The following is a 57275-nucleotide window of genomic DNA, read 5'->3' as shown; positions in this document are numbered from 1 at the left end:
AGTCAACTTTTGTAGAAAGCGGAGCAATGAAAGCGCCTCCTCGACTTGTAGTTGAGTGCTTCCATAGTATATCTCACCATGGTCCAGTCCATCAGCCGGATCACCGTGCAGAAAAATTTACATATTGGAATGGTTCTCGTTTCGTTCCTCAACCGTATGAGGATCGGGCTCAAGTGGGTACACTCTGGTTACCGAAACCAATTCCACACCCTCTTCCTCCATAACCACCTTCCCTCGAATACAAAAGTGCATACCGGTACAGCTTGGTGGAATCGCCTTACTCTTTAGTGGGAACATCCTTCCCTCTAGGGAGACAAACGCACCTGTAGTGGTGATTTCTATAGGAAAGAGGGATTCAGCACTTTCCTCAGTAGAAACAATAGCCCCACTTCCCTCCTCCGTCACCATCCAATTCTTTACCTCAAAAGCGGCTGGAAGAGATCGAATCAAGGAAGAATAGCATTGCCGAAAAAAAGAGTACACTGGAGCCACTTTCGCTTGATCCAACCAGCGAAACAAATGTTTTAAGGTGTTAAGGAATATCTTAGATCTTGCTACACTTTTATGACCTTTATCTGGATACCAAACACCTAAAAAATGAATGAGGACAGGTTGGGTCAATTGTGTCCAATGGAACGAAACACCGAAATAGGTAGAGATATATTCTGTGAGGTCCTTTAATGTTTCTTGATACAGCGCTTGTGTTCTCTCCTGAAAGTGAGAAACATAATCAACGTAAAAATGTTCTAGCTGTTGCGTAATCCCTTCCGACAAACCAGGTTCCGTGGCCAATGGAAGAGTAGGTAACAAAAAGCGACTATCCCCTGATTTTTTTGTTAAGGCGGTGGACTTCACGGTCTTTTCAACCTTCTCTCTTTCTTCCGCACGACGGATCGACCAACTTAGCACATGCAAGCTGTTCTTCTCCCAATATTCGGATTCAGATTCCCTAAGTTTCTGAGCGTTTTTTCGTAGATACAAGAGAATCTCCTCCTTCATCTCAGATGTAAACGATGTATATGGGCCGATCATTTCATACCGGTTACCCAAGCGGGAAAATCGAGCAAAGACCAACATCTTCTCACGAAGAGGTTTATAAGCGTAAACAGAGTAGCGTGTCTTTTCACGTGGCGAATAAAAATGAATACGGTTCCCTTCCACTTGCAGTACCTCATAATAATCCAGGCGAACGGAACAGAACTGCTGTAAGAGTTGTTTGTCCCATTGCCGCGCCGATGATCCCGATAGCGTTTTCGCCCAATATTCAACTGGGCGCATTTCTTGAAAACAAGGAGCATCAAATATCATCCAATAGTGGTAAGTAAAAAAAAGACTTTGAGGTATTGGCTCATCCTGAGAAAGACCAAAGGCTCGTTTAAAAAGAAGGGTATACTCATCCGAACTCAAGCTTTCTTTTTGTTGTTCATACCATCCATACAAATGGTCTAATAATTTCGATTTATGATTCCCCTCCCGGGATTCACGTGCCCGTTCTGCCGTTTCCAAGGTGACGACTCGTTCACAACACTTCTTGTATTTTTTACCACTTCCACAAGGACAAGGTTCATTTCGACCCGGCATTGTCACACACCTCATCTATCAACATCATTAGTTACCAGTATACAAGAAAAGAGGCCATTTCGACAAAGATTCTATGAAAAAGTGCTTGTTCAGACATTCTACAATGGTAAACGAGAGGATTCAAGAAATGTTCGATCTTTTTTGTGTACACAGTAGGAGTAAAAAAAGCTACAGCATGAGTGCTGTAGCTCTTTTTCTCTATTCCAAGATATAGACCTTGAGATTTTTACGTCCCCATTGGCGACATTCTTGCTCGCTATCTAAGAAAACGTCAATAATATTGCCTTGTATTCTACCACCTGTGTCTTCGGCAACTCCATGTCCATATCCTGGAATATAAAGTTTGGTGCCCAGCGGAATAACATCTGGATCAACCGCAATGGTCCCAACCTTCGGCATCGTTCCTGTCGCCGTAGGATTCCCAGTATGCGTATAAGCTGTGGCTTCCGCATTAATCACTTTACTATATTCCAGACCTTCAATCGAACCTGAACCGGCAGCGACCTCCACCGTTTCTTTGGTACCAATATGCACTTCTTTATTTACAGGCTCAATTTCATCGACAAGTCGCTTTTCAGTCTTCGATTCGACCAATTCACTGTTTTTATAAACCATGGAAACTTCATATATTTTCTTTCCTTGTTTTCCTTCTTGAACGACCTTTTCTTTTCCTTTAGCAAGCTCGTCATCTTTTTCTTCTTTTGTCTTGAAATCAGTCGTTTCGACTTCTTTCTTCACTTTCTTCTCCACACGATCGACTGTTACTTCTAAACCATTGGTAATGGTTTTATCCAGCGGATGATTCACTTCATCCCATGGGCCGAGTTCGATCTCTTTTTCCTCTAATAAGCCCCCAACTGTCTGTTCGGCAGTGGTTACAGAATCTTGTTCTTCCCCTCCGACACGAAGCTTCACTTCACACTGACACGTCAACGAAATCTTCATGCCTTTTTTAAGGGGTTCATCCCAAGAAATATTCGGCTTATACTGGGCTTTCATCTTCTCTACATCGTACCCATTGTTCTCCAACGCTTCTTCTAGCGTCCCTCCAAGAACAGTCAATTTCAGATCTTTATCTTTATCACTCATGGCAATGGCCACATCCGTCTTCATCGCATACCCAGCGATAACAACAGTAGTCAAAACCAAGGCAACAACACCCAACGTAATCATGAGGCCCTTCTTCATCCAACGCCCCCTTTAAATCTACATCATTAATCAGAATTCTGACTATCATTATAGCAGAAATCTCCCGTGGCTTCTACCCATACAGCTAGTACTTTATGACAATCTTGGGTTGTATGATCCGTTAATGGATTTTCGGGAGAGTGATGTTCCATTTCTGGAGTGTCTCGTGGAGCGGGGGGAACGCGACGGGAGTGGTGTTTGATATCTTCTGCTCCAAAAATGGAAATAGTTAACCAGCCGTTTTTCAAACTAGCAGTAATCAGCACGGGACGGTTTAACTGATTTTGAAACTGAAAGTCGGGTCCTCCCCATGAAACCGTCGCATCCCGCTTAAGAGGGACATAAGTCACCCGTTTACTGTGACTGACGCGTTGCACAATATATAGCCCTGCTGCATCGGCTGCATTAAACAAGGTGGATGAGGTCTGACAAATCCCTCCACCCACTCCTTCGGAGTATTCACCTTTCACGATGATGGGTGCAGAGCGGTAACCCCGTTGCGTCGTACGCATTCCGACGCTTTCATTGAAGGAAAACGTCTCCCCTATGTCCACCACGGTATGATCCAACGAAGCCACGGACAATGCGATATTATGGGCTCGGTTTCTGTTATACGGGTTAAAGCGAGTGGTATAAGAGGCTAGCCTCTTTTCTTTCATTTTTTGTAGGGTTTCTGTCGTAATTGCCGGGGGAAGTTGCGTAATAGGAAGTTGCTGTGGCTGAAGGAGATAAATATGAATCGACTCTAACCACTCGTCAATCTGATCACGATTAATTTTAATGCCATTTTGATGGAGTACCAATTTCCTGTCTACAAAGTGGGCATCTTCTGGTAGTCGATTCACTTCATGTTCCACCTTACGCAACCATTCATAAAACGCACGACGATCCACTGTGGTCGGGTCAATTCCATCATAGCCAATATCAGATAAATCCATTTTCCATTCACGCTTCTGCCATTGCACAGTCAACGTAGTAGGCATCTTCTCTTCAGCTTCTGCTGAAGGGTAGACAACCAACACACACAAAATAGCTGTCAAAAGTAAACAACGAACCACCATCTTCATCAAAAAATCGCCTCCTCTCGATCTAGTCTGTCGTCGAAAGGAAAAAAGTATCACCCCTATTTACTTCTTTGTGGAACATTGTCTTTTCTGTGATCGACGTGTGTGTAAGCTGTGAATGGAGGGTGATACTTTTGTGAAAAGAATCACATTCTCTGTTTATGCTGGTTTGAATCCGCTATCATATAAGGTAAGGCTCATGTGCTTTCTCAACAAAAAGAGAGAAGGGGGAAAAATCATGGATGCAACAACCTTAAGTCGCATATTAACAGGGGAAACCCTTGCTTTTCATATCATTTGGGCCACCATCGGGGTCGGCCTGCCATTGTTGATTTCCTTGGCAGAAGGCTGGGGAATTTATAAGAAAGATCCTCATTACATTTTACTAGCACGAAGATGGACCAAAGGCTTCGTAATTACCGTCGCTGTCGGGGTGGTAACAGGAACCTGTATTGGTATGATGCTTTCACTCCTCTGGCCCGGTTTTATGCAGTTAGTAGGCAATGCGATCAGCTTACCGCTCTTCATGGAAACATTCGCTTTCTTTTTTGAAGCCATTTTCTTAGGGATCTACCTCTATACATGGGATCGCTTTAAACCGGTTGTGCACTGGCTAACCTCCATTCCCATCGTGATTGGTTCCACCATGTCCGCAGTCTTTATCACGATGGTGAACGCCTTTATGAATACACCGGACGGCTTCACCCTAAAGGATGGGGAACTCACACAAATTGATCCCATTGCTGCAATGTTAAATCCTGCAACACCGACCAAGGTTGCTCATGTCGTCTCGTCCTCCTATGTAACGGGCGCCTTCCTCTTAGCAGGGATCGCCGCTTTCTGGATCTTACGCGGACGAACACATGTCTACTATAAAAAAGCCCTTAAATTCACCATGGCAGCTGGGCTCATCTTATCACTTGCCACCATTGTTGCCGGCGATCTATCGGCAAAGTTTTTGGCAGAGTACCAACCAGCTAAACTGGCTGCAGGGGAATGGCACTTTGAGACACAAGAAGAAGCCCCCTTGATCATTGGTGGCTATCTGGACCCGGATACCCAGGAGGTAATAGGGGCCATTGAAATCCCCAATGCACTCAGTTTTCTCGCGACAGGAACTCTGGAAGGAGAGGTAAAGGGGCTCAATGAAATTCCAGAAGAATTGTGGCCACCTCTCTATGTTCATTATTATTTCGATGGCATGGTTTTCATCGGATTTTATCTCTTCTTTATCTCCCTCTTGTTTCTGCTTCTCTGGATATGGAAGAAAGGGAATGAATGGAATCGATGGGTGCTACGCGGTATTTTACTGGGAGCTCCTCTCTCTTTCATCGCGGTAGAGTTAGGTTGGATGTACGCTGAACGAGGGCGTCAGCCGTGGATGGTTACCGGTCTCCTAAAGGTTGGAGAATCTGCGACCACATCAGAAGATGTTGCGCTTCTCTTCTGGGTGTTTACCTTGCTCTACGTTGTATTGGCTACCATCGCCGTTACGGTACTCATTCGACTCTTCCGAAACAACCCAGCAGAAGCCGAACTCATACAAGAAAACAGCGACTGATGTAGAGTAACTTGTGACCCATCACCTTTAACAGTCGCTAAAAAAGGAGGTCCCCTATGGATTCCATCCAATTAGAGATCGTAGGTATCACCGTGTTATGGACTTTCCTCTATGGTTATCTAATCATCGCGTCCATTGATTTTGGTGCCGGCTTTTTTTCCTACTATAGCCTCCTCACCCACAAGGATTCGATTGTAGGGAAAGTGATCAACCGTTATCTTTCCCCTGTATGGGAGGTAACCAATGTCTTCTTGATCTTCTTCATTGTCGGGATGGTTGGCTTTTTTCCCGATACTGCTTATTACTACGGTACAGCCCTGTTGCTTCCAGGAGGAGTGGCCCTTCTCCTCCTGACCATCCGTGGCTCTTTCTATGCGTTTGCTCATTATGGTGCCAGACAAAGCCGGGTCTACATGTTCCTTTATGGCATGACAGGACTTTTCATTCCAGCCTCTCTGGCCACTGTTCTTACCATCTCTGAGGGGGGGTTTATAGATATCATCGATGGCAAGGTTACGTTTCTGGAAAAAGCGTTCTTCCTTAGCCCCTACTCGTGGTCGGTCGTATGGCTCGCATTAATCAGCGTTCTCTTCATTAGCGCGAGCTTCCTCACTTACTATGCTCACCGTGCACAAGATACAGGAGCATTCACCATCTTGCGTCGCTACGCGTTGGTGTGGAGCCTACCGACAATCTTGGCTAGTTTTTTGGTCTTTGTCGCTCTGGAAAGACACAATCTCGAACATTTTCAAGCGATGTTGGATTTGGCATGGATGTTTGCTCTCTCACTCTTGTTCTTTGTTATTGCTGTTACACTCATCTGGAAGAAGAAGTACCTCGGATGGGCCTTCATCAGTGTCATGTTGCAATTCGCCTTTGCTTTCTACGGCTATGGAGCCTCGCATCTGCCCTATTTGTTATACCCCTACATCACGATTCATTCTGGCTTCACCAATGGAGCCATGGGCTGGGCTCTCGTGATGGCTTTTCTGGCCGGGCTCGTCCTATTAATTCCCTCCTTGCTCCTGCTTCTGCGCTTGTTCTTGTTTGATGCACGATATGTAAGAGGGGAGATTGATTAGGGCAGCAAAGACAGAGTAAATGAGCACATAAGTAGATCATCAACAGCTGACTTTCTTATGCCACTACAAAGTGAAGAAGGAATTTTATGCTTTCCCATAACCTAATTTTAAGGTGCTTCCTTCCAAGGTTTTCTCTATCCTTAGGAAGAGGCACCCTTTTTTCACTAGAAAAGACTCCCTTCGATTATATGATTGACACGCTTTCCCACCACTCAAACTCAACACTTGCCTTTACCACAACGGAACTCGTTAAAAACACCAGGAAAGCTTTCCCCGGAGGAACGATCAGCCTCCCACCGATACGAAAACCCGAAATCGTTGTGTTACCCGGTATTCTCCTCGTCGCAATGCTTGTGCCTCCCTGAATCCTTCCTATTACGCATGGATTAAACTCAATGCTTGCTTTCGGTTTTTTATCGGATCCCAAATTTAAGTTCCCTACATTATTAGAAGTGGACCTTTTACCAGGAGGTATGCCATTAAGATTAAAAATCACGCTATAAGGAGCAGTTGAGAAGTTGGTGAAAGAGAAGAAAGAGGCAAATAAGTTGATTCCAGAGTTTTTCGGGTTAACCAAGCGCCCCCATGCAACTGTCTCTTGCCCAAATATGAGGGATGTCGTTTCCCCAGCAAACAGGTTTTTTTTCGTTGACTGAAAAGCAGAAGGGAGCACTTGCACATTGGATCTGATATCGTTATTTATGTGCTTAGACATGAAAACCACATCCTCTCTTTATCATTCTGTATAAATTATGAAGAGGAAATTGTACCCATTCGAAAGTTCCCATAAAAAAAAGTAATTGGCCTATGACCAACTACCTTTTTAGCGGAACACTTAAACCATTGCCGAACGAATAAATGCCTGATACAGACTTTGCATCAAGTTATCTGATTTGTACATGTTCTCAGGATGCCACTGTACTCCCAACACGAACGTGTGTTGACGACTTTCAAAAGCTTCTATCACCCCGTCTTTCGTCCTACCACTACAATGAAATACCGGAGCAAGTTCACGGACTGCTTGATGGTGAAAACTATTCACCCTTACCTCTTTTTGCCTAAATATGCGAAAAAGCCGGGAATTCTCTTCTATGCGGACAGTATGCGAACCATGAGGGCGCTTAGCTTGTTGTTCGTGTTGAATCAAGTCCTTGCGCTGTGAAAATAGATCTTGATACATATCCCCTCCCATCGCAATATTCAAAATTTGACACCCACGACAAACCGCCAATATGGGTTTATCCAGTTCCATCATACGCTGAGCCAGCAGAACCTCCATCTGATCCCTCTCCCAGATAATCTCCCTTAAACCCGGAAGAGGTTCTTCTTGAAAAAAAGAAGGGTCAATATCTCCTCCTCCCGATAAATACAGTCCATCCAGCTGATAAACCATCTCTTCAATAACAGAAGGATCGGTCGAATATGGAAGAGCAAAAGGGAGCCCTTCCGCACCTAGAATGGCATCCATATTATCTCGATGGAGAGAAAGAAACCTTTCATCTCGTAAGGAAGTAGTTACACCCATTCGTGGCCTCATCCCATTCCCCTCTCTTCTCATTCAATCTCACTTGCGGAATCTGCCTCTTTTATTGATTCTCTTTATGTATATCTGAGCGAACCCTCTCTTGATACTCTTTTCTCCAAAAAGAAGACCTTTCTGCCTCACACCTGAAGGAACACTTACAGAAAAATAAGCAGTAAAAGGGTGTGAAGAATCATAGCAAGATTCTCCACACCCTACCTACATGCATCTAAGTGTTGATTATTATTCACTAACCCGTTCGGACACCGTGTTCTCAAATAGAAATCGGATCGAGTAAATACCAGCTAATCCAACCAGCGAATAGATCAAGCGACTCAAGCCAGACGATTCCCTTGTCACATCTCCACCAAATATCGCCGATACCAAATCCCATTGAAAAACACCGACTAACAGCCAGTTGAGCGCTCCGACGATGACCAAAACCAAAGCCACTTTAGACAAGCCACCCATTTATTGTCCCTCCTTGTAGCGTTCTCATCTTACTTTTGTCTATAGTATGGCATTCGGCCCTGCTCTTTATCCAATTCAAAAAAACAGGCACTGGGAGTTAGGCTCCCAATGCCTGTTTGGCTGCTTCTTTACTTACTTGTATTATTTACTTGCAGCCTTCTCTTTTTCCTCTTTTTCCTGATGTTCAGCGGCGAGTTTGTCAATTTCTTTTTTCAATTCCTCCACCATCTGGTCCTCAGGAATTTTGCGGATAATCTCACCATGGCGGAACAGAAGTCCTTCACCGCGAGCACCGGCAATGCCAATATCCGCTTCTTTCGCTTCTCCGGGACCATTCACTGCACAACCCAAGACAGATACTTTAATGGGGGCCCGAATGTTCGAGATGTATTCTTCCACCTCATTAGCAATACTGATGAGGTCAATCTCAATGCGTCCGCATGTAGGACAAGAGATTAAGGTCGCTGCATTCGCCGCTAGGCCAAAGCTTTTAAGAAGTTCGCGTGCGACTTTCACCTCTTCGACTGGGTCTGCACTGAGCGAGATCCGCATAGTGGACCCGATTCCTTGTGCCAAAAGTGCACCCATCCCAGCCGAACTCTTTACCGTACCTGAAAAAAGAGTTCCTGACTCCGTAATCCCTAAGTGCAGCGGATAATTAAACGTTTCGGCTGCTTTTTGGTAGGCTTCAATCGCCAAGCTCACATCGGATGCTTTCAATGAAACCACAATATCATGAAAGTCCAATTCCTCTAAGATACCGATATGAAAGAGCGCACTCTCCACCATGCCCTCTGCTGTCGGATAACCGTATTTATCTAAGATCCGTTTTTCTAATGAACCCGCATTGACACCAATGCGTATCGGGATTCCTTTTTCTTTCGCTGCCTTCACAACAGCCTCTACTTTATGCCTTTTACCAATGTTTCCCGGGTTAATCCGGATCTTGTCGATTCCGCCTTCAATCGCTTTTAGTGCTAAGCGATAATCAAAGTGAATATCCGCAACTAGCGGAACGTCCACCTGTTTTTTAATTTCTGGAATAGCTTCAGCGGCGCGCATATCTGGACAAGCCACTCTGACGATCTGGCATCCAGCTTCCGCTAAACGCTGAATTTCTGCTACTGTCGCTTCTACATCATGAGTTTTGGTTGTGGTCATACTCTGAATGACAACTTGGTCCTGTCCGCCAATCTGGACATCTCCTACTGTCACTGGGCGGGTATCTTTGCGATGAAACATGCTTTACGTTCGCTCCTTTAGAAGCATGGTGAGAAGAACAATATCGCCCTTCTTACCCATCATAACACACTCAAACGCTTCAGAATTAAAATCATTCCCTAGTATACCATGGTAAGAAAACACTGCCTACACCCACGTGAAAAAAGGAGCCATTTGTGTGGCTCCTTGCGGTTTGTTCCTATCCTATTTCAAGTTCATTCGTTCCTCAACTTCTTGCAAAATATCTTGAGGAGACAAGCCCCGAGCATTTATGACGGATACCCCTGTTGAAATATCGCTGGCACCTGTCACATCTTGATCCATTCCAGAAATCACACAACAGTCACAATCGCCGGCCCGTAACTCTTGCGAGAACTCAACGACATCATATCCCTGATTCTTCAAGGCATCACACACAGGGCTTAAACCGTTCTCCACAGCAATTCTTTGATTCAAGGCTATCCACCTCCTAAAAATAGGATTCCACTATGTGTCGCCCTTATACCTTATTCTTCTAGCTAAATCCATCATACCCTCTTATCGACGAAGACGATGGTGCTGTTTTTTAGCAAAAATTTTGAGTGACATTGGAACCATGCCAAACCAGCGCATGAGAAAAGGTGCACGCCCTTTTTTCTTCTCCTGCTTTTGCTTTTTCACTTCTTCACGAGGGGTATCCATATACGTAACGGCTTTTTCCACTAGGAATTTCAAAAAAGCTTCTGAAGACATGCCATAAGCCCCCTTTTGCCTATAGCATCACCACAGAAGCGATTGCTTAAACGTTCGTTTATCTCTTGTCATACTGGCGCAATATGGCTTTTACCACTTCCTCTACTGAATCATGTGTGGTATCTACCACCCAGTCAGCAAAGTCATAAGCCCCTTTTCTGTCCTTCAGTAACCTCTTCACCTTGGTGGGTGTATCTTCGGCAACCAACGGCCTGTTAACATCCGCTTGAAGCCTCCGTACCAGCTCTTCTTCTTCCGCTTTCAAGTGGACCACCCAGCCCAGTTCTTGAAGCAAAAGTACATTCTCCGGATGGAGCACAATCCCACCACCTGTAGAAAGAACATACGGAGAGGGCGTAGCAGAAAGTGTTCGCAAGAAAGCAGTCTCCTGCCTACGAAAATATCCCTCTCCTTTTTCAGAAAAAATGGCTGGGATGGTTGTCCCCTCGTGACGTTCCACTTCTTCATCTGTGTCGATCAGTGGACAGTGAAGAGCTTGCGCCAATCCATTTCCGATGGATGTCTTGCCAGTTCCCATAAACCCAATAAGAATAATGGGTTCTTCATGCTTTTGACTCATTCAACTTTCCTTTCTGCCTAACCAGTTAAAATATTTCTTCGAAAGTCATATCCCCAGATATTTCTTTTTGAACTTGGAACATGTTTTTCAGCTGTTGACGAAATTCGTCCTTGTCCATCCCTTCTAGGCATTTCACTAAGCGGAAGAGAATCGCATGCTTCTTCTTATTTAGGTTCATACCCTCAATTTGGTCAAGGGCTTCCCGATAATAAGCAGTCGCCTCTTCAATCCGCTCTTTTTCTTTTTTAATATCTCCCATGATGACCAAGGCGTCAATCAAATACAAATCTGCCCGAACTTCTTTTCCTAAAGCAATCGATTCTTCCAACTTCTTCTCTGCGGCATCCAGATCGCCTTGCCGCATATATAAGATTCCATGCTTCGTCAGTGTGGATACATACGGATCTTTGACCACCATCTTGTCATGAATCAATGAAGTTAAATCAAAGCAAACTTCTGCCGTTTGTAATTCATTCATACGTAAATAAACACTACCCAAGGAATCCCACAGAAGAATAATGCGATCGTATTCCTGGGTCATGCGCGCACGATAGATCCCTTCACGCCCCGTTTCAATGGCTTCTTCGTAATGACCTGTCTTACGCAATAAATTAACACGGAGATAGTACAACAAGAGAAGGAGAGAAGGTTTTTTGATCTCTTCTTTTCTTGGCCAAAGCTCACTCATCATGGAGAACGCTTCGCCTACTCGGTTTAAACGATGAAGGCAACTAATTTTATTCACTGTTAACACATCGTAAATATGGGCATGCTTACCTTCAGGGCGGTAGGCATCCAACCCTTTCTCCGCAAAAAGAACCGCTTGTTCCAAATTATTAGTAAAAAAAGATTGCCTCATCAATTCACAGTATGAGCAGGACTCGATATTCTCCATCGGGAAACTTTCCGAGAGACGTATGGCATTAAAGAGTTCTTTTCTTGCCTTTTCCCATTCGCCCTTTCGATTGAGGAACATGCCTTTGAGATAAGAGATCAGAAGAGATGTCGGGTGTTCTGGATGAATATTTTTAAATTCCTTTAACCGCTTTAAAGCCTCGTCCACTTTACCCCCATTGCCCATCGTTTCAATCGCAAGAAGCTCCAACTCCACAAAGCACCATTCTTGTTCCACGCCCGCACGAATCCGTTCCAGATCCTCGTCATCAATTCCTAATAGGCCTTTCAAATATTGGATCTTCTCTACCATCACATGCGGTACGCCACGTTCTATGTTACTAATCGTTGCCGAAGAAATCTGATCATCTGCTAAATCTTCAATGCGCAAATTTTTTTCTTTGCGGATACGGCGAAGAAGCTCTCCCGCTTCCTTTGTATGTAACTCTCCCATCCTACTCCCCCTCTGAGTACTGGTATATTTCTCATTATATACTAACTTAGTATAATTGAATAGGTAGATTTGTCCGTCAATTGTTTTGTTAGATAAATTTAATTATTCTGTTTTTATTTTGAGAAGGATGGTAGAAAGCATGGGAAAGGTGCAATAGCTGTAAGCATGTCAAGTGGCCACCTTGGAAGGAGATTGAGGTGGCCTTAATGGTTTCTAGCAGTATGGGTGCGGTACTGGAACAGCTGCCACTGATCAGCTTTCTACTCCCGCCAGCAAGGCGGTAAAACGTTCATTGGATCTTAAAAGTCATTAGCGATCCCCCCGGTGCAAGCGGGGGGATCGCTTTTGCTTTGTGGCTTTTTTCGCTTACCATTAAGCACTGACAGTAGTGTTGCACTGTCGCACTTATTCACCTCTTTCACTACATGATGTGAAGGGAGGTGAACACATTCGCCCGCGCGAGCCAACTCACTATTTCTAATATATCATATTCTAACCATGCTCAGGATCTTCAAGTGGCTTAACAATAGGTTTAATTGATTCATAAGAATCTGTGTTGAAATTTATTGAGACTAGAGAAAATACGATGAGTGCCACAGCTATGCTACTTTTAAATAAGCTTGTCAATGTTGTCATCCTCCTCATCCATTTGTCCTTGTTTTATTCTGGCTTTGTAAAGTCTATGCGTGTACTCTGTCATTTCTTCATTGCGTTCCTCATGACTGAGTGCCAGTCTCAACAAAGCTTGTTGCTCCCTTTTGTTATTTTGATTCGCCAAAGCTAGTTCTAAGCCCTTCTTGTAAAATGAGATCGCTTCTTCAATTTCTTTGTTTTTTCGAAGAGCGTCACCCTTTACTAAGTAAGCTGTTCCTAATCTCAGTTTGTCATTGTATTTTACCCCATTTTTGATGGCTTCATCTAGATAACTAGACGATTTTTTTGGATCCCCTTTTAAGATGTATAGAATACCCGCTTGTGTGAGTGTGTAAGTTAGGAACCTTTGATCTGGAGTTCTTTTTTGAATGCTTCTAGCAAGATGGATAAAATTTTCCGCATTATCGTACTGTTCTAATTTTATGTAGATCTCTCCTAGGAGCGACCAACACAGGCTGGCATGTTTAGGAAGTAAACCCGTCTGTGCAGAGCTTGCACCTTTCTTGGCAAAACGAATGGCTTCATCGTAATGTTTTGTCTTCATACTTAAGCTTGCACGAGTATGATACAGATGAGTGATAATGATTGGATTCTGGATGTATGGTATCTCATCCATAATATCATTTAGGACGGAGAATCCTTCTCCAATCCTATTCAATTTATCAAGATAAATAGCCTTATTTTGAATGAGGAGATGTCTGAAGTTCTCCCTGTCTCCACCTTCAACAAAAGCTTTTAATCCTTCGTTAGTTCTTGAAAGAGCTTTCTCAAGATCATTTTGATGAAAGGAGATATATCCGAGATTTAGGAGGGAACCAGCGATGATATTGCTCGATGGACTTTGGCAGGAATGGATAGCTTCATTGAATTGAGTTTGAGCTTGTTTCCATTCCTTTTCTTCTAGTAGTATTTTTCCTGTTATGAAACATTTTATTGAATGGAGAGGGTCTGTTGTTCCTTCTGGGTTTGTTCGTTCTAACAATTCTCTAGCACCAAGTGGATCTCCGAAGTCAGATAAGCTTTCCGCATTTAAAAGGAGATCTAGCTGACTTTGATGACTTACCTTTTGTTTCGCTAGAAGGTTGGGCAATTCTTCCTCATCAATATTCAACTTTTTTAATAGATATCGAATCTTACCATAAAGGACATTGGGAACGCCACGTTCAATGTTAGAAATCGTTGCAGCAGATATACTGTTATCTGCAATATCTTCGAGCTTCAATCCTCTATCTTTTCGTACAATTCTAATTAAATCACCAATCTCTTTTCTTTGGATCAGCTCCAAAGTTCGCTCCATTAATCTCACTCCATTTCCATTTTAATCCCTTCACCTCTGATTATATAATATAGCTAATGATTTGAAAACTATATTACTAGATTTTTTCTGCTATTTTAACGTCTCATATTCTATTGCATAAATATTTTTCTATATAAATTGATATCATTCAATTTAAATATGCTTCCCATTATTTTATATATTTATAGTAACCACGCTTCCCTCGCTTTACTTTCAGTTCTTTTTTCATTAAACCACGCATGACTTTAGTTGAATTTTGTCCCATATCAGCCTCTCTCTTTCAGAAATTCAGTTATGATTGTTTCTCTTTTGTTGAGGGAAAGTGATGGTGTTTTTATTCCAAAAATCCCCCATTTGATTTCAATGTGTCCAGAGAATAAGGATGCCATCATAGGCTCTCTCGTTACGAATTTCAGCCCTTCTGTTTCGATTTCCAGTGTGGCTTCATATAAACTCAATTTTAAACAGGTATACGCATACATACTATATGCGCCGCCTGTTGACACACGCACAAGGACAAGAACTTCTTTTGATTTGAGGGATCAACACTTAACTTAGGAATGGAAAACCCTTATATAATTCACTGTAATTCTTTTCTAGAGAACAATTTAGAATAAGCATAGAATAGATATATAACTATACTAAAATATAAAAATATTTTAAAAATTCTCTTGACTTTCCACTATATAGCAGTCTATTATAAGGGTGGTTGTCCAGTTAGTGGCAATACAAAACAAAAGGGAGTGTCTATAATTCAGAAATTTACGTTTTCTTCTGTTGTTGCTTTGATCCTATCCGCGTTACTTGTAGTCTCTACAGCAGATGCTTATCACCTTGCTCGAGACAGTTTTTCCAATCGAAGCAGAGTAGTTTCATCTAATGAAGGTTACTTCGAAGTCTGTTTAAGATCCAACGCGACAGGATTTTACACCCTTTGGGAAGATGACACCGTAAATGATGACCATGTAAAGGGCTTCTATCTTAGGTATAATGGGGATTGTGAGAGGTTTAATTTCCCTTCTTCCTTTGACATCGGAAATGCAGAGTTCTATTTGATAAAAAGTAGTACTACTGGAACAGCTGTTATTGATTTCTATGACTGAGCTATCGTTCATCGCCCTTTATAGGGCTCCCTTTTTTCAGAAAAATATATAAAATAATTTGATACTAGTATAATATGTATAATTAAAAATTATATAATAATTAAATATATTAATAATATTTCAAATAAACTATTGACTTTTCTTTTCTAGGAGTCTATTATTAAGGCGGTTGCCCAATTAGTGGTAACAAAAATACTGTTTAGGAGCGTGGTTTTGTAATGGTAGATCATCTATCACATCAACGTAAATTTGTCTTGTTGGCACTCTGTTTTCTTTTAGCACTTTCGCTTTTTGCTGTTCCGAATGCAGGAGCTGAGGCAGGTTTAAGCGAAGAAGGAAAGCAACTGAGAAAAATGGCAGTCGAGAATGAAACTGAATTGAGAAAGAACATGACTAGATTAGAAATCAATTCAGAGACACAAGAAAAACTATTGAGAAAAATGAAAAAAGGACAAAAACCTGATTCTATGCTGGATAGTTCCTTGAATGTAAGCTTGGATGAAGATGTGGATGTTAGTTTGAATGGGGATGGAAAGACTATAAAAACATACCCCGATGGCTCCCGAACCATGGTCATCGTTGAAGATGCATCTGAACCAATTACAGTTAACGGTAGTACCACTAAATCAAAGAAAGTATCTGCTTGGTTCTTAACTGGGAGTTGCAGTTTCTGGGCTGAGTACACTATTCGAAAACCAGGCTATGACTCCATAAATTCAATCTGGGGTTATGATATTTACTGTGTCGGTTCTTATTCAGATGTAGCCTTTAGAAACTCACAACCAACTGAGAACTCAACAAAGTGGGCTAGAGCTTTCTTGGCATTCACTTACAATAATGGCGTAGTCTCAGACCGCAAGACCCTAAGATTCTTTGTAGGTAAAAATCAGACATCCACCTCGTACATTGACTAAATAAAATTCGCGAGAGAAGGGTTATCCTATCCTTCTCTCGCGTTTAAGATCATGTAGTTAAATCAGATTGAATAGCATCTATTAGATATAGATACTACAACTGACCACTACAGGTACTATTGGGAAGGAGAGAATAGACTGTGGAATTTATAATGGAAATTCTAGTGGGCTTCACATCAATAATTATGTTTATTGTCAAAGCACTTCTTACTCCAATTTTAATGGTGCTAGGAATCATATACCTAATGCAACAGATCAGAAAAAAATGATTATATCGCCCTACATGGGCTTTTTCTTTTGCCCAAATCCCTTCATAATAAACTTATTATTATGATAGTAAATCTTTTATCTACTTGGGTACTGGTAAGATTCCGCAATGAATGATAAATTGTCCCCAACAGGTCAAAGACACGGTGCGCCAACACCGTGCCTGGATTTCCGGGATCTCATTCAGTTATCTTTTCTTGTAAAAGAGTTCTTAAAACCCTTTCCTCATACCAGGGGACAAGTCTGACCTTTAGCTTGTCACTGGTTTGCTCATGCTCATTATATCGAATAAAGACGCTAAAGATCAGACTTTGAGAAAAAAATACTCCTTGCATAAGGAGGGCAAAGTGCACAAGGTTACGATTGAGGGATCGTATACATAATTATCACATTATATAGTATAACACAGGAAGAAGATGTATATTGTCCCTATTTAAAAAACTGAAAAACCCCGGGAGGTTCACAGATGTTGGGCTATCCTTCCCACTCCACAATCGTGAACTTCTCTCTCTCCAATATCACTCTTACTGTCTGCTTTACCTCATGCTGTGCTCTTCCAACCGATACGACTCTTACTTGGCCATTCGGATCTCTTTTTGCGGTCGTGGTCACCTCTATGCCTTCCCACTCCATCGTATGACTCCCTTCCCATGTCGGCTCTTCACGCAGTCGTGCTTGCATCTGAGCGATGCCACTTTCTGCTGCGGACTGAGCTTTGATCATTTGCCATTCGAGTTGTTCGCTCTGTTGACTGCGAATCGTATGAGAGATGGCGACCGTCAGTAAGAGGAAAATGATCAAAGTTGCTGCGAGCACGGTGGGAAGGGCCAGCCCTTCTTCCTTTTGCCACATTCCTTCCTTACTCCTTTGCGAGACGACTGCGAATAAAGGTTTCCATCTCCATATCAGCCGTCCAATTCTGCAAACCGATATCGATCCAGACTCCATCCTGTTTCGGTACAAAAACAGCGTAATAAACATCCTGTAGAAGGATTGTTGTTCCCCTGTAATCCGTTCCTCCTACAGCCTTTACTTCGCGTACCACCCTCCTTCCTCGGCTGTCCAATCGATATTGCAGGCTCTTGCCACTCGGCAGATCAAACTGAAGATCTCCTGCATCACTTAAGCGAAAGTTCTTTCCCTGTCCAACCTCTTCTTTCATATCAGAATAATAGGCTCCCCAGGCCATCTCCAACTTCTGTCGTCCCATCGTCTCTTTCGTTTCCGATTCTACTACCCAATTGAGTGAGAATATAGCGGGTAGAAGGAGCACAAATAAAGATAGCGAGAGTATCACTTCAATATAAGTAAATCCCTCTTCCTTGGAAGAGGCGGAGCGATTGTATTCTCGAACGATGTAGCTCATGGTACGTATTGTAGTGAAGCTTGTTCTAATGCCCTCTCCTTTCCATCGTTTTCTCTCCATTGAATTCGGACGCGCGTCTCGATCAGATGAGTATCTACTTGTGTTCTCTCCCATGATAAGCGATAAACCACTCCCTCCATCCACTGACTTTGATACTCTTCCTCGCCTATTTGCGGTGTGAACTCCACTTGACGCTCCAGCTTCTCCATCTGAGACAGAAGAAATTGCCTGCCTTCAAACACCTGATCTTGCTCTTGTTGTTCATCTCTTAGTTCCATCAAGATGGGTAAACTAAAAACAGCCAGCACACTTAAGATCATCAGTGAGGTGACGATTTCAACAAAGGTAAACCCACCTTCAGCCCGCCCGTTCTGCCTCCTCAAGGGGATCGCTCCACTCGTGGACGACCCGATGCCACTTGTACCACCACTTCTGCTACAATCTCCTCTCCTTTAACCAAAGAAAAAGTGCCACCCCTTGCTTGTCCAGTAGCGCGAAAAACCAATCCTTCCTCTGTATAGTTATCCTTCAATTGATATCCCTTGGGGATAGGCTCTTTTAGCAGCACATTCCCCTCTTGCAAGATACGATAAACACCCTCTCTCCCTTCTACCTTTAACACCACTTCCGCTTCTTCACTCTCTGCCACCCGCTGTGCCGTACGAATATCGGCTGCCAATTGATCAAGAAACAACTCCTCTTTTGTCCGTTCACCAAGAAAGCTCCACGCGGGCAACGCGATGGCTGTCATCACCGCCAAGATCGAGATACTGATCATTAACTCAATCAGAGTAAAACCACCCTCCCGCTTCATCTTCTTCACTCCTCATGACCATGTTCCGAGCAGGAGACTCGCTTGGCGCTTTCCGCTGTCTCATCAATGGTATAGGCTCCACCCGATGGGCAAACAGGAGTGGAACGTAAGTACTCCGCTTCCGTCAGCTTGGCTACGGTCGTCGGGTAACTTCCCATCTCCAAATAATAATTATCTGCTTGGGCACCGATCATTTTCCGGTTGGCCTCACAAGCTCGCAACTGAGACTTTTCCCCTGCAGAAATGAGGTTGGGAAGGGCAATCGCAATAACCACTCCAATAATAAACAGCACAACCAACATCTCAATGAGCGTAAATCCTCGCTCATTCTGTCTCGTGTTTTTCACTTTCATCCTCCTATTCTAGTTAAATCGTCTGTATCAGATTAAGCATAGGCAAGAATAAAGTGACCACTGTAAGTGCAATCCAAATACCGATCGAAAAAATAAGGAGAGGTTCCAGCGATCGTGTCAATCGGCGTGCTCGCTCTTTCATGGATAAAGCGGTTGCTTGTGCTAGCGTAAGTAGAGAGTCATCCAATCTCCCCATTTCCTCACCCAAAGCCACCATGGGTACGAGTGTTGGTAAAAAGATCCCCTTTCCAGCAATCGAAATGGATTCATAAAAAGGAACCCCATTGAGTAACTGCTTTTCCATCCGCCGGACACGGTCCGTCAACGGTTGCCAAGGCGAAAAGCGGCGAATAAATGTTAGGGCATCCAATAGAGAAATCCCTGCTCGCAGAAGAGACCCCAACTGAATCGCAAAGTAATGCGTGGTTCTCTGCTGTAAATACCGGCGAATAACAGGAACTCTCATCACGACCTCCAACCCACGACTACGTTGATATGGAGAGAAGAAGCGACTTCCTAAATAGCAAAATAATATAAATAAACAAAATAAAAAGAGTACGACAAATCCTACACGCGCCCATTCCACTGATGCCAGCATCATTCGCGTAAATGGAGGAAGCTCCACTCCCATGGATTCATACAACCCTTTGAATCGAGGAATAACCACAAACAAGAGAAACAATAAAGCGACTACTACCATTCCCATCACAACCACAGGATAAAGCATGGCCTGTCTCACTTCTCGGATGAAGTGCTCGCGTTCACGATAATACTGCTCCCCCTGTTCCAATCCAAAACAAAGATCACCATGCTCCTCCGATGCACGAATGAAAGAAAGAGCCATTGGGGGAAACTTCTCTTGTTCAAGAGCGAACGAAAAGCGATCTCCAGATTCAAGGCACTTGCAGATGCGATCCGCTTCCAATTCGGTTATCACTTTCTGTTCTGCTAACAAACGTAAACTGGGGAGTAAAGGAAATCCACTCTCCAATAAGTTAGCCAAATACTTACTAAATAAAGCAACCTTCTTATCCTTCCAAACAGACTTAAGCAAATCCTTCCACCACCCGATGGTACTCGTGTAAATCAATTTCCCCTGAGTAAACACGTTTCCGGCCCACATCGGCCAAAGTAGAGATACCCTCTCTTTTTAAGTGCTTGCGCAATTCGGATAGGGACACCCCTTTGGCTATCAATCGTTCCCACTCTTCCGTAATGGAAAGCACTTCAAATACCCCTTTACGCCCCCGACAACCTACTTGCTGACATGCATTACACCCTCGTCCCTGGCAAGTTGGACAAAGGAGTCGCACCAAGCGTTGCGCAATGACACCGGTAAGCGCAGCGGCTACCCTGTAGGGAGCGATCCCCATATCCAGAAGGCGCGTAATGGCTCCGCAAGTATCCGAAGTGTGAAGGGTTGTTAAAACAAGGTGACCAGTGAGTGCTGCCCGCAGAGCAATTTCTGCTGTCTCTTGATCTCGAATCTCACCCACCATGATGACATTGGGATCTTGCCTTAAGAGAGCACGTAATCCAGAAGAGAAGGTTAGTCCTGTTTTTGAACGAATCGGCACTTGATTAATCCCTTCGAGATGGCATTCTACTGGATCTTCTAAGGTAACAATGTTCACTTCAGGTTGATTTAACTCTTGTAGTAACGCATACAAAGTGGTCGTCTTCCCACTCCCAGTGGGACCCGTAACAATCATGAGACCATGTGGCTGGGTGATCATCTGATGCAACCGTAACCTCTCTTCTCTTTCGAGACCCAGATCCGTCAACCTCAATTTCCGTGCTCGGTTATTCAGAAAGCGTAAAACCAACCTTTCTCCATAAAGAGTCGGCATCGTCGAGAGACGGATATCCATTGTTCTTCCACCTTTATTTGCGGGTACCGTGCACGCTCCATCTTGCGGTAGTCTCTTCTCACCGATATCCAACTTCCCCATTACCTTAATCCGTGAAATGACAGCCTGTCCTTCTTTCTTAGAAATCTGATCCAACTCAACCAGCAATCCATCCACCCGTTGCCGAATACGGAGCCCCTCCTCAATGGGTTCCATGTGAATGTCACTTGCGCGAGCGCACAGCGCTTGCTCAAAAAGCCAGGTAACATAAGAAACAATGTTCAAACGAAACACCTCTATTGGTTAAAGAAGTTACAAACCCATATTTCAACAAATTTAATCAGATTCCCTTTTACTTTCCGAAAATAATTGATTTAAATTTGGTAAAAAAGGGTGTGATTCGACATTTCTATCGTCACAACTAGAGCTCTGCAAACAAAAAAAGACCCTACCTCACGCTATAAGCGTATAGGTTAGGGGCTAACCCACTTTTTCATTGATTCCTTCCAATTCACTTTCTACACGAAACAAGCGTTTATTTAACGCCAATGTTTCATGCTTGACGCCACCCACTGCATGATTTACTGCTCGTGTCATCTCGAGTAATGTTTCTTGAACCTCTGCAAAGCCAACTTCAAGCCTCTGTTCAATCACATCGAGTCTCTCATCAACTGTATCTAAGCGTTGTTCAAAGCGTTCTTGTCTCTCTTCAAATGCATCTATGCGTTGTTCAAAGCGCTCTTGCCTTTCTTCAAATGCATCTATGCGTTGTTCAAAGCGCTCTTGCCTCTCTTCAAATGCATCTAGACGTTGTTCAAAATGCTCCAGCTTCACAGCGAAGGCTTGTTGATTTTTGAGTAACTCCTGCTGACCCTGATTCAGTTTCTGTAACTCCGCTAAAATTTGGGCTTCCACGCCGATCCCCCTTTCCTCGCTCGTTCCATTCTTATCTCCGTCAGCTTACCACACTCACCTATCTCTGTCTATATAATAATAGAATATTCTTATAATTATGCACTGGATAAGTCCTCCCTTTCTACTTTGGGAATCAGCGAGACAGATTACTCCTTTAAAGCCTTTGAAAATCATCAGATGATCATGGGGGACAAGCATGGTGTGATACCTCTCAAGCAGGTTAATCGCTCAAGCCGAATCAACAGGGAATTAGATGGCCATTGGGCTCCACCAGCTTGGAAAACCTGCTTAGTAGAAGCGGGGTCAAACCCAACAAAAAGATCAATATGTTCACAAAACCGCCATAAAAAATATGAAATTTTAATATAATTTTCACTTTTTCTCCCCTTGCATACTTCCTCCCCCTTTTAGCCATCTTAATCCCTATAAACAGTGGGGAGTAGCCAAGTGGTAAGGCAACGGACTTTGACTCCGCGATGCGCAGGTTCGACCCCTGCCTTCCCAGCCATTGCTCTAATTCGGCTCATTCATTGCCCATGGCATATATTGCACTAGACTTACCCGCACGGCTCCCTTTATAATGAAAGGGAGTTTTTTCGAAAATTTAAAAGTAAGAGGTGAATCCTGTGATAGTATTATCGTCAATTGTAGCAGGGACGATTTTTTCGCTTTGGGGATTTGCCCGCTTCAACACCTATCGGCCACTGGTTAACCATGTCGACATGAAAGTGAAACGCCCCCTTGATAAAGAGGGCCTACGGATCTTGCACCTTTCGGACTTGCATATGGAGCGACTCTCCATTAGTCCTGAAAGCCTAAAAGAACATGTGTCTGATGGCAAACCCATTGATCTTATTGCACTTACCGGCGATTATTTGGACACGGAACCGATGATCGACCGTTTCTTCGAATATATGGACCAACTCGCTTCTCTAAACCCTCGTTATGGTATGTATGCCGTTTTCGGAAACCATGACTATAAAGTGGCACACCGCATTCCCGAAATCCGTCAACGAATGGAAGCATACGGGTGCGTTGTTCTACAGAATGAGAACCATAAGTTGAAGGTCAACGGCAAGACAATCAATATCATAGGAATAGATGATTATCACACGCGTCATAGCGACGTTGAGAAGTCCTACGAAGGGTTAAACGAAGAGGAAATCAACTTAGTATTAACCCATGATCCCAATATTGTATTGGAAATGGAAAATCATTCGTTCGACTACCTCTTATCTGGTCATTTCCATGGTGGGCAAATTCACTGGCCACGTCCTTTCCATTTACGCAAGATGGGGAAACTTCCGCGCTTGAAGATGATCAAAGGACTTCATTACCATCGTGAACGAGCCTTTTATATTAGTGAAGGTCTGGGACAAACAGCATTAAATCTGCGTCTCCGCTCTCGTCCCGAGATCACCTTTCACAACTTAGGAAATCGTGACCTCTCCTCTTGAAGCTTATCTTAATATGATTAAAAGTGACCAATCGTCTGAGCCAGGCGATTGGTCTTTTTATTCGCTACGTAGGTAAGCGGCAGCCACCTCAGCACCCGCATGTGCGGATGAGGGATGCCCCAACTGCTTTGCCCGCTTCTTCATCGCTTCCCGCTCCCCTATGTGTGAGTAAAGAAGATTCATCTTATATGGAAGATGGATGGGATCGTCTTCGCGTACAGCAACCTGCTCTCGTAATAAAAAGCGGCTATTTCGTTCCTCTTGTCCAGGTATCGGCTGGCAAATAGCCATCGGCAACCCTACAGCGAGTGCCTCTGATGTTGTCAATCCTCCTGGCTTGGAAATCATCACATCAGATAATTGCATCAGTGAGGCCATTTCCTCTACATACCCTGTGATGAGAATGCGTTCATCCTCTTGATATTGCGCTTGCAACGATTGATACAATCGCTTGTTACTCCCTGTTACCACGACAACCTGAATATCCCGAAAGAAGCTGAGTATGGGTTCCAATGATTCCTTCACAGGTCCAAGACCCCCACCTCCGCCCATCAGTAACACGGTAAAACGATCAGGAAATAGACCCCAAGACAACCGCAACGCTTCTCGTGACATCGCCTTCTCCTCAGTAAAAGATGGACGAATCGGAATGCCTGTCACATGGATGCGCTCGGGTAGCAATCCGTACCGTTGCACTAGTTTCTCTTTTATGGAGGCATGTGCGACCAGGTAGAAATCCACATCCGAATGTACCCAAAAGCCATTCACATCAAAATCTGTGATCACCGCCCCTAAACAAAAGGGAGTAGCACCCTCCTTTTTTATGACAGCCATTGCACCTAGGCAAAATGCATGGGTACAGATGACAACCTGTGGCGATCGATCTTCCAACCATTCGCGTAGACGATTTGCAATCATCCTCCCTAACGGCTCCTGAAATAACTGGCTCCATCTTGTTTCACGCTCATAAGCTGCTCCCCACAACCGCGGGACATGGTGAAGCGTATGTGAATATAGCTTTTTTATCACTCCCACCACATAGGGGCTAAACTGTGTAAGACCACTTTCTATCTCTACGGTGTGTTGTGGGGATTTACATGCCAATCCCTGTTTTAATGCCATGGCCGCTTGATGGTGACCACTCCCGCCCATTGTCTCTGTTAGAATGAGAATATCTGCCACAGCTTACCTCACTCCTCTCTGATCCCTCCATACTCGCTTAAGATCTTCTCTTTGGACATGTACACGTTCTTCGGAACGAGCTTCGTATTCCGTTCAAACAAGCGTCTCCATCCCTGTGGACGGCATACACACAAGATAATGCGAAAAAAGAGACTTTTCACCATCCGGTGCCCCTTACTTTCTATCGGATGCGTATCGAAACCCAGGTGATGAGCACCACGGTGCAAAAAGGTTATTCCTAAAGCCACTTTTATCTCATTCGCATCAGGATGCTCCTCGATTCGTTGCGCCAATCTAGGAAGGGACTGTCGAATGAGCTGAATCATCAGGACTGCCATCTGCACTTCACTATTTTTCTCTTTCTTACGTAAGAGCCCTGCCAATTTGCAATTGTAGATGTGCAGCTTGACATAGCGATCTCCTTTTCTTAATACCACTCCATCTGAAGTTGTAATCGATTTTCCCCCATATCTTTTTACCACAATCCGAAAGATGTTTCCCCCTGCGCGGTCCACATATTGAAGACGTGTTAAGCGAAAATAAAGGTGATCCCACCACTGCCATAACGTCAGAATCCCATTCTCCACTGCCCTTCTCTCCCGTCATCTTCGATACCCTCAATGATTGTTACTATTATGATCCCCTCATGACAAGAAATGAGTGAAACCCATTGGAAATAAAGAAAAAGCCTCCCTAATAAAGAGAGGCCTTATGCCAAGGGTTGTCGCTTTTATCGTTAAGAATCGTGATTTTCACCGGCTATGCTTCCTTTATTATCTGCTGCTTCTTTTTTTTCGTTGAAGCAACCAGCCTACTACCAATACAGTAGCGGACATACTTATTGGAATCAGCCATTCTAGGAAATGGAGCTGTTGTTGTTCAATGACAGTTTTCATCCAATTATCTCCAATTACTAGATCGCCAGCCGTATACCCTAAGATCGCCGAACCCACATACACGATCCAAGGAAACTGGTTCATAATCGAAGCGATCATTTTGCTGCCCCACATCAAAATGGGGATACTTAAAGCTAAGCCAAATAGCACGAGATAAATATTTCCGTGGGAAGCACCCGCAATCGCTAATACATTATCCAGGCTCATAATCACATCCGCGATAATAATCGTTTTAATGGCGCTTTTCATCGAAGGTCCTGCTGCCCCTATATTGCTATCTTCTTCCTCTTCTACTAACAGGCTAATCGCAATCCAGATGAGCAGTAACCCCCCGATAGTGCGTAAAAGGGGAATAAACAGTAAGTAGACAGCAACGATGGTTAGTGTGACACGTAATAACACTGCCATCAAGCTTCCGTATAAGATCGCCTTTTTCCGCTGTTGCGGAGACAACTTCCGCGCAGCCATCCCAATGACAACCGCATTATCACCACTTAGAACCAAATCCAATATAATAATATTTGCGAACCCGAGCCAAAACTGTGCATCCATCAAGCCTTATTCATCCTTCCCATGACAAGCCACATTACAAAAAATCCTTTCTAGAATATAATCATTTCTGTCCCAACTCACAAATACATTTTTGATAAACATTGCACTTGATGTAAACATTTCATAATGGATTTTTCCTATTTCAGGACAGGCACACCGTATAATGTATTTACCTATAGTATAGCGTATTCCAATGAAAAAGCCCTTATTTTTAGTCGGAAGTGTCCAATAAGGTACGAATAATGGAATAGGTTAACTTAGGCACAATCTCCATCGAATAAGGAATCTCTACGCGCTCCCATTGCTTATGGGCATCCATTCCATAGGGCCCGACATTGACCACCGGTACATCCAGAGCACGAATAGCATCCACATCCATTTTTAATTTCGTTCCCCATGCAGGAATATTGTTTTCCAATGCCTGAATTCCCTCCATATCATCACTGATAGCAACAAAACTCATATCTGAGATATAGGGGAAGAAGTTTCTTATCTGTATGGGATGCGGATAATCCGATTGTACAGCGTTTACCCCTTCATGGACCGCTTCAATTAAGCGTCGGTCACGTGTATCCGACTCGTTTAAAACGACCCGCGGCTGATAAAGTGTCGCATAAAATAAAATAACGGCCGGAGAGTCATCTTCTGCCCACTCCCACATCCGCTCTACCATTTTACAACAGTATTGACGCATGTCGAGATCTTTATCTTGCTTGTATTGGGAAGCTGCTAAGCGCATATCTTGTTCAAACTCTTCTCCATGCTCCTCTTGGCATAGCGCATAAAATTCCTCATACGTATAAACACGGGGCTCAATTTCTTGTCGCACATATGGCTCCCCGCTCAGATCACAAAATTGGCGATAACGAGCTTGAAAACGGTTAATCGCCTGCTCAAATGCCGTACGGGCCACTTCTTTCATACGTTCCAGTACATCTTTGGGTGACCAGCTGTGTACAAAGAAATTGTAATAAGAAAAGGCCGCCAGTGGCGTTTGCACATCATAGGAAGGTTTTAGATCCGTCTGTTTCAATGATACCGGTGGTGTGGTCACTTCTCCGTACATCTCATCACAAAAATCGGTATTATAATCCAGCCTGGCTGTCAATTCAGCAGCCACCAAGTTGGGATCAAACCCTTCAAATGCTTGGCCTGCATGCGTTTCTTTCCCGACAATAAAAAAAGCAGGTAACAACTTGCCAACCGTCCCTAGATACACATACCGATTTTCGTCCCCTTCAAAGCGCGGAGAAGTGTAGTCGGAATTGATCGCAGCAACATACTGCAACCTTTCTTGATGAGACAAGGCGAGTAAATCCTTCAACGCAGACAATACACCGCGCGAACTATCCTCTTCATCACATTCTACCAACAGCAACAGGTTGCCTTTTAGTTGCTCGCGATGACGGGCAAAATAATGGGTTAAGGCAATATTACTTGCCACCCCACTTTTCATATCTACGGACCCTCGTCCACACATCCATTCTCCTGAATCCAGATCACGCTGAACAGACGGCTTCACTTTCCCATTTTTCCATTTCTCCATCAGTTCATCAGGGGAAAAGGCAAATCTCTTCCATTTCCCATAGTCTTCGATCCCTACTGTATCCAAATGACCCAATAAGATGACCGTTTCTTCCTCGCTAGGGTCTAGTCCTTTAACCAGTGCAAGCACATTATACCGTTCTTGAGACTCTCCCTCGGTCTGGACAATCCGTAGATGTCCAGGATTATCCTGAAAATAAGGGATCTCTTGCAGTAGGTCATGGATTTTAAATGCTATATCTCGTTCCCCCGTCGTTCCCACAACACTTGGGTGCTGAACCAACTCTTTGGTTAAAGACAACACTTCCTCACGGAAATCGGGCATGCCTCATCCCTCCTCATCTACGGATTCTCTAGCCATTCTTGAGATGTTTCCTCTATCATACGCAGTTTCACCCGTACATGACCCTCTTGCTACCTGTAAATATTAGAAATAGGAAAACTCCGATTGTGTACTGGTCGGTTTCAGCACCATGGTTTCTGTTCCTTCTACGGCCTGCTCGACCAACTGCTCCACATCCAGATGAGACTCCGTTCGCTCTGTCTCTTTTATTCCGGGACGTGTTTTAGGTGACTTCGGCAAGAAAATCGTACAGCAGTCTTCATACGGTAGAATAGACGTTTCATAGGTCTCCATCTGCTTGGCCAGTTGCATAATTTCTTGTTTATCCATCCCGATCAAGGGACGCAAGACAGGCATATCAACCACCTGTCCAATCGTTCTCATACTTTCCAGTGTCTGGCTAGCAACCTGTCCTAAGCTTTCACCTGTCACCAAGGCAAGGGCGTTTTTCTTTTCTGCTAGTTTCTCCGAGATACGGAACATCAGTCGCCTCATGACCGTAATAGAATAGGCATCCAGACACTTTTGGCGAATTTGTGTTTGCGCTTCCGTAAAGGGTACGACATGCAGGTGAATCTCTCCGCCAAAACGCGTCAAGATTTGAGCTAGATCCTCTACTTTCTTGCGTGCCCGTTCACTTGTAAAGGGATGGCTATGGAAATGAACAGCATGCAACTCCGCTCCACGTTTAAGTGCCAAGTAGCCAGCTACTGGGCTGTCAATTCCACCTGAAAGCATTAACATCACTCGTCCACTTGAACCGACAGGTAATCCGCCTAAACCTGCGTGGTCATTCCCATACACATAGGTGTGTTCATCTCTGACTTCCACATGTACTTTTAAATCCGGTTGATGGACATCGACAGATAACCCATCGATTTCTTGTAACAAATGACCGCCCACTTGCCGATTCAACTCTTGGGAGCGGATGGGAAACGATTTGTTGCTCCGCTTCGCAATCACCTTAAATGTTTGCGGGACGGGATTCGTCGCTCGCACCAACTTCACGGCCGCTTGACAGATGGCTTCATAATCGGAAAGTACCCGAAAAGCTGGACTAAAACCAACGACGCCAAAAACCTCTGACAATTTCTCCATGACGGGCTCTGCCTCTTCCCCACCCAGCTCCACAAAGAGACGACCATAGGTTTTGGACACTTTGGTTTGATGAAATGGTTTTAACTTTTGCCGAATATTTCTTAGTAACCGATTCTCAAACTCTCGACGATTATTCCCTTTTAATGCTAATTCTCCATAACGAATGAGTATACAATCAAATGACATAACAATAACTCCTCCTACTCATCGCGATAGGTCATGTGCCACAGACGATCTAACGCACGACAGATCGCTTCACCCGTTTGTTCCATTTCACTTGCTGTTGTTTTTTGCCCCATACTAATACGGATAGCTCCTAAAGAGGCTTCTTCTGATACCCCCATCGCCACCAAAACACGACTGGGCTCCTCTCCCTTGGAAGAACATGCTGATTTACTGGAGACGAGGACCCCCTCTTCTTCCAAAGCATGCACCATCACTTCCGAGCGTAAACCAGGAAAGGAGAGGTTTAAGATGTGCGGAGCGCTACCAGTAGCAGAAAGATCTCCATTAAGTATGACACGATCACCAAAAAAAGTGGATACTTTCTGAACAAGCTTTTCTTTCCACTGACGCCACTTCGCTTCTCTTTGATGACGCTCTTTCATTGTCAGCACAGCCGCCTTGGTCATACCAGCAATTCCGGGAACATTCTCTGTTCCTGAGCGATAACCTGCTTCTTGACCACCTCCAGCCAACAGCGGATAGAGGGGCATACCCTGCCGTACATATAAACAACCGATCCCTTTCGGACCATGAAATTTATGAGCCGAAATCGTCATCAAATCCACACCCAGTTGCTTTGGCTGAACGTCGATCTTTCCAAACGATTGTACTGCATCCACGTGAAAGCGTACTTTGGGATACTTGGCCAAGCGTTGACCAATTTCTTGAATCGGCTGGATGGTACCCACCTCGTTGTTTACATGCATGATAGAGACCAGTACGGTTTCGTCCGTCAGTGCGTTCTCCACCTCATCCGGACAAACACGTCCTGCATGATCCACTGGGAGGTAGGTTACTGTCCACCCTAACTCCTCCAACTGCTTCGCGACCAGAAAGACTGAATCGTGTTCCACAGCCGTCGTGATCATGTGACGCCCACGCTTTTGTAATGCAAATAAGCTTCCCTTGATTGCCAAGTTATTGGCTTCCGTACCACCAGAAGTAAACACGACTTCCCCTGGTGACACCGCCAACAGCCGTGCTAATGTCTCACGCGCATGCAGAACAAACCTCTCCACTTTTAGACCGGCTGCGTGTAGAGAAGAGGGGTTTCCGTAAAGGTCGGTTAGTACATTTTGCATGACGTCCACCACTTCCACGGAAGGCTTTGTGGTTGCACTATTATCTAAATAAATCATTGGCTCCCCTCATAATCTCCTTTCTTACGATAACCTTTTTATCTGATCATGAATGACTGAACACATCATACCACAAAAGAAAAGAGAGTCGCACCCTTTCCAAAGGAGGGGATAGGAGAAAGGGAAATCAGGTGGAAAATTCACTCCACCTGATGGGAAAAGCCCAATTGTATAAGTCAAATCAGGAATCTCTCTCACCTTCCGCCTCAGGTCCTGCCAATCCATGTAGGATGACCTCAGCGATCCATTCGATCTCTTCCTTCTCAGAACGTGGGGCCAATAGATTTGGCGCCACTTGGCTAAAAAGTAGATACCCCATTCCCATCGAAAAAATGCTACGCAAAACGACATGAAGCGGGACATCGGACCGTATTTTTCCTTCCTTTTGTAATTTCCCCATCGGTTCGGACATCACTTGATAAACCGATTGCATCACATGCTTCTCCAATGCTTCCCTCAGTTCTGGATGAAAAAGGCTCTCCACCAGAATCACCTTAACGCGGTCCCAGTTCTTTCTTATCAATTGAAAACGATCCGCATACAGCTCTTCCATCATGGTACGCATCGGAAGGTCTTCATCTAAAATATCCAACAAAGAATGGACAATGTACGGGGTCGCCACTTTAGAAATAACCGGTATGACCAAACGTAACAGGAGGCCTTTCTTGGATTTGTAATGCTTAAATATGGTTGCTTCCGCTACCCCTGCCTCTTTCGCGATCCCTTGCGTGGAGGCACCACTATATCCTCGTTCAGCAAACATACGGATAGCGGCTTCCAACACCTTGCGCTGTTTTTCGGTTAGTTTTTTTGACTCATCTAGATCCAACTCATATTGCGTCGCAATCTCATCTACCCAATCCTGCCAATCAGCCATCTGTTTCTACTCCCTCGCTTCTCATCACATGGATAAAAATATCCTCAAGGGAAGGATCATCCCTCCCGCTGTCCGCTCTCCTATATCGATGGCGCAACTCACGTAAGCTCCCTACTGCCACCATCTCCCCGCGATTCATCAGACCAAGACGGTCGCATTGCTCCGCCTCATCCATATAATGCGTCGTCAATAGAATCGTTGTTCCCCCTTCTCCTAATTGGTAAAGATGCTCCCAAAACAACCGTCTTGTAAGCGGGTCTACCCCACTCGTCGGCTCATCCAAAAAGAGGAGAGGAGGGTTATGGATAACGGCACTCGCAAAAGCAACACGTTGTTTGATTCCATCGGAAAGCTCCTCTACCCTTTTCTTTCGTACCTTGGTTAAATCATATTGTACCAATTGTTCTTCAACCCGGCTCTTACTATTTTCCCCTACACCGTATAGACGCGCGTAAAAGAGGATATTCTCTTCCACCGATAAATCAATATAGAGAGAGAATTTTTGTGACATGTACCCAATCTGCGGGCGAATCATCGCCTGCTGTCGACGGATATCCTTCCCCAACACTTCCCCCTGACCACTACTCGGAGCCAACACGCCACACATCATTTTGATTAAGGTTGTCTTACCTGCCCCGTTACCTCCCAAAAGGCCAAAAACTTCTCCTTTCTTTATCGTGAGATTTACCTTATGGACAGCGGTAAAGGAACCAAAAGTTTTACTTATCTCTTGTAAGTGAATCATACGAACTCGCCCCCTTCACTAGAAAGTTGCCTTAACCGCTCCAATACGATGTCCTCAAATGAGGGAGCACTCGATTGGAGGGTATCCTCTTCCCAACCAAAGAGGCGTGCAATTTCGCCCCGTTCTGTCCCTTCAGAACAGACCAGAATCCACTTCGATCCTCTACGATAAGCATCGATGATCTTCTCTCTCTTTTTCCATTCATGGATCTCTTCCACGGTAGGTCGTTGGCTACTTTCCACTTGATAGATCGGGTAAGGAAACTGGTCGATCAATTTTTGTGGATCTTCCTGTAACAACAGCTCCCCCTTATGCAAGAAAAGAACTTGCTGACAATAGCGAGACTCTTCCAGGTATTGCGTAGACACAATTATGGTCGTCTTTTTCGCATGGATATCCTGGAGCAACTGCCACACTTCCCAGCGCGAAAGTGGATCCACTCCATACGTGGGTTCATCTAGGATGAGCACTTTGGGCTGATGCAAGAGCGAGACAGCAATCGCTAGCTTCTGCTTCATCCCGCCTGAGAGTGCTCCTGCTAATCGCTTCTTAAAGTCATCTAGCCCCACCCATTGTAGTAATGAAGAAGACCGCTCCGTAATTTCTGCTTTGCTCAGTCCGTACAACCCACCGTAAAATCGCATGTTCTCCTCAATGCTCAACTCTTCATACAAAGCAAAGCGACTGGAGACATAACCCAAGGAAGTTTGTTCAATCTCTACCTCTCCGGTGGTGGGACGGAGCGCTCCGCATAAACAACGCAATAAGGTCGTTTTGCCTGCTCCGTCTGGTCCAATCACTCCATAGATCTGTCTATGCGGTAAGTTCAGATCAAGCGGTGCCAGGGCTACTTCTTTGCCATACGTTTTACTTACATTCGTCACACGAATCATGCTCACACCTCCTTTTTAGGATAAATTGCGCCGAAAACGAATGGATGCCAGTAGAATGAAGAAGCAAGCAAATCCAATCAGCACCAGCATCTCCAGAGGAAAATCCCATGGCGTCATGCCTTTAAGAAAAACATCCCGACTGATCGGAATAAAATAGGTAAGTGGCATGAGATAAGCAATCCAACGTATTCCCCATGGCATCGCTTCCAGAGGAAAGACGAACCCAGATAAAATAATTTGTGGGAAAAGTGTCAGTACCGCTAGTTGCATCGCCTGTTGTTGATTTTGCGAAACCGTGGAGATCAAAAGTCCCAATCCTAGTGAACCGATCAAAAAGAGGAAAGCAACAAACATAAAAGAAAAGAAAGGACCATGAAAAGGAACAGCAAATAAGGTAACACCGACAAAGAAGACCAGCAAGAAGTCAACAAAGGCGATCAAGACATAAGGAATGAGCTTCCCTAAAATCAATTCAAATGAACGGAGAGGGGAGACGACCAATTGCTCCAATGTTCCCCTCTCTTTCTCCTTCACCACACCCAAAGAGGTCATCAGTGTCGTAATGAAGATGAGCACCAGTCCCACCAATCCTGGAATCATATAGTCAACACTTCGTAAATCCGGGTTATACAAAACATCTACTTCTGGCTCCAACTGCTTCATGTCAGGAAGGATGTCGGTCAGTTTGTCCGCGCGTTCCGCCATACTCTCCTCTATCCCATTTTTGAGTTGCTCACTCATGTTCTTTTCCATTTGTTCGATCTGAGAGGGGGAGAGTGACTGTAATAGAGGTGCCAGCTCTTCCATCTCACGTAAGCTGAATGAGGGGGCAGGGGGATCTTCCAACGTTAGTGTCAACTCCTCTTGAATTCCTTTCATATTGGATTGTTGCAGTTCTATAAGGAACGAAGAGGTATGACGGACGGCTGATTGCGCAGTAAACAGGCGACTACCATCTACCTGAATGGTCAACTTTTGTTCCTCTGTCTCAGGAAAAGCTTGATATCCTTGGGGAAACGTAAGGACCACATCCGCTTTCCCTTCTTCTAAGTACTGTTTGCCGGTATCTTCATCTACTACGCTCTCCAAGAGCAATTCATCGTTCCCATCCAACTGCTCCGTCGCATGACGACTCGCCTCGTTATCTGCTTTATCTACCACGTAGACATGGATATCTTCGATATCAAAACGAACTGCATAGCCAAACGCGACGAGCCAGATAATAGGCAAAAGCAACATCATGGCCAATGTTCGTCGATCTCGTCTCAATTGAATAAATTCTTTCCATATGAGTGAACCCATTCGCCTCATCATTTCACTTCACTCCCCTTTTTTAAAGTGAGTAATCACTTACTTTTAGCATATAAAAAAACCTCCTGATTCACAAGAGGAAAATACATTCGAAAAAAAGAAAGAGGAGCACCTTTTTTACTTTCAGATCTACGAGACTTCGATTGTGCTCCTTTGAAGGCAAAAGTCAACATTTCAGATATCCTCACGAAAGACGTAGGAAACCATGGGAAAGGCGGATCTATCCATCGCTATCTTGCGCCTCTCCCCATCGGCCCCTGCCCTAAATTCCTTATTTATTTAGAAGGAAAGTGATAAGATGCTCCTATGTATCAGCGTTAAGCGTTAAGACTTCTTATGACATCTTTTGTACTTTCGCCACCGTACAACGGGAGATGCAAATCAAGCGGTCTTTCTCATCGTGTATACGGATATCCCAAACCAACGTTTTCTTCCCTGTATGAAGCGGAGTCGCTTCAGCAAAGACAAATCCCTCTCTTACGGGACGTAAGTGATTGGCGTTAATCTCCAATCCAACAGGCGACTCCGTCTCACTATCACAGTAGAGTATAGAGCCAAAGCTGGCTGCCGTCTCTGCTAAGACGACAGAGGCCCCGCCGTGTAAAATCCCATACGGTTGATGTACGCGCTCATCCACAGGCATTTTCAGGAAGACACGTTCTTTTGTAAACTCAAGGGTCTCAATTCCGAGTAGGTCTACCATATGTTTTGGGTTTTTTTCCATGCCGATCTCTCCTCTGTTGTCTCTTGTTCCCTGTTTAGATTTGATCTACTTCCACTCGTGCTAGTTCACTCAAATCAATCGCGTTCATTTGAGAGAGGGCATCGAAGAAGGCTACTTTAAAACTGGCTGGTGCTTGTGATTGCTGGGCACCCTTTTCACCTGCTACACCCAGAGCGATGAGGGCGATGCTGGCCGCCAACCAATAGTCGCGTTCTACTGCTACCAGTGTCCCAATAACGGAGGCTGCCATACAACCGGTACCGGTAATGCTCCCCATGAGCGGATGACCATTGTGAATGTGCGCCACCCGTCTGCCATCGGTAACAATATCCGTCTCTCCGGTAATGATCACTGTTTTCCAACCATCAGCGAGTGAAATAGCTACCTCTTCTAGATCTGCCTCTACTTTTCCTGCATCCACTCCACGAACTTCTGCTTCAACTCCAGACAAGGTAGCGATCTCAGCAGCGTTTCCTTTGAGTACATCCACTTGGACCTCTGTTAAAATCCTTTCCATCGCTTTGGTGCGGTAAGTGGTAGCCCCCACTCCCACTGGGTCCATAATGACGGGAGTCCCCAATAGGTTGGCTTTTTTCCCCGCAACTATCATGGCCTCCACTTGGGGTTCGGTTAGAGTACCAATATTTAACACCAAAGCAGAGGCCAAGGAAACCATCTCCTCTACTTCCTCTTTCGCATGGGCCATCACGGGTGATCCCCCAATATGTAGTGTAATGTTGGCGCTATCGTTCATGGTAACTCCATTGGTAATATGATGGACGAGCGGGTTGGCTGTACGCACTCGCTCTAAGAGTTGGTAGTCGCTAGACAGTATCTTCATCATGACTCTCCTTTCGTTTTTTAATGGGGTTCTCTCGATTCATCGAAAAAACCGGGAAGAATGGTCCCGGTTTTTTTCTTGTTCTCTTATTCTTTCTCAGCGTGATACTCAGCAACCACGCTGGTGCCAAGACCGCCGCGAGGGTTCCAGAGTGCTTCGATTTTCATGTATTTGGGCTTGGCTAGGGCAACCAAATCATCTAAGATCCGATTGGTCGCATGTTCTTGATAGATCCCTACATTGCGGTACGAGGTTAAGTAGTATTTGAGCGACTTCATTTCGATCAAATCATTTCGAGGAATGAAGGTAATCTTCATTTCCGCGAAATCAGGTAAACCCGACCACGGACAGACAGAGGTAAATTCGCTTGTCGGAATGACCACTTCTGTATCTTTCTCTGGATATTCGTAAGCAATGGTCTCTAAGATATCCACCATGATGGTGGATTCGTCTTGTGTGTCAAAGCGGATATTTTGATATTTGCTATGATCAATCGTGTTGTTTTCCATGGTAACTCCTCCTGTTTCGCCAGTCCATTCTTTACCGCCCGAGCGGTGTCTTTTTCCCGTTCCCTATTATACAGGAAGAGAAGGCGAAGATGAATGACCATTAACACTAAAAATAGGGGATTCCCGCCAACTACGCTAAGCATACTGGAAGAGCCCTCCGCTCTTCCTTGCCTTTTCAAAGAAAAACTACTTCTTGCGAGCAATCCAAAACGTCCACCGTTCTACTTCCTCTATCTCACCCGTAACATCACGCAATCGTTCATTTATTTCTTGGACCAGCTGTGTTAACTGTACATCCGTTAATTCGTGTAAGATGGATCGACCGGTACGAGCCATCAGTTCATCGCGCACTTCTTCCTTCCGCCGATACACTTTACGAACTTCCCAAACCGTTTTCTGCTGGATAGAAGAAAACCCTGCAGCTTGTAGAGCCGTATACACTTGGGAGCTAGCAGGTCTGCGTTGCCGCTCAATCTCCACTAGGTGCGGAAACTGCTCGAAGAAGTAGCCACGGAGATGGTGAATACTTCCCTGCAGCAAACAATCAGCTAGCGTGCGATCCTGAAGAAGAAGGATTCCTTCGTTTTTTAGCAGGCGATTCGCCTCAACAAAAGTCTTCTGCAAATCGGGTACATGGTGGATTAATGCCCGTTGCAAGACAAGGTCAAACGTCATCTCAAAAAGACCCGTCTCATAAGCATTCCCTTGGTGAAGGCGAACACGCTTATCACCTGCTAAACGCTTGGACGCCGCTTCGATCATTTCCATGGAATAATCGACCCCTGTCACATGGGATGCCCCCATCTCCATCAGCGCTTCCGAATAAATACCGCCACCACAACCGATGTCACAAATATTCATCCCACGAACGTCGATCCACTCTCGCACGCTCTCTTTCCATGACGGGTCTGCTACCCGTGTAGCATAAGAGTAACGTTGACTAGGATCGTGAAAATTAATCGGCATCACTTTTCTCCCCCTCAGCTCATCCACCATTCGTTTCAATAGATGAAACTTAGTTTCATTTTTTGTCATCAGCAATTATGTACCCTTTGGCTTGATTTTGTAAACAAGTGGTATAGATTATATAATGGGAACAACGATGGAGAGATGCCGTGGTTTACATGCCTTTCACGTCTGTAGTAGACATCGATTAATAACGTCTCTTGTTAGTGAAAGAAGATCAAGATTAATTGAAGAGGTATCCGTCCGCTGGATGTTCTCTCGAAGCATGAGAGGGTAGGTATCTAGCCTCATCCCGTCTTTGTTCTTCCATTAATCGATAGAGAAAGAGGATAGACACCATGCACCAACATAACCATACCCATACGGGGCACCAACATGGACATGAACGCGCTGGGAATAAACGCGGTTTAACGATTGCCCTCCTCATTACGACGAGTATTATGGTCCTGGAATTTGCAGGCGGTCTTATAACCAACAGCTTGGCACTCTTATCGGATGCTGGACATATGTTGAGTGATGCTGCTTCCCTCGCACTCAGTCTCGTCGCGATGTGGTTTGCCACCAAGCCACGTACAGAAAAGAATACCTATGGATACTATCGTTTTGAGATATTAGCAGCCTTGTTTAATGCCATCAGCCTCTTCATCATTGCTGGTTTTATCCTGTGGGAAGCAAAAGACCGATTCTTCGACCCGCCAGAAGTAGCCGGAAAAACCATGATGATGATCGCCTTCATTGGCCTCGCTGCCAACATGATCAGTGCGTTTTCTCTTATGAAATCGGGGGATGTAAAAGAAAATGTGAACGTGCGAAGTGCTTATTTGCATGTGATCGGAGATGCCCTTGGCTCCGTTGGTGCACTCATCGCTGGCTTGCTCATGATTGCCTTCTCCTGGTACATCGCCGATCCCATCATCAGTGTACTTGTCTCGCTCTTAATTTTAAGAAGTGCGTGGGGTGTGTTGAAACGGAGCATTCATATCTTGATGGAAGGGACGCCTCATGCCGTCGATCACGGTAAGGTTTTTGATACGCTCCAATCCATTCCCGGGGTGGTCCGACTGCATGATCTACATATCTGGACAATCACCTCCAATATCGATGCACTTAGTTGCCATCTGGATGTGGAAGATGAAGCGAATGAACAAGTGATTTTACAAGAAGCCATTAGACGCTGTGAAGAAGTAGCGGGAATTACTCATACAACCATCCAAGTGGAGAAGTCCATGATCCAACATGAGCCGATTCATTAAAAAAGCGTTGGTCCCCATCGAGGGGCCAACGCTTTTTTGGTAAAACAGATGAATGATCTGTATAGCATTTCATGGAGAGCAATCTGTATGAAAGCAAGTGCTCTCTCGCCGTGCAAGATAGCAAGAGATTTTATCTCAAGGCACGTTACCACTTCATGATTGCGAGTCATTCACCCGATTATCACCGTATATTTTATCCTTCCTTCTTCGCTATCGGTGCTGTACCCAGCACGGGTTCCACCATTTTCATAAAAAATTGTACAAGTGGTCCTACGAAAAAGGTAATGAAAAGGGTTCCCAATCCGATCGGCCCGCTAAATAGCAAGGCCAAGATTAGAGCCACCACTTCGCCAATCGTCTTGGACATGCGCAAACTAAAACCGGTACGTTCGTGAATGGCATACATCAGCTTATCTACTGAAGTAGGCGCAAAACGGGCTTGTAGATAGATGGCTACGCCCAATCCAATGACCATCATACTAATGAAAAAGAGGAACAGTTTTTGCCAATAAACATCTGGTTCCCAAGGTATCAGCCACAACCATCCGTCAAGCACAAACCCCAACAAAAAAAGCGTTCCCATCGCCAACCAGTCAAGATTTTCCCACAAGAGTAGGGCATTCACCAATACCAGGACAAAGCCCACAATAATGACCCAAGTCCCTACAGTAAAACCAAATTGACCATGCAAACCTACGTATAAAGCATCCCACGCTCCAGTCCCTAATTGGGCACGAATCGCCAGGGCAATCCCAAGCCCAAGCGTGCTCAGCCCCACTACATAAGAGAGGATTCTAATCATCCATGGATTCATTCTCCAAAGGACAGCTCATCCGCGTCAAATAACCAATAGATAATACAAAAACCGTAGCTGTCCTCTATTCACCTTCCTTTTTCCGCTATCAGCCATTATAGAGCAAAATCCAAGCGCGCGCATCTGTCGAATGATTAGCAATTTCCACTCCATGCGGTATTCCTTACACCATGCTACAAAAAAGACGGTGTTTTTATTACAATGGGGCAATACGCTCCAGTTCGGTGCAGCAGGCACAAAAGTTGCAGACGGAAAGCAAAATGACCCTTTTCCCTCTCTAGAAAATGGTATAATGGAAGAAGCAGAAAAGGAGGAAGCACCGATGGAACTTACCTTTCTCGGTACGGGTGCAGGGATTCCTTCCAAGGAACGGAATGTCAGCTCTCTTGCCTTACGAATGCCCGAATACGGTGGACAAACTTGGCTGTTCGATTGCGGAGAAGCGACACAACATCAAATTCTTCATACATCGATTAAACTGAGCAAAGTGAATCGTATCTTTATTACTCACCTCCACGGAGATCACATCTTCGGTTTGCCGGGTGTATTGGGAAGCCGCTCTTTTCAAGGGGCAGAATCCCCTCTAACGCTGTATGGCCCTCAAGGAATCAAAGCTTTTATTGAAACCGCGCTCGCCACTTCGCAAACCTATTTGCGCTATCCCTTAGAGGTAATCGAATATACGGAAGCAACGCAATGGGATACAGATGATTTTCATATCACAGTCCGCCCTCTCCAACACGGAATCCCCTCTTATGGCTTTCGTCTTCAGGAGAAAGATCAACCAGGTAAACTAGACGTAAAGCGGCTAAAAGAGTTAGACATTCCACCAGGTCCGCTCTACAGCCAGCTCAAGCGAGGAGAAGATGTCCGCCTGCCTAATGGACGTCTACTGTGTGCAGAAAGTGTCGTTGGTCCAACTAAAAAGGGGCGTGCGATCGCCATCTTTGGCGACACCCGTCCCACGGAAGAGGAAAGTGACTTGGCCCATAACGCCGACGTTCTTGTTCACGAAGCCACCTTTCGGCATACAGAGGCGGAGGTCGCCCATCAGCACTTTCATACAACTTCCGGTCAAGCCGCCACCCTCGCAAACAACTGTCAAGTAAAAGCGTTAATCCTCACCCATATTAGTTCACGTTATCAAGAAGAAGTAGGGAACCTACTACAAGAAGCAAAAGAAATTTTTAAAAACACCCATCTTGCGCATGATTTATGGACTTATACATTTTAGAACGTCGATGTCCATCGTCTCCATAAAAACATCTTAAAAGGGATCATGAGGAAACCTCCTCCAGATCCCTTTTTAAAATGTGCTCATCTGTACTTTTTTTTCCTTGCGACAATCGCCGGACGGAGAATTTTATCATCTCCATATCCACGCGACTGTGTATCCGGGTTATTAATAACGCCCATCACAACCAAAATGGAGAGAATAGCATTAACGATCGTTTGGAATTGTTCGGGTATTACTTCTATCCCAAATAATTGAAGTAAAATGGGGATAAGTGCTGCGATCGATGCCCATAGTCCATAGTTTCGCAGGCGGTTCTTCCAGCTCATAGTAGCCTCCTTCTCTCTCTAAAATTATTGCTGCATCGCATCTCCAACGACGTAGTGAAGGTTAGCCGAAGGGCAAGCCACTGTTTCGTATATCCTCTTCCTGTTCATCCTTCACTTCTTTTTGTTCCGTCGACATGCCGTTCAGCTGAATCTGGCCTTCTCGCCAAGCGAACAACAGATGCTTTACCAAGCCACTAAAATTGGTGGTTCGCTCTTCTGAAAAATAATACAATTCTCTTTCCAGCGGATCAGACATATTAAAGCCCACACGCTTTATTTGTTGTTGCATCTCACCATCGCCTTCCCTACTTCATAAAATCCACGCACATTCGCCATCTGCGGTTCATCCAAGGTGAACGCATAGGGAAAGTGCTCCTGCAAATGTGGCTCTACTTTGGGTGCCACGCCGCCTACCATCATCACCATATCCTTGGCATTCCATTTTTTCGAGACGGTACCTGCAATATGATCCGCCATCTCTTCCACGTTGGCGTCACTGACCGTTTCCCACCCGATAGGTAGCGTCCCTGAATCACGGTCGATAAACACTTTATCCTTGAAGGTAGCGTAGTTGGTCGTTTTCGCTCCTACATCAACAATGCGCACCAATCCCATCCGAGGGGCAGTAAAGAAAGCACTCCCTCCTTCGATCGTGATATAAACCCGTTCGATCATGAATTTGCGTAGCTGACCATTAATGGCCACTTCATGCGTTCCTTCTAATAAGCGGCGGAGAGCCGTTCGTTCGCTTTCATTGTAGTTTTGGATGGGCAGACCCATAATCAATTGTATTCTTCCCGTTCCTCCCGCTAAATGAATGGCTGCCAGCGTTAAGAGAAGAGTCTCTTCCACCACTTTGGTGTCTTGCATCGCTTGCCTGGTGAATTCTCCTTCACGCTCTGCCAGTGTTCCGATAAACCAGCGTCGATCTTTATACAAAAGCTCAATATCCCCTTCAAGTTCTTGTCGAAAGTTACGCTTGCGCCAGGTACTTATTTTACTAGGGAACATAAACACTTTTTTTTCTGTCATCACCTTAACATGACTGCGTCCACAGTCTACAGCAATTATCATAAACCATCCCTCCAATACATGCATATGCCTCCTTGTTTTTCGTTATTCTACCTCGCACACGCTTATTTTTATTTGCTCTAGCGAATGCCTAACCGTTATAATAGTACATAGGAGTTTTATAGAGTGCTTATCCTATCTGCTCCTAAGAGACAAGCAAATAGGAAACAGGCTAATCCAATCGATCTAGTATATAAGGGATGATACCATTGGCTTACTTGACTAACTTTTTGATGATTTGTCTTGGCTGGTCATTTGTCTGTTTAGGGTTTCTTGGTTTATTTCTCCCTGTCTTGCAGGGGTTCTTGTTCCTGTTCATTGGCTTTGCCATCTTATCCAAACGATCAAGCACAGCCAATCGCTTCCTTTCCTATCTGAAAAAAAGATTTCCACGACTAACGAAACAGTATGAACATTTGCAGAAGCACAAGCTTTATCAACGTTTTGTGAAACGATTCACGACCAAACATCATGCCGTTCCGAAAAAAACCCTTCGATGAACATGCTTCGAAGGGTTTTTTTCGTTATATTCTTATGTGCAAAATCTTATTCCTTTATACGGGCAACCGCTAGACCATCCCCGATTTGCAAGAGAATAGAGTCAAAGCGATCGTCAGTCGCGATCGTCTGATTAAATTTACGCATCGCTTTAGTGGCAGGGTCATCGCTTTCCTCTTCCAGTACACGTCCATTTAATAGCGCATTATCTGCAACAATTAATGCACCTGGATTGGACAGCTTGACTGCTTGTTCTAAGTAGTGAACATAATTTTCTTTATCCGCGTCAATGAAGAATAAATCATATGTTTCCCCTTGCTGTTCAAGCTTTTGCAAACTTTCGGACGCATCGCCTACATGGTAATGAATTTGGTCACCAAGACCGGCACGCTGTACATTGTGAGCAGCGACTTCTGCATTCTTCTCATTAATCTCCAACGAATCAATCTGGCCTTCCTCAGCCAGTGCTCGCCCCATCCAGATGGTGCTGTATCCGCCTAAAGCCCCGATTTCAAGAATTCGTTTGGCCCCTGACATTTTGACAAGCATATACAATGTCTTTCCCACAGCTGGTGGAACAGAGATTTGTGGCATCTTATGCTCATCCAACACAGCCGGTATAGAGCGCAGAACCTCATCTCCTTGAGCAAATAAAGAATCAATGTATTCTTTTCTATCCATTAAACACCCTCCTCTTCTTCCTTATTCTCTCCTACCAAGGGGGGAGTTGTCTAGCTCTTGTACACCTTTCGCTAAGATATCACTTCGCAGATGAGGAACCCTTGCTCTAACGAAAAAACCTACCGAAATCGGTAGGGAATACAAGCGATTATGGAGCGGATGACGGGAATCGAACCCGCGCTGCTAGCTTGGGAAGCTAGGGTTCTACCATTGAACTACATCCGCACAAAGTTATACGCAGTCGCCGGCCACTTGCTACTTTCGTACGTGACCCTTGGGGCTTCAATCCAAACGACCTTCTCATGACTTGAATCATAATCGTAGCATAATATCCCTTTTCATGCAAGGATAAATCCACACACTGGGAATTCGTTGTTCGATTATCACGTGGCAAAGCGTATGCGAAGAATGACGAATAATAACAGACATTTTTCTAGAAAAGTAAGGAGGGCGGACAATGATGTTTCCTCCCTCCCTTTAGTAAAATGATCCTTAATAAACGCGAAATGGGGCGATGAGAAAAGAAAGAACCAAAGCGGCTACTCCCACACCAACACCCCACCAGCCAAGTCCACTCCCTTGACGTGCACCAATGAAACCAAGAACGATGCCGACGGGGGCGAGAAAATAAGGCAAGAAGAAAAAAGCTAAAATCGAAAAAATAAGTCCTCCGATCGCCAGTCCTCGTCCCTCTGTTCCAGACTCTGTCTGCTCGGTTGCTTGATTCAACTCTTCTTCATCGTGAAAATCGCCTACTCCACGTTGCATAGGCAAGGCAACCTCTTGAGCCGCCTCTACATCATCTTCGCGAGCAGGGTTAAACTCTTGATCCAACTCCTCATTCGTCGCTTCTCGTTCTGCTTTCTCTCGTCCTTCTTTCTTACTCATTCCTTTCACCCCTTTGACCAGCCTGTACTTGTAGTATTGGATAGTGAGGGGGACGTTATTTTGACAAGTTTCTCCTTGTCACCTTACCTACCCCATGCTAAGATGATGAAGCGTGATCTCTCCACCACGGACATCTTCTTGACTTTTATGATCCATATAATGAAACAATAGAACAATTACCCAAAGAATATCTGGAGATGAGGGATGGATAGTATGTTAGACTGGCTTGACGCTCTTGTAGAAATGTTAAAAGAATATGGTGCCTGGGGACTAGGATTGGTTTCGTTTGCTGATTCTTCTTTCTTTCCTATTCCACCTGATTTCATCTTGATTCCACTCTCCATCGCCAATCCCAACTACGCTTATTGGTACGCATTTATCACAGTTATTACTTCTGTAGTGGGTGCATTGTTTGGTTGGTGGGTCGGAAAGCGATTGGGTCGTCCCGTATTAGTAAGATTTTTTGGAGAAGATCGGGTCGTACAGGTAGAAGGGTATTTCAACCGCTACGGTGGCTTCGCCTTGTTTGTCGGTGGATTAACCCCCATTCCTTATAAAATATTTACGATTGCTTCCGGCGTGTTTACTGTCAAAAAACGCGAAGTGGTTTTTTGGTCCACTTTGGCTCGCTCCATTCGCTTTTTTCTCGAAGCATTCATTATTGTTATGCTAGGAGGAGAGGTTGCGGAAGCTTTTATCGCGGACAACTTTGCTTGGATTACCATCACTCTGGCTGCAGTTATCTTAATAGGGATCCTGCTCTATCGCAAATTAAAAAGTCAACGTAAACAAGCCTAAAGAGAATTTCTTTAGGCTTTTTTTCTTTGTTGAAGAGAGGAAACCGCACTCTCTCCAGCGAAGAAAAAAGAAAATCATCAGCTTTCGTGAGGAGGAAACCTGTTGCGCCGCTATGTGTGTGCAAGTATTGCTAATGTATGGTGTTCTCCAGATTCCCCACGCCCTCAAGATCAGTTGTCACTTGAACCCACCTTTGATCCACAAGCATGGCTAAAGCAGTTAGATGAAGTTGATCTCAGTGGACGCCTCCACTTGCAAGGGCGACTTGAAACACAGCTGCTTCTCGGTGAATCAGTCGAGGTCCTCTCTGTACAGGGAGAGTGGTGCCAAGTTTCTATTCCTAAGCAGTTTGTATCCTCAGAGGAAAGTGGCTATCGTGGCTGGTTGCCTCTCTGTCAATTAACCGACCATCCGGACAATGAACGGCTACGTAGCCAACATCCACTGACATGCGTCCTTTCCAAAACCAGTCTCCTAACGCTAGACGGAAGCCGAGAGCAAATACCTATCAGCTTTATGACTTCACTTCCTTGGATCGGTGAACTAGGGGATGAAACCATGGTCTTCACACCAACAGGAAAGATAGGACGGATTCCCAGTAGGGATGTAACTTTGTTCGACTATGCTAACCAGCAACCCGTCCAACCGGCTCCCTATCGCCTTCAACTAGCAGAAAAATTTCTTGGACTTTCCTATCTTTGGGGCGGAACGTCTGCTTTTGGCTTTGATTGTTCTGGATTCATGTACCGTCTATTTGCCGCTGGTGGTATCCAACTTCCACGGGATGCTTCGGTACAAGCACAGTGGGGAGAAAGCATTCCCTTAGAGGAAGTTGCTCCAGGGGACCTTCTTTTTTTCGCTCATCAACAGGGGCAAGGTAAGATTCATCATGTTGGAATGTACATGGGCAATAGGCAATTTATCCATGCTCCAAAAACGGGAGAAGCTATTCAGATCACATCACTACTGCAGTCCCCATATCAGCAGGAAATGTGCCTCATTAAAAGGTATAGCGGATCGGAATTTTCTGATTTAAGTACTTAGAGAAGTCGGAATAATCTGTTCTAGCAAACGATCCTGCAACCACTCACCATGCTGTTCATCTAATAAATGATTGAGAAAGAACGAAAAAATCCACTGGCATTCGCCATTCTTCAAAACATATCCAGAAATCGTTTTTACGTCCCGCAGTGTACCTGTCTTGGCCTTCACTTCGATACCGACGGGCAGAGGCAACACTCGATCTTTTAACGTTCCTGTCTTTCCGTAGCTTGCTAAGCTATGAAGAAGTATGAGTTCCTTCTTTCTCCATACCCGCGTGAGCAAGTCGACCATTTGCCGAGGAGAAGACAGGTTGTGCACCGATAAACCCGATCCATCTCGATAAGAAGGAGGTGAGCTTATTCCCCAGCTTTCAATGGTGCGGATCACTCTTTCCCTTCCTCTTTTTGCTTCTCCCTCACCAAGCGTTTTTAAAAGCACTTCCGCAATCAAATTGTCGCTATCCCCGTTTACGTCTGCAAGCAAATCCGCCAGTCGCGGTGAACAATGTTCCCAAATCAGCGGGAGGTTTATAGGAAAAGGAACCAACTGCGCTCTATTCTCCCTTTTCATTGTAATCCCTTCGTACGCCAGCGCCGCTCGTACTCCCTCCGCATAATAACGGAGTCCCTCAGCAGCCAAAATCAATTCTGGGTGGAGTCGATCGATTGTTCCCTCGATGAGGTAACGATCACTGGAAAGAGGAAATCGTGTTACACTGATGTGCGCTTTCTCCCCTGGCGTTGCCCATTTTATCTGTTGATGGAGTTGGATGTTTGGTTTCCAGGGAGACGATACGGTGAACTCAGGAACCTCCTGGTCTGGATTACACGCTAACGGAATCCGATTACGATCAAAATTAAGAGCATGGATAGGAGCCGCGTAACCCAGGGATAATTCATCCCACTTCCAGCCCTCTCCCCAATGGATCGGCTCAAATGCAGCGTCATCCAGATAGATATCCCCACTTATTTCGCGTACGCCACTCTCTCGTAAGCAAGCGGCCAGCTCGCACATGTTCGCATACGAAAAAACAGGATTGCCACCGCCCTGTATCCAGAGCCCTCCCTCGTGGTCCAATCCCGCTTTGGTATTCCATGTATAGGTTCGTCCTAATTCCTCCAGAGCAACCGCAGTCGTCCATAATTTTTGATTGGAAGCCGGAAGAAACCAGCCCTCGGCTTCTTTTTCATCGACCGGCGAACCCAGCGATGAGTAAAGGGCCCAGCCAACCCGCGCTCCCCACTCTCCTGTCTTCTCTCTCCAGTGATGGAGAATGGCCTCCCACTTTTCATGGAACATAACTGGTATCTCCTTCCCTTATCTGCGATACACGTACTGTTCCAGTTGCGCAAGACGGCTTAATATTTCGCGCATGGTCTCTTCCATATGAGCATTATTTCCTTGCGGTTGTGGACTTTGTTTTTGCGAGCGCAACTGCTCTTTTAAATCCTTGTTTTCTTCCACCAAATCTTCAAAATTCTTGATAATAAGATCCAAAAATTCATTTACTTCGCTTACATCATACCCTCGGATCGACGTTTTAAAGTCCTTTTGGAAAATATCCATAGGTGTTATTTTTTTCGTCGCCATATGCGCTTCCTCCTATCAACCATCCAATCATATGCTACGAACATAATTTTATCATGAATAGAACAGACTGAAAATCAAAATTAGGCGATTTTTACACCTAAAATCACAAAATGATAACGAATAAAGAGAAAGCGGATTTTGATAAACTCCAAAACCCGCCTGTGTCACGAGATGAATCCGGTCTACCTCTTTATAAGTTAGGAAAGGTTCGCTTCACCATATCCATAAAGTTTTCTCTTAGACCTTCAACCGGCTTACCTGCGCGCACATCTTTAGCATAGTCGGCCATTTGCTGGATGAAATCAGGATTTGCCGAAACATATACCTCTTCGATACTGGAATCTACTGCCTTCACCTTGGATGAAATCGTGTCCTTCAGTTTTTTCGTCATCTTTCCATTGTATTTTTCGGCTAGCACGACGGCAACATAGGCAACCTTATCGGTGCGCATCACCGTGGCCGTATCCACTTCTTTCATGTCTGCAACCACATCGGCCATATTTTCAGCTATGCGCACTCTTTCTGTGGTTGTTTCGTTGTTATAGCCCACAGGAGATCGCGTGTCACGGGGTTGACGTGTACGATCCATCGGACGATTTTCAGCCGCGCCTCGTTCCGTGTATTTTACCCGGGTTGTATTGTTTCGATTGTAACCCGCTTCCTCATCCTCATTGGTACCATTGCCACAACCTGCAACTCCTACCACAAAAACTGCTACAAGGGCACTTATCATCCATTTTTTCGCTGTAAATGGCACTCCTCTTCCTCCTTCAATCAAAGATTACTTGTAGTTTGTCGCGAGCAAGTGGAGCTATACAGAAAAAAACTGGTGCCCCATAAAGGGTACACCAGTTTTTTATTCATACGATGGCAGTCCATCGCCTCTCACCAATGCGATTAATCTTCGCTGGAGGCAAGGAATAAGAAGACAAAGCGGAAGAGTTCCAGCAACGCATACAAGGCCGATGCCACATACGTAAGGGCGGCAGCATTTAACACCTTGTTGACCCCACGTTCTTCCACGTTGCGAATAAATCCGCTTTTGACCATGATGGTCTTAGCGCGTGAGCTAGCATTAAATTCTACAGGCAGGGTAACCAATTGGAACGCCACTGTCGCCGCAAAGAAGATAATGCCGATTCCAAATAGGTTCATAGCTTGGAACAAGATCCCCGCAATGAGCAAAAACGGGGCAATGTTCGATGCAAAATTAACGACTGGAAACATCCGATGGCGTAAGACTAAAGCCCCGTATGATTCTTTATGTTGAAGGGCATGACCACATTCATGTGAAGCAACAGAAATAGAGGCAATCGAATGCCCCAAATAAACCGGCTCCGACAAACGCACCACACGATGAACTGGATCATAATGATCCGTTAGCTTGCCTCGAACCATCTCGACGGGCACATCCGTCAAACCGTTTGCATCCAATATGCGGCGTGCCACTTCTTGTCCGGTCATTCCCGAGGAGGCAGGTTCTTTCGACCATTTTTTAAAGTTTCTTTTCACTTTAAATTGTGCCCACAATACCAAAATAAAGGCACCTATTGAGACAAACAGCAGCAGAAAAGCAATTGCACTGTATCCCATTATTATCCCTCACGTTTCTATCGATTCTTCATGGTTCAAAAAATCGAGATCTCTTTCTCTTTACCCATTATACCACATTGGTAAAGGAATCGATTTTTCATCATTTTTCCAATAGACCTTGTTTCTTTTCAAAGTGTGCCTTTACAACACCGTTAGGATGCAAAGACAAATTGCAAAATCATCCCGCCGACCAAGACGAGGAAGAGGAACAAAACAATCCACAATCCTTTATTTGATTTACCCATGGTAACCGCCTCCATCAACCAATCTATACTATCAGATTAAACGAACATCTCTCAAATGTAAACGCTTTTTCTTGCTTAGCCTTCTCTCGAAAGATGACCTAACAAGCAACAGCAATGGAAGCATGGGTTCTCTAGTTTGAATGGAGACATTGATCGTATAAAAATAATCAAGTGGAGTACAGAAACCGTTTCGAATGGAAATAATCCCACTTAATCGGCTTAATGAGGAGGGCTATAACTTAGAATCATAACTTGATCCCTCTCTTATCATAAAAAAGCCACCCCATCCGGGTGGCAAAACCATTCCCAAAGCAAAGAATGCTCTCTCACTGACCTTGGATAAGGGTTGAAAAGCAATTTCATCCGATACCATATCAATCAGGGTTCTCTTGTATCTATCCTACCCACGTAGCTACAGTCCCACCTCTCCTCCACTTGCACCGCGGGGTCCTCTGGGCCCCCTCGGTCCACGCCGTCCTCTCGGTCCGCGTGGACCTTGCGCTCCGGTTGCACCTAATGGACCGGTTGCACCCGTTGCTCCGGTTGCACCTGTAGGACCCGTTGCGCCTACCTGCTCTCCTACTTTTATAACAAAAGCGTCCGAATTTCCACCAAACTCCGTCTGAAAAGCACGATCGGTAACAGGAAAATTCCCCGACCCCGTCTGTCCAACAAAGTATGCATCTCCATCTTCATCCACTGCAGCACCAATTCCAAATTCCGAACCGCTCCCCCCCAAATAAGAAGAGAAGGAGAGACCCTGACCCGAATAACTCAGCTGGGTGATAAACGCATCTTGAATTCCAGCCAGGTTGTCTTGAAAAGCATCTGGGGTAATCGGAAAATCAGCGGCTCTAGTACTTCCTGTCACCCAAGCCACTCCGAAAGTATCCACTGCAATATCACTTCCTGACTGCATGTTACTATTGTCACTCCCACCTAAAAAGGTAGAGTAGATCAACGTACTAGCCATTGGATTTAACTTCGTAACAATTGCATCACTAAGACCTGCTAACGTCTGTTGAAAAGCATTGCTCGTTATCGGGTAATCACCGGAGTTCGTTTTTCCTGTTACGTAAATATACCCATTGTTTATATCAATCCCGAGTCCATTATCATCATCGGATCCTCCTATTAAAGTGGAAAACACCAAGGCAGAGCCAGAAGCATTAAATTTGGTGACGAACACATCGTCATCACCCGCTAACACCGTCTGAAAAGCACCAGAGGTGACAGGGAAATCTGCCGATCCTGTTGAGCCAGTAACATAAGCTTGGTTGCTATCATTGACTACGATATCATTTCCCTGATCTGAACTACTTCCTCCTAAATAAGTCGAGTATAGTAGAGACGATCCTGTCGTACTAAATTTAGTAACAAATGCGTCAGCTGATCCCCCTAGCACGGTCTGGAATGCACCCGAGGTAACAGGAAAATCAGGAGAAAGAGTACCTCCCGCAACATACGCGTGGTTCGTTACATCAACACTAATACCAAATCCAGCATCTACACTACTTCCTCCCAAGTACGTTGAGTACAAAAGAGCGGTTCCTGTGTCATTGAGCTTCGTTACAAATGCGCTATTATTGGTTCCCTGTAGCACAGTCTGGAACGCACCCGAGGTCACCGGATAATTCGTCGAATTCGTCTGTCCTGTTACGTAGGCATTATCTGACGCATCCAGTGCAATATGATTACCATCATCTCTGTTAAATCCCCCTATATAGGTAGAGTAGAGAAGGGAGCTTCCCTGTTTGTTGAATTTACTAACAAATACATCAAAGTTCCCTAAATTTGTTGTCTGAAAAGCCCCTGAAGTGATCGGAAAATCATTCGATGCTGTTCGACCTGTGACGTAAGCATTTTTCGCAGAGTCGACTGCAATCCCATTCCCGGTATCGCTATTAGAACCCCCTAAGTAAGTGGAATAAAAGACGACGGGATCAATGACCAATAGCTTTGACGGATCGTACGCTGTTCTCTCCATACAAAATCCAACTGATCCATCGGCGAATATCTCAAATTGTGTTAGAACCGTTTTCATTTCTCTTCCTGAACCCTGAAAGCTGACTGGCTTTCTTTCTAAGAGAACACCCTCTTGCGCTTGAACAAACAACTCGCCCTGTTCGTTCAACCTGACATTGGCTCCACCCTCATACCGTAACCGAATATCTTCCACACATGCTCCAGGATGAACCATGACATCGTACTTTAGCTGATCTCCCTGTCCATAAAAAACCACATCTATCTCTGGCCAAACACCTTCGTAAATGACCTGCTGGTCCACTATTTTAGGGACAACTCCTTCACGTGGACGGACAAATTGTAAAATGACTTCTTCCGATCCACCTAGCGTAAACCGGACTCCCTCTGGCAGAAACGTGAATTGCATCCCTTTCCCTTCCACCACAAACGTCTTCCTCTCCTCCCCATTCTCCGCACTAGGGTGAAACCAGCCCATTACCGATCCAACTTCCTTCAGCTTTTTCAATGCATATCCCTCCGATGAATATCACTAGGATGCTTTATCCTATGATTGCCATTCTTTTCCGGTACAGGAATATGCCTACTAAATTGTCATGTATGCGTCATTCGCTTCCAAGAGAATGATCTCTACATAGATTCATTTCTTGTGGGAGAGATTGAGGAATAAAAACAGAAACCAAATGGACAAAACTCACTTGGAGCGGGCATACAGGCAAAGAAGATAACATTGGTGAAAATCAAAAATTCGAAGTCAAAATCGAGTTGAGGTAAAAAAAGACCGGACATGGGTGTGATGCGTACCACCTTTGTCCGGTCTTCAATGAATATTGTTCATGAAGCGATCAAACCGTTTGTTGCTAATATGGTCTCACTCTTAATAAATGAAGGCGAAATAAAGATTGAATTCCCATGATTTTTGTTATGAATGATCACAAGAGCACAGATAAAAAAGGAGGAGATACGTGTGGAAAAAGGAACTATCATTGGACTCTATAATGCTCTTCTTAATCAATGTTTTCCTCCATGAAGATCGTTTATCTTAGTACTATGGCTAACTGTGCTTCTGCTAGTATTAAATATTCTCGTGTCCACAATGAGATGTCTCCATCACGTAATATTTCCCTTATATTAGTCTGGGCGGCGACCAATTGTGGAATGGCCCAAGATGGAGTCGCCCCTCTTCGTGTTAACACCGATTCTTGGCCCAGTTGTATAAGGCGCGCACTTATTTGACCCGATTGGGTCAAAATAAAAACTAAATGACCGTGTGCTTCAGATGTCTTTCCCACCACTTCTATTGGTTGTGTCCCTTGTGCTGCACCCCGTAATAACGATTCAATTCCCAATATATTTGATAAAATGCTTTTGGCAACTGATATATGCACATACACATTGAAAGGTAATGGTCCTTGTCTCAATATATCTGTTGATATATTTAGATTCATTTGCTATCCTCCTTCTTTTCTCTCTTTTATTCTATGTAAATAGAATATTTCCGTGCTCGACTTATGACGGTGTGACTCTATCCCTCTTAGCACGGTGGACACAGATAATTGTCACGTATCGTCATCGACTCATGTACCTTCATCCACACCTGTACTTGTCCATGGCTAGTGGTTTCTTACAGATTGACCTCCTCTTCACACACAGTAGACAAGTGACGCCTTATTATGGCAAAACAAAAACACCCTCATCATAAGAGTGTTCAATCATGATTACAAAGATTAAACCCTGTTTCTTCCTCCGAAAGTATTTAAGCACTTCAACAGAGAAGAAGACTTTTCTGCTATTTATCGTTTATGTTTCAATACGAAGTTGTCATATTCAGCTTGTAGACAATCCATTTCCTTTCTAAGTTCATCAAGCTTTTTCTTATCACCCATCAACATTTCATTTTTTGTTTTCCTCATATTATCGATGATTCTCTTGTGCACATCATATGGAATGCCATGCAAATATTCATCCATCCATATCCTGAACTCATCCATACTTTTCACTTGTTCAGGCAATTCGATGGATTGATACTCTTTCGTCCTTTTATATAAGGTTCCTCTCAATGCCCCCAGGAGCTCATCATATTCACCTTCTTTAATAGCAAAAGGCTCCCATTCCGCCATCCTTGTTTTTACTCCGCTCAATAAAATTTCGTTCATGATATTTATTGGAGGAATGATATTTCCCTCCAGTAAATCGATCTCGACTATAAAATCCAACAAGGTGTCATTTTTCATTTCAAAAGACCCTTCAAATTCGGGAAAAACCTGATAATGTACTTTTCGCATCTACTTACCTCCAACTACACTACAAGTATTAATACGGACCATCCATTTTCACTTTAGATTTTTGCTCAGAACGTTAGCTATAATCTACATTCGATCACACTACCATAATAGCACGGCCTTCTCGGTAAGGCGTGACATAATAGATAAGATCGTCGAATTACCAAAGGCGATTATATTGAACCGTCTCAAAATGACTTAATTTACTCGATTCTTGGTTAAAGAAATATGTCCGATATCAAGTTTCGTAAAAGGCATTTAACAACTACACACTGTACATCGATTTATACCTTTCATTACGCATGGGCAACCTGGGGATTAGCAAGTTTCCCACTAAAATTACAAAGAATCTTTTCGGAGATCCTGGAGAATGGTAGACTTAATGGAGAAGGTGGCCTGGTTCCGGGTTATGTGAAAGGCATATTCCAACCCTATCGCTTGGCTTTTTACCGGGCTGTCATAATGAACATGCCCTTGAAAAACCCTTGTCCTAAAAGGGATAGGGTGCTCATTATGAAAATGCATCTTCCTTCTGCTAAAATGGAGGGAAGACAAGAATACATAGGAGGCTCGCGATGGAGATTTACCACGATGTACTAGAATACTTAGAGCACGATCCGTACTTTTTTCTGCTTCAGTTTTTGGTAATCTTGCTGGCAGTCAAGTTAGCCGGCCATTTGAGTAAAAGGATTGGACAACCCGCTGTGTTCGGGGAGTTGCTCGTCGGGATTATCCTCGGCCCAGCTCTCCTCGGTTGGATCATCATCGATACCTCTGGTGAACATCATAGCATGCTATATAGCTTAGCCGAGGTCGGGGTAATTCTTCTCATGTTCCTTGCTGGACTTGAGACAGATGTGGATGAGTTTAAGAAAACCGCTTTTGGTTCTTCCATGACGGCAATTGGTGGTGTTATCCTCCCACTTTTAGGAGGGTATGCAGCCGGGATTTTATTTGGGTATGACCCGATGACTTCTATCTTCATCGGTACCCTACTTGTCGCAACAAGTGTTAGTATCTCCGTACAAACACTGCGGGAGCTGGGAACACTGCAATCCAAAGAAGGCGTCACGATCTTGGGTGCGGCCGTCTTAGATGATGTCCTCGGATTGATTACGTTGTCGGTCGTCCTCGGGTTTGCCAGCAGTAGCGGAGACGGTTTTAGCGTGCTAGCCATTGTTAAGCTACTCGTCATGATTGTGCTGTTCTTCATAATTACCATCGTCTTTGGAAGGTATGTTCTTCCTAAGATCTTCGACTTCGCATCGCGTTTAATGACACAGGAAGTCATCCTGACCTTCGGAATCATAACAGCTCTCGGCTTCGCCTTCTTTGCAGAACAAATGGGACTGGCAGGCATCATTGGCGCATACTTTGCCGGTCTGATGCTAAGTATGACCAAGTATCAGCACGAACTCTTCTCCAAGGTAGAGACGATTTCGTTCTCATTCTTCGTTCCCATCTTCTTCGTAAGTATCGGGGTGATGGCCAATGTGAAGGCTTTAGACACTGACAGCTTAGTTCTGATCAGCGTCTTGACCATCATCGCCATCCTAACCAAATGGATTGGCGGTGGCTTAGGAGCAAAATTAGCTGGATTTAATTTACGTAGCTCTTCCGGTATTGGCGCAGGGATGATTGCGCGTGGCGAAGTAGGGTTGATTGTCGCTAACATTGGTTGGCAAAAAGGACTAATTGATGAAAGCCTCTTTACCGCGATGGTGATTATTGTGCTCGTAACAACGTTGGTCACACCACCTGCACTAAAAGCATCTTTTAGTAAAAAAGGGAAAACAGCACATTGATTTTTTCTAAGGAAAGCCCCACTTCATCGGTGAAGTGGGGCTTTCTCTCTTCTCTTAGAAGGACACAAAGCTTGTTCTAACCAAAAGAAAAACTCCCTCGAACAAGGGAGTTTTTCTTTTGAAAAGGTGCAGGTTATGCGCCTTTCTGTTTGAAGGTGTGACAGCAGGTATCTGCAGGCTTCTTTGCGCTATACTCCTGATGACGTGTATCAATCATCTCGCCACCAATTTCTTCATTGTAATTTGCACCTTGGTGGCTATCCACGTCGACCATAATCGCATCCGCATTGCAGTTGTTCCCTTGCTCCCAAAAGTAACAGTTAGCTACACTACATTTTACTTGGGGCATTCACTTCACCTCCTGCCATACAGTGTTGACAAAAGGCAAAGATTTTATTTCTCCCTTGTAGCGAACAGTTACTTAATCAGAATCCGCTGTTGTATCCGCTTTTTTGAGCTCATCCAAGATGCAATGCAGATCCTCTAACTCGATTCCTTTGCGATTACGTGCAGAAACGGTAAAATATACATCTCCGCTAAAGCGTGGGATTGTCTCCTTCACTTCTACTTCCGTGGCCCCATACTCTTTACGGAAAATGGGCTGATTATTAACCTTCTCCCATCCCAGACGCGCCAACTCTTGTTCATATAAATCAAAGTCTTCTTCTTCGATGTGCATATCGATACTTGTTACCTTCATTGCTTGTTTCCTCCTTGTTCACATCAACAATAACTTTTTGTCCTTTGACAAGAAAGTCAGTTATCGGTATTATCACTAAGAACGTGAAAGGAGAAGGAGTCGATCATCTCGAATTAACCACTATACACCATACCATGAAAACAATTGCGACTATAGTCTATAGTGCTGAAGAGATGGTAAAAATAAGAACGAGAAAATCGATTCACCATCCATCCTTTATTTCTCTCCATGCTACCATAAATGAAACTTGATTTACATTCATAAGCACCTATTTTGCCAATTCTAATTTACGCAACACATAGATTAAGGGGATATGAATATGTCACGCGGAAAACCTGATTTCTGGTTTATTCTGACGGTTTTTATCCTGATCGGATTTGGGCTCGTCATGGTCTTTAGCTCTAGCTATTATGAGGGGGTAACGGATTACAAGGATAGTTATTACTTTTTTCAAAAGCAACTATTGGCTGCCGGAATAGGCATAGTGTTGTTCTTCGTTGTCGGAAACATTCCTTATACCCTTTATCCTCGTTTTATCGGTTGGATCTTATTTGGAAGCCTTCTGTTATTGCCCCTGGTTTTCATTCCGAACCTAGGTCATACGGTAAACGATGCCACCCGTTGGATCAAGCTTGGCTCCTTCTCCTTCCAACCTTCTGAAATCGCCAAGTTAGGTGCCATTTTCTATGTCGCCTATATCATGAGCAAGAAGCAACATCAATTACATAGTTTCCGCAAAGGACTTCTCCCACCCTTGATTGTGGTTGGTTTATTCTGCTTTTTGATTGTTATCGAACCCGACTTCAGCACAACCGTTCTTCTCCTTACCACCTGTATGGTTATCATTTTCTGTGCAGGTGCACGCTGGAAACACCTCTTGCTTCTAGCCGCCCCCACCATCCCACTTTTAACAGTCGTGATGGTGATGGCCAGCTATCGTGTCGAACGTCTAACTGTTGTATTTGACCCTTGGAAAGATCCGCATGGGAATGGCTTTCAAATAATCCAATCGCTTTATGCCATTGCTCCTGGAGGCTTATCCGGTAGTGGCCTCGGAAATAGCATTCAGAAGATGGCTTACTTACCCGAAGCGCACACAGACTTTATCTTTGCCATCGTCGCGGAGGAACTCGGTTTTATTGGCGCCGGATCGTTAATCCTTCTGTATATGGTATTTGCCATCAGAGGCATACGGATTGCGCTCAAGGCCCCTGACACATTTGGGAGTTTACTTGGCATTGGGATCGTCTCACTCATATGCCTACAAGCGCTACTTAACTT

General features: G+C 44.5%; 63 protein-coding genes and 2 tRNA genes (2 of these 65 cut by a window edge). 13 read left to right on the top strand and 52 right to left on the bottom strand.

Annotation, left to right across the window (positions count from 1 at the left end):
- From AC6RGY_RS02705 to AC6RGY_RS02690, 4 genes are all read right to left on the bottom strand, one after another.
- Positions 1 to 27, bottom strand: the 5' end (the start) of a protein-coding gene (locus AC6RGY_RS02705) for a hypothetical protein (protein ID WP_499859620.1). Its footprint begins 189 nt before the window's first position; only the first 27 of its 216 coding nucleotides appear in the window; its start codon is at positions 25 to 27; its stop codon lies off the left edge, out of view.
- A gap of 90 nt (positions 28 to 117) precedes the next feature.
- Complete coding sequence (locus AC6RGY_RS02700) at positions 118 to 1581, bottom strand: YecA family protein (protein WP_499859616.1); 1464 nt, start codon at positions 1579 to 1581, stop codon at positions 118 to 120.
- 198 nt (positions 1582 to 1779) lie between these two features.
- Positions 1780 to 2769: a 3D domain-containing protein gene (locus tag AC6RGY_RS02695; protein WP_499859612.1), complete on the bottom strand. Its 990-nt coding sequence runs from the start codon at positions 2767 to 2769 to the stop codon at positions 1780 to 1782.
- A gap of 26 nt (positions 2770 to 2795) precedes the next feature.
- On the bottom strand, positions 2796 to 3836 hold the full coding sequence (locus tag AC6RGY_RS02690) for a VanW family protein (protein ID WP_499861440.1): 1041 nt from the start codon (positions 3834 to 3836) through the stop codon (positions 2796 to 2798).
- Positions 3837 to 4071: 235 nt separating this feature from the next.
- On the opposite strand from AC6RGY_RS02690, the gene AC6RGY_RS02685 reads away from it, so the two are divergent.
- Together AC6RGY_RS02685 and AC6RGY_RS02680 are read left to right on the top strand one after the other, a co-directional pair.
- Complete coding sequence (locus AC6RGY_RS02685) at positions 4072 to 5394, top strand: cytochrome ubiquinol oxidase subunit I (RefSeq protein ID WP_499859609.1); 1323 nt, start codon at positions 4072 to 4074, stop codon at positions 5392 to 5394.
- A gap of 65 nt (positions 5395 to 5459) precedes the next feature.
- The gene (locus AC6RGY_RS02680; RefSeq protein ID WP_499861437.1) at positions 5460 to 6476 is read left to right on the top strand and encodes a cytochrome d ubiquinol oxidase subunit II; all 1017 of its coding nucleotides are present in this window, start codon (positions 5460 to 5462) and stop codon (positions 6474 to 6476) included.
- 184 nt (positions 6477 to 6660) lie between these two features.
- Here the strand turns inward: AC6RGY_RS02680 and AC6RGY_RS02675 are convergent, their stop codons facing one another.
- From AC6RGY_RS02675 to AC6RGY_RS02630, 10 genes are all read right to left on the bottom strand, one after another.
- On the bottom strand, positions 6661 to 7191 hold the full coding sequence (locus tag AC6RGY_RS02675) for a DUF6143 family protein (protein ID WP_499859606.1): 531 nt from the start codon (positions 7189 to 7191) through the stop codon (positions 6661 to 6663).
- A 120-nt stretch (positions 7192 to 7311) separates the two neighbouring features.
- Positions 7312 to 8013: a gamma-glutamyl-gamma-aminobutyrate hydrolase family protein gene (locus tag AC6RGY_RS02670; protein ID WP_499859604.1), complete on the bottom strand. Its 702-nt coding sequence runs from the start codon at positions 8011 to 8013 to the stop codon at positions 7312 to 7314.
- Positions 8014 to 8241: 228 nt separating this feature from the next.
- A complete protein-coding gene (locus AC6RGY_RS02665; RefSeq protein ID WP_499861435.1) occupies positions 8242 to 8460 on the bottom strand; it encodes a DUF378 domain-containing protein in 219 nt (72 codons plus the stop codon).
- Positions 8461 to 8610: 150 nt separating this feature from the next.
- Positions 8611 to 9711 (bottom strand): flavodoxin-dependent (E)-4-hydroxy-3-methylbut-2-enyl-diphosphate synthase, encoded by a 1101-nt coding sequence (gene ispG / locus AC6RGY_RS02660; protein WP_499859601.1) that lies wholly within the window; start codon positions 9709 to 9711, stop codon positions 8611 to 8613.
- Positions 9712 to 9894: 183 nt separating this feature from the next.
- Entirely contained in the window at positions 9895 to 10146 is a 252-nt protein-coding gene (locus tag AC6RGY_RS02655) for a YkuS family protein (protein WP_499859599.1), read from the bottom strand.
- Positions 10147 to 10227: 81 nt separating this feature from the next.
- Positions 10228 to 10422, bottom strand: coding sequence for a YqzE family protein (locus AC6RGY_RS02650; RefSeq protein WP_499859595.1), 195 nt, complete (start codon positions 10420 to 10422; stop codon positions 10228 to 10230).
- Between the two features lie 58 nt (positions 10423 to 10480).
- Positions 10481 to 11002 carry a shikimate kinase gene (locus tag AC6RGY_RS02645; protein ID WP_499859591.1) on the bottom strand — a complete coding sequence of 174 codons (522 nt, stop codon included), beginning with the start codon at positions 11000 to 11002 and terminating at the stop codon, positions 10481 to 10483.
- Positions 11003 to 11027: 25 nt separating this feature from the next.
- Positions 11028 to 12350, bottom strand: a complete 1323-nt coding sequence (locus AC6RGY_RS02640; protein ID WP_499859586.1) for a helix-turn-helix domain-containing protein — start codon at positions 12348 to 12350, stop codon at positions 11028 to 11030.
- Between the two features lie 610 nt (positions 12351 to 12960).
- Positions 12961 to 14301, bottom strand: coding sequence for a hypothetical protein (locus AC6RGY_RS02635; protein ID WP_499859584.1), 1341 nt, complete (start codon positions 14299 to 14301; stop codon positions 12961 to 12963).
- Positions 14302 to 14567: 266 nt separating this feature from the next.
- Positions 14568 to 14813, bottom strand: a complete 246-nt coding sequence (locus AC6RGY_RS02630) for a hypothetical protein (protein WP_499859581.1) — start codon at positions 14811 to 14813, stop codon at positions 14568 to 14570.
- A 231-nt stretch (positions 14814 to 15044) separates the two neighbouring features.
- On the opposite strand from AC6RGY_RS02630, the gene AC6RGY_RS02625 reads away from it, so the two are divergent.
- Both AC6RGY_RS02625 and AC6RGY_RS02620 read left to right on the top strand, forming a co-directional pair.
- Positions 15045 to 15404, top strand: coding sequence for a YndA family protein (locus AC6RGY_RS02625; protein WP_499859577.1), 360 nt, complete (start codon positions 15045 to 15047; stop codon positions 15402 to 15404).
- 218 nt (positions 15405 to 15622) lie between these two features.
- The gene (locus tag AC6RGY_RS02620; protein ID WP_499859572.1) at positions 15623 to 16318 is read left to right on the top strand and encodes a hypothetical protein; all 696 of its coding nucleotides are present in this window, start codon (positions 15623 to 15625) and stop codon (positions 16316 to 16318) included.
- A 741-nt stretch (positions 16319 to 17059) separates the two neighbouring features.
- Here the strand turns inward: AC6RGY_RS02620 and AC6RGY_RS02615 are convergent.
- The 8 genes from AC6RGY_RS02615 to AC6RGY_RS02580 all read right to left on the bottom strand — a co-directional run bounded on the left by AC6RGY_RS02615 (position 17060) and on the right by AC6RGY_RS02580 (position 21883).
- A complete protein-coding gene (locus AC6RGY_RS02615) occupies positions 17060 to 17437 on the bottom strand; it encodes a hypothetical protein (RefSeq protein ID WP_499859568.1) in 378 nt (125 codons plus the stop codon).
- 7 nt (positions 17438 to 17444) lie between these two features.
- On the bottom strand, positions 17445 to 17951 hold the full coding sequence (locus tag AC6RGY_RS02610) for a hypothetical protein (RefSeq protein WP_499859564.1): 507 nt from the start codon (positions 17949 to 17951) through the stop codon (positions 17445 to 17447).
- A complete protein-coding gene (locus tag AC6RGY_RS02605) occupies positions 17948 to 18334 on the bottom strand; it encodes a pilus assembly FimT family protein (RefSeq protein WP_499859562.1) in 387 nt (128 codons plus the stop codon). The genes AC6RGY_RS02610 and AC6RGY_RS02605 overlap by 4 nt, the downstream gene beginning before the upstream one ends.
- The gene (locus AC6RGY_RS02600) at positions 18331 to 18765 is read right to left on the bottom strand and encodes a prepilin-type N-terminal cleavage/methylation domain-containing protein (protein WP_499859557.1); all 435 of its coding nucleotides are present in this window, start codon (positions 18763 to 18765) and stop codon (positions 18331 to 18333) included. Before AC6RGY_RS02600 ends, AC6RGY_RS02605 begins: the two co-directional genes overlap by 4 nt.
- 5 nt (positions 18766 to 18770) lie before the next feature.
- Positions 18771 to 19112, bottom strand: coding sequence for a competence type IV pilus major pilin ComGC (locus AC6RGY_RS02595; protein WP_499859552.1), 342 nt, complete (start codon positions 19110 to 19112; stop codon positions 18771 to 18773).
- 19 nt (positions 19113 to 19131) lie between these two features.
- Positions 19132 to 20172 (bottom strand): type II secretion system F family protein, encoded by a 1041-nt coding sequence (locus AC6RGY_RS02590; RefSeq protein ID WP_499859548.1) that lies wholly within the window; start codon positions 20170 to 20172, stop codon positions 19132 to 19134.
- On the bottom strand, positions 20165 to 21253 hold the full coding sequence (locus AC6RGY_RS02585; protein ID WP_499859544.1) for a GspE/PulE family protein: 1089 nt from the start codon (positions 21251 to 21253) through the stop codon (positions 20165 to 20167). Before AC6RGY_RS02585 ends, AC6RGY_RS02590 begins: the two co-directional genes overlap by 8 nt.
- Positions 21254 to 21448: 195 nt before the next feature.
- Entirely contained in the window at positions 21449 to 21883 is a 435-nt protein-coding gene (locus AC6RGY_RS02580) for a hypothetical protein (RefSeq protein ID WP_499859541.1), read from the bottom strand.
- A 433-nt stretch (positions 21884 to 22316) separates the two neighbouring features.
- Here AC6RGY_RS02580 and AC6RGY_RS02575 point away from each other — a divergent pair.
- Positions 22317 to 22391, top strand: a tRNA-Gln gene (locus AC6RGY_RS02575).
- A 214-nt stretch (positions 22392 to 22605) separates the two neighbouring features.
- Positions 22606 to 23340: a metallophosphoesterase gene (locus AC6RGY_RS02570; protein ID WP_499861433.1), complete on the top strand. Its 735-nt coding sequence runs from the start codon at positions 22606 to 22608 to the stop codon at positions 23338 to 23340.
- 57 nt (positions 23341 to 23397) lie between these two features.
- Here the strand turns inward: AC6RGY_RS02570 and AC6RGY_RS02565 are convergent, their stop codons facing one another.
- The 14 genes from AC6RGY_RS02565 to AC6RGY_RS02500 form a co-directional block, all read right to left on the bottom strand.
- Positions 23398 to 24522, bottom strand: coding sequence for an MGDG synthase family glycosyltransferase (locus AC6RGY_RS02565; protein WP_499859539.1), 1125 nt, complete (start codon positions 24520 to 24522; stop codon positions 23398 to 23400).
- Positions 24523 to 24530: 8 nt separating this feature from the next.
- The gene (locus AC6RGY_RS02560) at positions 24531 to 25109 is read right to left on the bottom strand and encodes a YkoP family protein (RefSeq protein ID WP_499859537.1); all 579 of its coding nucleotides are present in this window, start codon (positions 25107 to 25109) and stop codon (positions 24531 to 24533) included.
- Between the two features lie 186 nt (positions 25110 to 25295).
- Positions 25296 to 25970 (bottom strand): TerC family protein, encoded by a 675-nt coding sequence (locus AC6RGY_RS02555; protein WP_499861431.1) that lies wholly within the window; start codon positions 25968 to 25970, stop codon positions 25296 to 25298.
- 211 nt (positions 25971 to 26181) lie between these two features.
- Entirely contained in the window at positions 26182 to 27840 is a 1659-nt protein-coding gene (locus tag AC6RGY_RS02550) for a M20/M25/M40 family metallo-hydrolase (protein ID WP_499859535.1), read from the bottom strand.
- A gap of 102 nt (positions 27841 to 27942) precedes the next feature.
- Positions 27943 to 29142: a tRNA uracil 4-sulfurtransferase ThiI gene (gene thiI / locus AC6RGY_RS02545; RefSeq protein ID WP_499859531.1), complete on the bottom strand. Its 1200-nt coding sequence runs from the start codon at positions 29140 to 29142 to the stop codon at positions 27943 to 27945.
- A gap of 14 nt (positions 29143 to 29156) precedes the next feature.
- On the bottom strand, positions 29157 to 30320 hold the full coding sequence (locus AC6RGY_RS02540; RefSeq protein ID WP_499859528.1) for a cysteine desulfurase family protein: 1164 nt from the start codon (positions 30318 to 30320) through the stop codon (positions 29157 to 29159).
- A gap of 181 nt (positions 30321 to 30501) precedes the next feature.
- Complete coding sequence (locus AC6RGY_RS02535; RefSeq protein WP_499859525.1) at positions 30502 to 31197, bottom strand: TetR/AcrR family transcriptional regulator; 696 nt, start codon at positions 31195 to 31197, stop codon at positions 30502 to 30504.
- Positions 31190 to 31942, bottom strand: coding sequence for an ABC transporter ATP-binding protein (locus AC6RGY_RS02530; RefSeq protein ID WP_499859523.1), 753 nt, complete (start codon positions 31940 to 31942; stop codon positions 31190 to 31192). The genes AC6RGY_RS02535 and AC6RGY_RS02530 overlap by 8 nt, the downstream gene beginning before the upstream one ends.
- Complete coding sequence (locus AC6RGY_RS02525) at positions 31939 to 32835, bottom strand: ABC transporter ATP-binding protein (RefSeq protein ID WP_499859521.1); 897 nt, start codon at positions 32833 to 32835, stop codon at positions 31939 to 31941. The genes AC6RGY_RS02530 and AC6RGY_RS02525 overlap by 4 nt, the downstream gene beginning before the upstream one ends.
- Positions 32836 to 32850: 15 nt before the next feature.
- Positions 32851 to 34149: an ABC transporter permease gene (locus AC6RGY_RS02520; RefSeq protein WP_499859519.1), complete on the bottom strand. Its 1299-nt coding sequence runs from the start codon at positions 34147 to 34149 to the stop codon at positions 32851 to 32853.
- Positions 34150 to 34480: 331 nt separating this feature from the next.
- On the bottom strand, positions 34481 to 34870 hold the full coding sequence (locus AC6RGY_RS02515; protein ID WP_499859518.1) for a hotdog fold thioesterase: 390 nt from the start codon (positions 34868 to 34870) through the stop codon (positions 34481 to 34483).
- A 34-nt stretch (positions 34871 to 34904) separates the two neighbouring features.
- Positions 34905 to 35711: a hydroxyethylthiazole kinase gene (gene thiM / locus AC6RGY_RS02510; RefSeq protein WP_499859515.1), complete on the bottom strand. Its 807-nt coding sequence runs from the start codon at positions 35709 to 35711 to the stop codon at positions 34905 to 34907.
- An 86-nt stretch (positions 35712 to 35797) separates the two neighbouring features.
- Positions 35798 to 36220 (bottom strand): preQ(1) synthase, encoded by a 423-nt coding sequence (gene queF / locus AC6RGY_RS02505; protein WP_499859513.1) that lies wholly within the window; start codon positions 36218 to 36220, stop codon positions 35798 to 35800.
- 186 nt (positions 36221 to 36406) lie between these two features.
- Positions 36407 to 37186 carry a class I SAM-dependent methyltransferase gene (locus AC6RGY_RS02500; protein ID WP_499859511.1) on the bottom strand — a complete coding sequence of 260 codons (780 nt, stop codon included), beginning with the start codon at positions 37184 to 37186 and terminating at the stop codon, positions 36407 to 36409.
- A gap of 338 nt (positions 37187 to 37524) precedes the next feature.
- Here AC6RGY_RS02500 and AC6RGY_RS02495 point away from each other — a divergent pair, with 338 nt between their 5' ends.
- Positions 37525 to 38439, top strand: a complete 915-nt coding sequence (locus AC6RGY_RS02495) for a cation diffusion facilitator family transporter (protein WP_499859508.1) — start codon at positions 37525 to 37527, stop codon at positions 38437 to 38439.
- A 193-nt stretch (positions 38440 to 38632) separates the two neighbouring features.
- Here the strand turns inward: AC6RGY_RS02495 and AC6RGY_RS02490 are convergent, their stop codons facing one another.
- Complete coding sequence (locus AC6RGY_RS02490; RefSeq protein ID WP_499859505.1) at positions 38633 to 39241, bottom strand: YczE/YyaS/YitT family protein; 609 nt, start codon at positions 39239 to 39241, stop codon at positions 38633 to 38635.
- A gap of 334 nt (positions 39242 to 39575) precedes the next feature.
- Between AC6RGY_RS02490 and rnz the strand changes: the two genes are divergently transcribed.
- On the top strand, positions 39576 to 40487 hold the full coding sequence (rnz, locus tag AC6RGY_RS02485) for a ribonuclease Z (protein WP_499861429.1): 912 nt from the start codon (positions 39576 to 39578) through the stop codon (positions 40485 to 40487).
- A gap of 83 nt (positions 40488 to 40570) precedes the next feature.
- On the opposite strand, the gene AC6RGY_RS02480 is transcribed toward rnz, so the two are convergent.
- From AC6RGY_RS02480 to AC6RGY_RS02470, 3 genes are all read right to left on the bottom strand, one after another.
- The gene (locus AC6RGY_RS02480; RefSeq protein WP_499859504.1) at positions 40571 to 40816 is read right to left on the bottom strand and encodes a phage holin; all 246 of its coding nucleotides are present in this window, start codon (positions 40814 to 40816) and stop codon (positions 40571 to 40573) included.
- 61 nt (positions 40817 to 40877) lie between these two features.
- Positions 40878 to 41105: a hypothetical protein gene (locus AC6RGY_RS02475; protein WP_499859502.1), complete on the bottom strand. Its 228-nt coding sequence runs from the start codon at positions 41103 to 41105 to the stop codon at positions 40878 to 40880.
- Positions 41090 to 41890 (bottom strand): ParM/StbA family protein, encoded by an 801-nt coding sequence (locus AC6RGY_RS02470; protein WP_499859500.1) that lies wholly within the window; start codon positions 41888 to 41890, stop codon positions 41090 to 41092. The genes AC6RGY_RS02475 and AC6RGY_RS02470 overlap by 16 nt, the downstream gene beginning before the upstream one ends.
- A 206-nt stretch (positions 41891 to 42096) precedes the next feature.
- On the opposite strand from AC6RGY_RS02470, the gene AC6RGY_RS02465 reads away from it, so the two are divergent.
- Entirely contained in the window at positions 42097 to 42387 is a 291-nt protein-coding gene (locus AC6RGY_RS02465; RefSeq protein ID WP_499859498.1) for a PGPGW domain-containing protein, read from the top strand.
- 46 nt (positions 42388 to 42433) lie between these two features.
- Here the strand turns inward: AC6RGY_RS02465 and AC6RGY_RS02460 are convergent, their stop codons facing one another.
- The 3 genes from AC6RGY_RS02460 to AC6RGY_RS02450 all read right to left on the bottom strand — a co-directional run bounded on the left by AC6RGY_RS02460 (position 42434) and on the right by AC6RGY_RS02450 (position 43954).
- A complete protein-coding gene (locus tag AC6RGY_RS02460) occupies positions 42434 to 43066 on the bottom strand; it encodes an O-methyltransferase (RefSeq protein ID WP_499859497.1) in 633 nt (210 codons plus the stop codon).
- A gap of 151 nt (positions 43067 to 43217) precedes the next feature.
- A tRNA-Gly gene (locus tag AC6RGY_RS02455) sits at positions 43218 to 43291 on the bottom strand.
- Positions 43292 to 43558: 267 nt separating this feature from the next.
- Positions 43559 to 43954 (bottom strand): DUF4190 domain-containing protein, encoded by a 396-nt coding sequence (locus AC6RGY_RS02450; RefSeq protein WP_499859495.1) that lies wholly within the window; start codon positions 43952 to 43954, stop codon positions 43559 to 43561.
- A gap of 204 nt (positions 43955 to 44158) precedes the next feature.
- On the opposite strand from AC6RGY_RS02450, the gene AC6RGY_RS02445 reads away from it, so the two are divergent.
- Together AC6RGY_RS02445 and AC6RGY_RS02440 are read left to right on the top strand one after the other, a co-directional pair.
- Positions 44159 to 44752, top strand: coding sequence for a YqaA family protein (locus AC6RGY_RS02445; protein ID WP_499859494.1), 594 nt, complete (start codon positions 44159 to 44161; stop codon positions 44750 to 44752).
- Positions 44753 to 44854: 102 nt separating this feature from the next.
- A complete protein-coding gene (locus tag AC6RGY_RS02440) occupies positions 44855 to 45796 on the top strand; it encodes a C40 family peptidase (protein ID WP_499859493.1) in 942 nt (313 codons plus the stop codon).
- Here AC6RGY_RS02440 and dacB read toward each other — a convergent pair.
- The 7 genes from dacB to AC6RGY_RS02405 all read right to left on the bottom strand — a co-directional run bounded on the left by dacB (position 45785) and on the right by AC6RGY_RS02405 (position 53441).
- Complete coding sequence (gene dacB / locus AC6RGY_RS02435) at positions 45785 to 47095, bottom strand: D-alanyl-D-alanine carboxypeptidase/D-alanyl-D-alanine endopeptidase (RefSeq protein ID WP_499859490.1); 1311 nt, start codon at positions 47093 to 47095, stop codon at positions 45785 to 45787. The two genes, AC6RGY_RS02440 and dacB, sit on opposite strands and share 12 nt — an antisense overlap.
- 18 nt (positions 47096 to 47113) lie before the next feature.
- Complete coding sequence (locus tag AC6RGY_RS02430) at positions 47114 to 47386, bottom strand: DivIVA domain-containing protein (RefSeq protein WP_499859489.1); 273 nt, start codon at positions 47384 to 47386, stop codon at positions 47114 to 47116.
- A 190-nt stretch (positions 47387 to 47576) separates the two neighbouring features.
- Positions 47577 to 48143 carry a YhcN/YlaJ family sporulation lipoprotein gene (locus tag AC6RGY_RS02425; protein ID WP_499859488.1) on the bottom strand — a complete coding sequence of 189 codons (567 nt, stop codon included), beginning with the start codon at positions 48141 to 48143 and terminating at the stop codon, positions 47577 to 47579.
- Between the two features lie 140 nt (positions 48144 to 48283).
- Positions 48284 to 48979: a zinc metallopeptidase gene (locus AC6RGY_RS02420; protein WP_499859486.1), complete on the bottom strand. Its 696-nt coding sequence runs from the start codon at positions 48977 to 48979 to the stop codon at positions 48284 to 48286.
- 657 nt (positions 48980 to 49636) lie between these two features.
- The gene (locus tag AC6RGY_RS02415) at positions 49637 to 51715 is read right to left on the bottom strand and encodes an SBBP repeat-containing protein (RefSeq protein ID WP_499859484.1); all 2079 of its coding nucleotides are present in this window, start codon (positions 51713 to 51715) and stop codon (positions 49637 to 49639) included.
- A gap of 529 nt (positions 51716 to 52244) precedes the next feature.
- Positions 52245 to 52655 carry a hypothetical protein gene (locus AC6RGY_RS02410; RefSeq protein ID WP_499859482.1) on the bottom strand — a complete coding sequence of 137 codons (411 nt, stop codon included), beginning with the start codon at positions 52653 to 52655 and terminating at the stop codon, positions 52245 to 52247.
- Positions 52656 to 53000: 345 nt separating this feature from the next.
- Positions 53001 to 53441: a hypothetical protein gene (locus AC6RGY_RS02405; protein ID WP_499859480.1), complete on the bottom strand. Its 441-nt coding sequence runs from the start codon at positions 53439 to 53441 to the stop codon at positions 53001 to 53003.
- Between the two features lie 623 nt (positions 53442 to 54064).
- On the opposite strand from AC6RGY_RS02405, the gene AC6RGY_RS02400 reads away from it, so the two are divergent.
- On the top strand, positions 54065 to 55294 hold the full coding sequence (locus AC6RGY_RS02400; RefSeq protein ID WP_499859478.1) for a cation:proton antiporter: 1230 nt from the start codon (positions 54065 to 54067) through the stop codon (positions 55292 to 55294).
- Positions 55295 to 55427: 133 nt separating this feature from the next.
- Here the strand turns inward: AC6RGY_RS02400 and AC6RGY_RS02395 are convergent, their stop codons facing one another.
- Positions 55428 to 55643, bottom strand: coding sequence for a DUF1540 domain-containing protein (locus AC6RGY_RS02395; protein ID WP_499859476.1), 216 nt, complete (start codon positions 55641 to 55643; stop codon positions 55428 to 55430).
- A gap of 72 nt (positions 55644 to 55715) precedes the next feature.
- Positions 55716 to 55994 (bottom strand): hypothetical protein, encoded by a 279-nt coding sequence (locus tag AC6RGY_RS02390; protein ID WP_499859475.1) that lies wholly within the window; start codon positions 55992 to 55994, stop codon positions 55716 to 55718.
- A gap of 319 nt (positions 55995 to 56313) precedes the next feature.
- On the opposite strand from AC6RGY_RS02390, the gene ftsW reads away from it, so the two are divergent.
- Positions 56314 to 57275: the 5' portion of a putative lipid II flippase FtsW gene (gene ftsW / locus AC6RGY_RS02385; RefSeq protein ID WP_499859473.1), read on the top strand. Its footprint extends 196 nt past the window's final position; 962 of the gene's 1158 nt are visible here — the first part of the coding sequence; it begins with the start codon at positions 56314 to 56316; its stop codon lies beyond the right edge, outside the window.

The organism is Mechercharimyces mesophilus (genome assembly GCF_059818345.1).
This window is presented reverse-complemented; position numbering and strand designations above follow the sequence as displayed.

Excerpts from the sequence above, each read along its gene's own strand:
- AC6RGY_RS02620 (WP_499859572.1), top strand. The coding sequence starts at position 15,623 with ATGGTAGATCATCTATCACATCAACGTAAATTTGTCTTGTTGGCACTC.
- AC6RGY_RS02450 (WP_499859495.1), bottom strand. The coding sequence starts at position 43,954 with ATGAGTAAGAAAGAAGGACGAGAGAAAGCAGAACGAGAAGCGACGAAT.
- AC6RGY_RS02395 (WP_499859476.1), bottom strand. The coding sequence starts at position 55,643 with ATGCCCCAAGTAAAATGTAGTGTAGCTAACTGTTACTTTTGGGAGCAA.
- AC6RGY_RS02540 (WP_499859528.1), bottom strand. The coding sequence starts at position 30,320 with ATGATTTATTTAGATAATAGTGCAACCACAAAGCCTTCCGTGGAAGTG.
- AC6RGY_RS02390 (WP_499859475.1), bottom strand. The coding sequence starts at position 55,994 with ATGAAGGTAACAAGTATCGATATGCACATCGAAGAAGAAGACTTTGAT.
- AC6RGY_RS02480 (WP_499859504.1), bottom strand. The coding sequence starts at position 40,816 with ATGAGCTGGAAGAACCGCCTGCGAAACTATGGACTATGGGCATCGATC.
- AC6RGY_RS02410 (WP_499859482.1), bottom strand. The coding sequence starts at position 52,655 with ATGAATCTAAATATATCAACAGATATATTGAGACAAGGACCATTACCT.
- AC6RGY_RS02600 (WP_499859557.1), bottom strand. The coding sequence starts at position 18,765 with ATGAAGCGGGAGGGTGGTTTTACTCTGATTGAGTTAATGATCAGTATC.
- AC6RGY_RS02675 (WP_499859606.1), bottom strand. The coding sequence starts at position 7,191 with ATGTCTAAGCACATAAATAACGATATCAGATCCAATGTGCAAGTGCTC.
- AC6RGY_RS02640 (WP_499859586.1), bottom strand. The coding sequence starts at position 12,350 with ATGGGAGAGTTACATACAAAGGAAGCGGGAGAGCTTCTTCGCCGTATC.
- AC6RGY_RS02495 (WP_499859508.1), top strand. The coding sequence starts at position 37,525 with ATGCACCAACATAACCATACCCATACGGGGCACCAACATGGACATGAA.
- AC6RGY_RS02515 (WP_499859518.1), bottom strand. The coding sequence starts at position 34,870 with ATGGAAAAAAACCCAAAACATATGGTAGACCTACTCGGAATTGAGACC.
- AC6RGY_RS02535 (WP_499859525.1), bottom strand. The coding sequence starts at position 31,197 with ATGGCTGATTGGCAGGATTGGGTAGATGAGATTGCGACGCAATATGAG.
- AC6RGY_RS02650 (WP_499859595.1), bottom strand. The coding sequence starts at position 10,422 with ATGTCTTCAGAAGCTTTTTTGAAATTCCTAGTGGAAAAAGCCGTTACG.
- AC6RGY_RS02475 (WP_499859502.1), bottom strand. The coding sequence starts at position 41,105 with ATGCAACAACAAATAAAGCGTGTGGGCTTTAATATGTCTGATCCGCTG.
- AC6RGY_RS02670 (WP_499859604.1), bottom strand. The coding sequence starts at position 8,013 with ATGAGGCCACGAATGGGTGTAACTACTTCCTTACGAGATGAAAGGTTT.
- AC6RGY_RS02420 (WP_499859486.1), bottom strand. The coding sequence starts at position 48,979 with ATGGGATACAGTGCAATTGCTTTTCTGCTGCTGTTTGTCTCAATAGGT.
- AC6RGY_RS02445 (WP_499859494.1), top strand. The coding sequence starts at position 44,159 with ATGGATAGTATGTTAGACTGGCTTGACGCTCTTGTAGAAATGTTAAAA.
- AC6RGY_RS02615 (WP_499859568.1), bottom strand. The coding sequence starts at position 17,437 with ATGTGGCAAAAGGAAGAAGGGCTGGCCCTTCCCACCGTGCTCGCAGCA.
- AC6RGY_RS02550 (WP_499859535.1), bottom strand. The coding sequence starts at position 27,840 with ATGCCCGATTTCCGTGAGGAAGTGTTGTCTTTAACCAAAGAGTTGGTT.
- AC6RGY_RS02645 (WP_499859591.1), bottom strand. The coding sequence starts at position 11,002 with ATGAGTCAAAAGCATGAAGAACCCATTATTCTTATTGGGTTTATGGGA.
- ispG (WP_499859601.1), bottom strand. The coding sequence starts at position 9,711 with ATGTTTCATCGCAAAGATACCCGCCCAGTGACAGTAGGAGATGTCCAG.
- thiM (WP_499859515.1), bottom strand. The coding sequence starts at position 35,711 with ATGAAGATACTGTCTAGCGACTACCAACTCTTAGAGCGAGTGCGTACA.
- queF (WP_499859513.1), bottom strand. The coding sequence starts at position 36,220 with ATGGAAAACAACACGATTGATCATAGCAAATATCAAAATATCCGCTTT.
- AC6RGY_RS02470 (WP_499859500.1), bottom strand. The coding sequence starts at position 41,890 with ATGATAATTGCTGTAGACTGTGGACGCAGTCATGTTAAGGTGATGACA.
- rnz (WP_499861429.1), top strand. The coding sequence starts at position 39,576 with ATGGAACTTACCTTTCTCGGTACGGGTGCAGGGATTCCTTCCAAGGAA.
- AC6RGY_RS02525 (WP_499859521.1), bottom strand. The coding sequence starts at position 32,835 with ATGATTCGTGTGACGAATGTAAGTAAAACGTATGGCAAAGAAGTAGCC.
- AC6RGY_RS02405 (WP_499859480.1), bottom strand. The coding sequence starts at position 53,441 with ATGAAAAATGACACCTTGTTGGATTTTATAGTCGAGATCGATTTACTG.
- dacB (WP_499859490.1), bottom strand. The coding sequence starts at position 47,095 with ATGTTCCATGAAAAGTGGGAGGCCATTCTCCATCACTGGAGAGAGAAG.
- AC6RGY_RS02430 (WP_499859489.1), bottom strand. The coding sequence starts at position 47,386 with ATGGCGACGAAAAAAATAACACCTATGGATATTTTCCAAAAGGACTTT.
- AC6RGY_RS02520 (WP_499859519.1), bottom strand. The coding sequence starts at position 34,149 with ATGATGAGGCGAATGGGTTCACTCATATGGAAAGAATTTATTCAATTG.
- AC6RGY_RS02460 (WP_499859497.1), bottom strand. The coding sequence starts at position 43,066 with ATGGATAGAAAAGAATACATTGATTCTTTATTTGCTCAAGGAGATGAG.
- AC6RGY_RS02530 (WP_499859523.1), bottom strand. The coding sequence starts at position 31,942 with ATGATTCACTTACAAGAGATAAGTAAAACTTTTGGTTCCTTTACCGCT.
- AC6RGY_RS02400 (WP_499859478.1), top strand. The coding sequence starts at position 54,065 with ATGGAGATTTACCACGATGTACTAGAATACTTAGAGCACGATCCGTAC.
- AC6RGY_RS02700 (WP_499859616.1), bottom strand. The coding sequence starts at position 1,581 with ATGCCGGGTCGAAATGAACCTTGTCCTTGTGGAAGTGGTAAAAAATAC.
- AC6RGY_RS02635 (WP_499859584.1), bottom strand. The coding sequence starts at position 14,301 with ATGGAGCGAACTTTGGAGCTGATCCAAAGAAAAGAGATTGGTGATTTA.
- AC6RGY_RS02555 (WP_499861431.1), bottom strand. The coding sequence starts at position 25,970 with ATGGATGCACAGTTTTGGCTCGGGTTCGCAAATATTATTATATTGGAT.
- AC6RGY_RS02610 (WP_499859564.1), bottom strand. The coding sequence starts at position 17,951 with ATGAGCTACATCGTTCGAGAATACAATCGCTCCGCCTCTTCCAAGGAA.
- AC6RGY_RS02500 (WP_499859511.1), bottom strand. The coding sequence starts at position 37,186 with ATGCCGATTAATTTTCACGATCCTAGTCAACGTTACTCTTATGCTACA.
- AC6RGY_RS02490 (WP_499859505.1), bottom strand. The coding sequence starts at position 39,241 with ATGATTAGAATCCTCTCTTATGTAGTGGGGCTGAGCACGCTTGGGCTT.
- AC6RGY_RS02690 (WP_499861440.1), bottom strand. The coding sequence starts at position 3,836 with ATGAAGATGGTGGTTCGTTGTTTACTTTTGACAGCTATTTTGTGTGTG.
- AC6RGY_RS02695 (WP_499859612.1), bottom strand. The coding sequence starts at position 2,769 with ATGAAGAAGGGCCTCATGATTACGTTGGGTGTTGTTGCCTTGGTTTTG.
- thiI (WP_499859531.1), bottom strand. The coding sequence starts at position 29,142 with ATGTCATTTGATTGTATACTCATTCGTTATGGAGAATTAGCATTAAAA.
- AC6RGY_RS02685 (WP_499859609.1), top strand. The coding sequence starts at position 4,072 with ATGGATGCAACAACCTTAAGTCGCATATTAACAGGGGAAACCCTTGCT.
- AC6RGY_RS02570 (WP_499861433.1), top strand. The coding sequence starts at position 22,606 with ATGAAAGTGAAACGCCCCCTTGATAAAGAGGGCCTACGGATCTTGCAC.